This window comes from Actinoallomurus vinaceus (assembly GCF_039542055.1).
GTDB classification, from domain to species: Bacteria; Actinomycetota; Actinomycetes; order Streptosporangiales; family Streptosporangiaceae; genus Actinoallomurus; species Actinoallomurus vinaceus.
Window position 1 is genome coordinate 221,276 of record NZ_BAABHK010000008.1, and the last position, 53,370, is coordinate 274,645.

Here is a 53,370-nt window from a genome sequence, read left to right on the forward strand (position 1 = left end):
CACCGTCGTGCTGCCCGTCAGACGGCGGAGCGACGTCAGCCGGTCCTCCCTCCCGCCCTGCGTGGGCGGCTCGACCTGGACGTCGACCGTCGGCACCAGCGCGTCACCGACCGGCCGTTCCGTCATCGAGCGGTCGGCCCAGGTACGGATCTGGACGCCATTCGACCGTCCCTGGCCGACTTGGCGAGCGACCTCGGTGAAGCCCTGCGGCAACCAGCTCGGCCGGTACAGGAGGCGGACCGGTGCCGGCCGCGGCCCCGCCTGGACCCGGTGGCCGATCGACTCCGGGCCCCCGGACGGCACCCAGACGGCGGCCGCGACGGCCGCACCGGAGAACACGACGGCCATGACGCCCTGCGTCGCCACACGGCGCCGGCGGGCGCGGCCCATCCTCACGCGGAGGTCCGCCAGAACGTGGTCCGCTGCGGGAGCGTTCTCCGCCTGCCGCTCGAACGCCTGACGGATCACCTCATCGGTCGTCATCGCAGGTCTCCCCTCACGGCGTGGTCGTGCGAATCCAGGTCCCCTCGGGGATCGAGCCGGAGCTCGGCCAGCGCCCGGGACGCGTGCGAGCGCACCGTCGCCTCGGAGCAGCCGAGGATGTCGGCGATCTCGGCGTTGGACAGGCCCTCGTAGTAACGGAGGGCGAGCACCGCGCGCTGCCTCGGTGGCAGCGCCATGATCCCGGACCAGATGGCGTCGCGATCCTCGACCTGGCCGGCATGGCCGTCGTCGGGTTCGATCGCGGCGTCCAGCACCCCGTCGGTGGCCGGCACCTCCCTGGAGGAGCGGCGTCGCCGCCACGACAGGTACTCATTGGTGATCATCCGTCGCAGGTACGCCTCAGGTGAGTCCATCGCGCCGATCCGCCGCCAGCGGCGCTGTGCCCTGATCAGCACGTCCTGCACGATGTCCTCCGCTCGATGCGGGTCGCCGGTCAAGGCGGTGGCGAACCGCAGCAGCCTGGGCAGCCGCGCGGCCAGAAACTCCTCAAAGCCCACCGGCACCCCTATCTCTCGCCTCTGTCTCCTTCCTTGAACGTCATTGGGACGCCCATTCGTTGAGTCGCCCGCGGAGTTCAGTTGTGGTGCGGCAGGGCGGCGATGCCGTCGAGCAGGCGGTCCAGTGCGAACTCGAACCGGGTGTCGAGGTCCGGGGCGGTGAGGTCGTCGGCCAGCGCGACGGTGTGCGGGAACTCGTCGGCGGGCAGCGCGGCGAGCCGGTCGCGCAGGTCGTCCAGGTAGGAGCGGGGAGGCCGGCCGGCGGCGACGGCGGCGGACAGCGGGGCCTGCTCACTGCCGACGAAGCCGATCAGGAAGGTGGTCAGGAGGTACAGCGCGTAGGCGGTGTCCCGGTCGGAGAGCCCCGCGCCGCGCAGCGCCCCGAGCACGGCCTCGACCGTACGGAGCTGGCCGCGGCCGGCGGCGAACCGGCCGGAGAGCAGCCGGGCCGAGTCCCGGTACGCGAGCAGGTGCCGGCGCAGGGCGCGCATGATCTCGGAGAGGCCGGCCCGCCAGTCATCGGCGTCGTACGCCGGGAGATCCGGCACCTCGGCCACCGCGTCGGCGAGCAGGTCGAGCAGCTCCTCCTTGTTCCGTACATGCCAGTACAGCGACGCGGCGTGTACGTCGAGCCGGGCGGCGACCTTGTTCATGGTCAGGCCGTCCAGCCCTTCGGCCTGCAACGTGTCCAGCCCGGCGGCCACGATCGCCTCCGGGCGGAGCTTCGGATCCGCCGCCGGCGGGCGGCCGCGTCGCGGCGGCATCGGTTTCTCCCTTGCGGTTGCCAGACGTCCGGGCGGTCCGTAATCTAGCGCCCACCAAAAATCCAATGACGTTAGATTAATGGGGTGCGCATGGCCGACGACTCGCCGGCGTGGTACGTCACGAGTGCGCTCTCGGCGCTCGCCGCGTACGAGAACGCGGAGGCGCTGCGGTACCAGGGGCGTTCGATCAGCTACCGAGAGCTGCTCGCCACGGTCCACCGGACCGCGCGATTCCTGGAGCGGCGGGGACTGCGCCGAGGCCAGGGCATCGTGCTGGTCTCCCGCAACCGCCCGGAGGCGTTCGCCATCAGGCTCGCCGCCCACCTGCTCGGGCTCCGCTACACGCCCGTGTTCCCCGACACGGTCGCCGACGCGGACGGGCTGCGGCACCTGCTGACCGACGCCCAGGCCACCGCCCTCGTGTCCGACCTGGAGATCGGGCCGGTCGCGGACCTGGCCAGGAGCGCGGGCGTCCCGCTGGTGTTCTCCCTCGTCGATCTCATGGCCGTCGCCGAAGGCGAGTCCGACGAACCCGTCCCGGTGCGGACCGAGGAAGGCGACATCGCCCGCATCCTGTACACCGGCGGCACCACCGGCCGCCCGAAGGGCGTGCCCGCCACATTCGCGGGCCTCGGCGCGTCCACGAAGGCCTGGGCGGCGTCGGCCGGCTCAGCCGGGTCACTGCCGGAGGGCACGCGATTCCTGCTGACGACGCCGTTCGCACACGGCTCCGGCGACGCCGCGCTGAACACGCTGCGCCTCGGCGCGAGCGTGGAGATCATGGACGGGTTCGACCCGGCCGAGTTCGTCGCCGCGGTGCACGACGCGCCGGCGGCGATCACCTACCTGTACCCGTCGTGGTTGTACCGCCTGCTCGACCACACCGAGGCGACCGGAGCCGACCTCACTTCGTTGAAGTTCGTCATGTACGGCAGTTCCCCGATCGCCCCCGCCCGGCTGCGTCAGGCCCTGGAGCGGCTCGGACCGGGGCTCATGCAGACGTACGCGACCACTGAGGCACCGGCCATCGCGACGCTGCAGCCGGCCGACCACGCCGCCGCCCTGACCGGCCGGCCCGAACTCCTCGCCTCGGTCGGCCGCCCGATGCCGGGCGTCACCGTCACGCTGCGACGCACCGACGGCACGACCCCGCCGCCCGGCGAGGTCGGGGAGGTCTGCGTCCAGGGACCGGGCGTCATGACCGAGTACTGGAACCGCCCGGACGACCTCCGGCAAACCGTGTTGCCGGACGGCCGGCTGCGCACCGGCGACCTCGGCCGCTTCGACGACGGCTACCTCTACCTGGTGGGCCGGCTGAAGGACATGATCATCGTCGACGGCTACAACCACTACGCCGGCACGATCGAGGACGTGCTCACCGAGCATCCCGCGGTCCGCGAGGCCGCCGTGATCGGCGTACCGGACGAACGCACCGGCGAGGCCATCCACGCCTTCGTGACGGTCCGCCCACCCGGCATCACCCCGGACACCCTGCGCGCCTGGGCGAGCGACCACCTGCCCACCGACGCCGTCCCGATCACGATCACCGTCCTCGACGACCTCCCGCTCACTCCACTCGGCAAACCCGACAAGAAGGCCCTCAGAGCCCGGGCCGCCTCGACGACCCGATCCGCGATGACCGAGACCTGAGGCATCAGCCCACACGGGGGTGGAGGTCGGTGGTGTGCTGGCTGGTGGTCAGCGGGGTGCCGGTAGGCGGACGGGCTGAGTGCCGGTCCGGCGGACAGCGAGAGTGCCTGGTTCAGCCGCGCAGGAGTTGGCGGGCGGTGGTGGTGCCGATGCCAGTTAGCGAGACAGACCCCCTAATCGGACACTCCTGCGGCTGGCGTGTGGCCGAAGGTCCGGCGGTAGTCACGGGGTGCGATGCCCCTGCGGAGGGTGAACTGCTGCCGGAGGACGGCGGCGCTGCTGTAGCCGACCCGCTCGGCGATCTGCTCGATGGGCAGGTCGGTGGTCTCCAGCAGTTCCTCGGCGAGATTGAGGCGCTGGGTGAGGAGCCAGGCGTGCGGGGTGGCGCCGGTCGCGGCCTTGAAGTGCCGGATGAAGGAGCGCCTGCTCATCAGCGCTCTTGCGGTCAACGACTCGATCGTGAGTGGTTGGTGCAGGTTGGCGCGGGCCCAGGCGATGACCTCAGCGAGGCGGGAGCTGTCGCCGTTGGCCGGGACGGGCGCGCTGATGTACTGCTGCTGCCCGCCATCGCGATGCGGCGGTACCACCAGAACCCGGGCGATGGCATTGGCCAGGGCGGCCCCGTGCTCCCGTCGTACCAGGTGCAGGTACATGTCGATCCCGGCCGCCGCCCCCGCCCCGGTGACCAGGTCTCCGTTGTCGATGTAGAGCGATTCGGGCCTTACGGAAAGCTCCGGGTGCAGTGCTGCCAACGCGTCGGCGTGCTGCCAGTGCGTGGTGACCTCCAGGCCGTCGAGCAACCCGGCGGCCGCCGGAAGGAAGACGCCGAGGCAGTGGGCGGCCACGGTCGCACCCCTCCGGTGGACATGCCGGAGAGCCTCCAGGGTCGGTTCGGGCGGGTCGGCGGCCGGGTTCTCACCGGGCAGGACCAGGACCAGGTCGGCCCGGGACATCAGGTCGAGTCCGTGCTCGACGAGGACCGGTACGCCCAGGTCGGTGGGGACCGGCCCCGGCCGCTCGCCGCACAGCGCGAAGTCGAAGGAGGTCATCCCTTCCCGTGGCCGGAAGACTGCGCTGACCATACCGAGCCCCAGACCTGCGGCAGCGGGCGGGACGTAGGCGGCGACGCGCCGGAACGGTGGCATACCGACATCGTGGCACGAAAGCTGCGCTCATCGGCATGTGTGCCACTTTCGGGTTCTGGTCGATCGGCGAAGACTCATGGGTGTCGGCAACACACGAAAGAGGTTCCGCCGTGAACTACGACATCAGCCGCACGGGTCTTGTCCTGGTCGACCCGTACAACGACTTCCTCAGCGACGAAGGGCGGCTCTGGCCCCGCCTGAAGGAGGTGGCCGAGGACGTCGGCCTGCGCGAGCACCTTCGGGAACTGCTGACGGCCGTCCGAGAGTCGGGCGTGCAGGTGTTCGTGGCGCCGCACCGGGCCTGGCGGCCAGGTGACTACGAGGGCTGGAGGTACGCCAACCGCGCCCACCGGCTGATCCGGGACGAGCACTTCTACGCCTACGGGGAGTTCGGCGGCGAATGGCACCCCGACTTCGGCCCCAAGGAGGGGGACATCGTCGCCACCGAGCACTGGGGGATCAGCGGTTTCGCCAACACCAACCTCGACCAGGAACTCCGCCAGCACGACATCAAGGACGTCATCCTGGCCGGCCTGACGGCACCAGGTTGCGTCGAGGGCACAGGCCGATGGGCGATGGAACTGGGCTACGGCGTCACCCTCGTGAAGGACGCCACGGCCGCCTTCACACGAGAGCACCTGCACGCTGCCGTCGACCTCAACGGCCCCATCTACGCCGAGCGCGTCGCCACCACCGAAGAGGTCGTCGCCGACCTGAAGGCGTCCTGATTCCCGGCAGCCTCGTCGGCATCCTCCACGACCGACTCGGCCTCACCGACCCGGTCACCAGCTGGATCTGTTCGCCCTGGCAGGCGGTGACATCGCGGTCCGGGGACCGGCGAGGGCGACCAGGGCGTCCATGCGTCACCCGTCCGCTAGCAGCAGCTAAGAAGAGCCGACGGGAGCCGAGTCGCCGAGGGTTTCCGGGGCCATGACCCCGAGAACCCTCGGCCGTACGCGGCCGGCCGGTGGCTCACTCCCCGCGGAGTCGGCCGGCCAGGGCCATGACGCGGCGTGGATGATCGCGCGGGTCAGCTCCTCGGGATCCAGCGCCTCGATCAGCCGCCACCCGACCGGCGGCGGCACCAGAGCCCACCACGACCTGGTGTACGTGCCGAACCAGATCAGAGTCCCCGGAAACCTCCGGCGCAGGACCATCGTCGCGTCGACGCTCACGGGCGGTCGTCCAGCCGCCCGGTTCGTCCGCCGAGGTAGGCCACGATCTCGGCGGCTGCGCCTGCCGGGTCGCCCGCCGCATGATGTACCTCGTCCATGCGACGCCAGATGAACGTCTCGCCTTCGACGCTGATCCATAGTCTCTTTCCGGCGAGCTCGGCGCGAACCGACAACGCCGGTCGAGCGTCGCTTAATTCGACGTAAAGCCCCGACCCGGCCAGCGCCTGGCACAATTCAACGAGTGCGCGGATTTCGCGAGTACTGTCCGCTGGGGTGCGACGATCAGCTTCTGATGGATTCATTGCTGCCCCTCCACGTGCCGAATGACGCTTTCCACCTTCAGCCATCGAGCTCCGATGAACAGCGGGATGTGGAACTACCAGATCCCCGCCTTTCTCACCGCCGGTATGCGCTGTGTCGTATTCGACCGGCGCGGCCATGGGCGGTCCGATCTGCCCGGACGGGGCTACGACCTCGATCGCCTCGCCGACGACCTGGCGGACCTGCTCGCGCACCTGGATCTGTGTGAGGTCGTACTGGTCGGACACTCGATGGGGGCGGCCGAGGTGGTCCGCTACCTGTCCCGGCACGGCGACGAGCGAGTCTCGGGAATGGTCCTGAGCGCTCCTACGACGCCATTCCTGCTGCGCACGGACGACAACCCGGAGGGCCCCGTCGAGGCGACGACCGCCGAGGAGGTCCGGAAAATCATGCGCCGTGATATCGGCGCCTTCGTCGAAGGCACCTCGAGCGCTGATTGGTTCGGACCCGGTTATGAGGTTTCGGCGGGGCTGTGCGACTGGACCCGGCGCCAGTTCTTCGACACGCCGCTGCAGGTGCTGCTATCGACGAACGACGTGGTCGTCAACGCGGATCAGCGCGATGAACTCCCCAAGATCACCGTGCCCGCTCTGGTCATCCAGGGCGACGCCGACCGCTCGGCACCGATCGACCCGACCGGGCGCAGGACCCATGCCCTGCTTCCCGACTCGAGGCTCGTTGTGATCGACGGCGCGGGACATGGCCTCTTCATGAGCGACCCGGACCGGTACAACACGGAGGTGCTCGCCTTCATCGGCACCCTGCCCCACTGAGGATCCCGCGATCCCGGCCTACGGGGTACGCGATGCTCGCCGGCGGGCTACTTCGCCACGGTCTGTCGGCGGTCGGCGGTGTGTTCACCGAGCCGTTCGTACGACGCGGGCGGCGGGCCGCCGGAGGGGAACCGGATCGCGACGTCCAGCCCGCCTTCCGGCCGGGCGCGCGCCGTGGCGGTGGCGTCGTGGGCGGCGGCGATGGCGCGGACGATCGACAGGCCGAGGCCGTGGCCGCCGTCGTTACGGGCGGTGCGGCCGCCGAGGCGCTGGAACGGCTCGAACAGTCCGTCCACCTGGTCCGGCGGGATGACGGGCCCGGTGTTGCGCACCGACAGGATGGCATGACCCTCCTCGGTCGCCGTACCGATCTCCACGCGCCCGCCGGGGACGTTGTAGCGCACCGCGTTGTCGATGAGGTTGGCCACCAGGCGTTCGGCGAGCGCCGGGTCGCCGGCGATCGGGGCGGGCGACGTGCGTACGTCGATCCGGAGGCCGAGCCGTTCGACCCCCGGACGAGGGGCGAGCAGCGTCTGGTCCACGAGTTCCGCAAGGTCGACGGGCTCCCGGCGGTCGAGTCCCCGTTCGCCGGTCGCCAGGGTCAGCAGGGCCTCCAGCAGGCGTTCCTGCTGCTCACTGATGGTCAGTACGCGCTCCGACGTCGCCCGGAACGATGCGAGCGTGGCCTCGCGGTCGGTGAGGGTCTCCTCCAGCAGCGCGTGTTCGAGGGTGAGCGGGGTGCGCAGCTCGTGCGCCGCGTTGGCGACGAAACGCTTGTGCGCGCCCAGCGCCGTGTCCAGCCGGCCGAGGAGGCCGTCGACGGTGTCGGCGAGGTCCTTCAGCTCGTCGCGCGGGCCTTCGACGGCCAGTCGCTCGTGCACGTTGCGCGCCGAGATCTGCTGGATCGTGGTGGTCATGGTGCGCAGCGGCCGGAGCACCCGTCCGGCGACCAGCCACCCCAGGACGATGGAGACCACCACCATGATCGCCAGCGCGATCCCGGACTGCACGAGCAGCGCGTGCATCTGAGCGGCGTGCTGCCGGGCCGCTTCCGCGTCCAGCCGCGCGGCGAGGCCGCGCGCCTCCGGCGGCAGAGGCAGTTGCCGGAAGGTCCGGAAGGTACCGCCGTCCGGGGCTTGAGCCAGCCCGGTCCGGTAGATGACCTTCCTCCGGCCCGTGGCGTGCTGGACGAGCAGGTACGTGATGGTGAGGAGCACGGCACCCGACGCGGCGAACAGCAGGCCGTACAGGAGGGTGAGGCGGAGGCGTACCGTGCGCGGGCGGAGCGATGTGGGCAGGTGCATGGCCTTCAGATCCGGTAGCCGCCGCGCGCGACGGTCTCGATGACGGGTGGGGTGCCGAGCTTCGACCGCAGGCGGTTGATCGTCGCCTTGACCGTGGTGGTGAACGGGTCGGCCGCCTCGTCCCACACCCGTTCGAGCAGTTCCTCGGCGGGCACGACGCGGCCACGCGCGGCGAGCAGGTACTCCAGCACCGCGAACTCCTTCGGGCTGAGGGCCAGCCGCGCGCCCGCCCGGAACGCCGTGCGCTGACCCGGATCGAGCCGCAGGTCGCCCTGGGACAGGATCGGCGGCACGGCCGGCTGGGCGCGGCGGCCGAGGGCCCGGATCCGCGCGACCAGCTCCGCGTACGCGAACGGCTTGGGCAGGTAGTCGTCGGCGCCGAGGCTCAGCCCCTCGACCCGGTCCGCGATCGTGCCCGACGCGGTCAGCATCAGCACCCGGGTATGCCGCCCCTCCGCCATCAGCGTGCCGCAGACGTCGTCGCCGTGCACGCCGGGCAGGTCCCGGTCGAGGACGACGACGTCGTAGTCGGTCAGCGCCGTACGGTCGAGGGCGTCCTGGCCGTCGTACGAGACGTCGACCGCCATCCCCTCCCGGCGCAGGACCCGCGCCACCGAGTCGGCGAGCTCCACTTGGTCCTCGACGACCAGCACTCTCATCCGCAGACCTCTCGCATGGGCGTCAGCATGCCCGATGCCCGGTCACAACCGCGTCACAGCGACGAGGACCGTGATGTGACCGCCCGATCCGTAGAACAGACCTCAGCGCCGGGCCAGGTGAGCCCGGCGTCATCAACATCACGGAGAGGTCGACGACATGAACAACACGCATGGGACGAGAACGCGACGCGTCTGGTCGCTGGCCGCGGCGATCCTGATCGCCGGGGCGGGTCTGACGGCCTGCGGGGGCGGTTCCGGCTCCGCCAAGGCGTCGAGCCCCGCCGCGGCCCAGCCGGGCAAGGCCGGCGGGAACTCGACGAAGGCGGTGAAGTACGCCGAGTGCATGCGCAAGAACGGCGTGCCGGAGTTCCCCGACCCGGACCCCAACGGGCGGGTCATGCTCACCGGGAAGAAGGGAAGCGGGCTGGACCCCGAGTCGTCGCAGTTCAAGGCCGCCACGCAGGCATGCAAGGCGTACGCGCCGCAGGGAGTCGTCGGCGGGGGCCAGGCCGACCCGGCGATGCTGAAGTTCTCCCAGTGCATGCGGAAGAACGGCGTGCCCAGCTTCCCCGACCCGCAGGGCGGGAAGCTCATCATGAAGCAGGGGTCGGGCGTCGATCCGAACTCGCCGCAGTTCCAGGCCGCGCAGAAGACGTGCCAGAAGCTGCTCCCGGGCGGTACCCAGTGAGCTCGGACGGCCCGGTGAGCACGCGCGTCTCCGGCCGGGAGGTCGAGACCACCGGCGCGACCGTGCCCGACCGGGCAGGGGATCCGCAGACCTCCGAGGTCGCCACGTCCGAGCCTGCGAAGCCGCGGAGACGGCGACGGCGCCGGTCCGTACGGGCCGGTGCCGCCGTCCTCGTCCTGGCGGTCGCGGCGGGCATCGTGGTCGCCACCAGGCCGTTCGGCGAGGGGAAGAAGTCGCCCCCGCCGGCGGCCGGCGCCTCGTCGCTGGCCACCGTCCAGCGGGGTCCGCTGTCGTCGCAGGTCGACCAGAGCGGCACCCTCTCGTACGTCGCTCAGGAGGACGGGACTCCCTACTCGATCGTCGGTCATGCCACCGGCATCTACACCTGGGTGCCGAGCACCGGCGACGAGATCAAGTGCGGCAAGGTCCTCTACTGGGTCGGCGACACTCCCGTCGTGCTGCTCTGCGGGAAGTGGCCGGCGTACCGCGACCTGTCGGAGGGGGACAGCGGGAAGGACGTGCGCGAGCTGAACCGCAACCTGGTGAAGCTCGGGTACGCCGACCGGTCGGACCTCGACCCCGACTCGAAGTACTTCGGCTCGGCGACCGCGGCGGCGCTCGAGAAGCTGCAGGACAAGATCGGGGCTGACGAGACCGGGTCGCTGAAGCTCGGTGCGGCGGTGTTCCTGCCCGGCCCGTTGCGGATCACCAAGGCGATGGCCCGGCTCGGTACGAACGCCCGGCCGGGCGAGCAGGTCGCCCAGGCCACGTCGACCGACCGCCAGGTGACCGTGAAGCTGGACGCCTCACAGCAGTCCCAGGTCAAGGTCGGCGACAAGGTGCAGATCACCCTTCCGGACAACCGGACGACGTCCGGGAAGGTCGGCCGGATCGGCGCGGTGGCGAGCTCGTCGGGTGACAAGGACTCGGACTCCGCCAGCGCCACGATCCCGGTGTACGTGACGCTCCAGCATCCGAAGGACGCGGGCGCGCTCGACCAGGCGCCCGTACGGGTGCAGATCACCACCGCCGGGGTGAAGGACGCGCTGATCGTGCCGGTCACCGCGCTGAGCGGCCAGGCCGGCGGCGGTTACTCGGTGGAGAAGGTCGACGCCCGGGGCGCGCACAGCGTCGTGCCGGTCACGCTCGGGCTGTTCGACAACGCGGACGGCCTCGTGCAGGTCTCGGGGAGCCTGGCCGAGGGCGACCGAGTGGTGGTGCCCGCCTCATGAGCCCGATACGACGGAGACGGACACCGGTTCTCGGGGACGGCGGCGCGCCACCCGCCCTCGACCTGGCGGCGGTGACCAAGACGTACGGCGAGCAGCCGCCCGTGCGTGCGCTGCGCGGGGTGAGCCTGACCGTACGGAAGGGCGAGCTGCTGGCGATCGTGGGCCCGTCCGGGTCCGGCAAGACCACGCTGCTGCACGTGATGGGCACGCTCGAACGGCCCACCACCGGCACCGTCCGGATCGACGGGGTCGACGTCGACCGCCTCGACGACCGCGGGCTCTCCGCGCTCCGGGCCCGCAGCATCGGCTTCGTCTTCCAGCAGTTCTTCCTGGCCGAGCACTCCACCGTGCTGGACAACGTCGCCGACGGCCTGCTGTACGCCGGTGTCGAGGTCCGCGAACGGCGGAGACGGGCCATGGAGGCGCTCGCCCGCGTGGGGCTGGAACAGCGCGCGTCCTCCCGGCCGACCAAGATGTCGGGCGGTCAGCGGCAGCGGGTCGCGATCGCCCGCGCCCTCGTGGGCCGGCCCGCGATCGTGCTCGCCGACGAGCCCACCGGCAACCTCGACAGCGCCACCGGAGCGTCGATCGTCGAGCTCCTCCACGAGCTCAACGCCGACGGCGCGACGATCGTCGTGATCACGCACGACGCGGAGCTGGCCGCCCGCCTGCCCCGCCAGGTGCACGTACGCGACGGGCTGATCACCTCCGACAGCGCTCGCGAGCGGATCGACGTACCCGCGGAGATCCGCTCATGACCGCCCTGGTGCCCGCCCGGCTGAGATTCGGCGACCAGGCGCGCGTGGCGAGTATCGGGCTCCGGGCCCGGCGGCTGCGGTCGGCGCTGTCGGCGCTCGGCATCGCGATCGGCACGGCCGCGATCGTCGCGGTGCTGGGGCTGTCCTCCTCGTCCCAGGCCGGGCTGCTGCACGAGATCGACCGCCTCGGCACGAACCTGCTGACGGCGAAGAGCGGACAGGCCTTCTCCGGGCAGGCGGCCCAGCTGCCACAGGAGGCGCCGGCGAGGATCTCGCGGCTCGCGGCCGTCGAGCAGGTGGCCGACACGGCCACCGTCGACACCGCGAAGGTCTACCGCAGCCCGCTGATCCCCCCGGTCAGCACGAACGCGCTCACGGTGCGGGCCGCCAGCCTCAACCTGCTGCCGGTGATCGCCACCAGCGTCGACCAGGGACGCTGGCTGAACTCCGCGACCGCCACTGAGCCCGTCGTGGTCCTCGGCGCGGTCGCCGCACAACGGCTGGGGATCGACAGGGTCCATTCGGGGCAGCGCGTCTGGCTGGGCGGCCAGTGGTTCTACGTCGCCGGGATCCTCAAGCCGGCGGTGCTGGCGCCCGACATCGACACGAGCGCCCTGGTCGGCTACCCCGCCGCCCAGCGCTACCTGAACCACACGAGCATCGTCCATGGCAAGGCCGCGAACGGGCCCCCGAGCACGATGTACGTCCGGTGCCGGACCAGCCAGGTGAGCGCGGTGCACGAGGTCCTGGCCCAGACCGCCAACCCCGAGTCGCCGAACGAGGTCGACGTCAGCCAGCCCTCCGACGCGCTCACCGCCCGCGCCGCCGCGAGCGGCGCGTTCAACAGCCTGTTCCTGGGCCTCGGCATCGTCGCGCTGATCGTCGGCGCGGTCGGAGTGGCCAACATCATGATCATCTCGGTGCTCGAACGCCGGTCGGAGATCGGCCTGCGCCGCGCGCTCGGCGCGACGCGGGGACAGATCCGTACGCAGTTCCTGTCCGAGGCGATCGCGCTGGCCTTCCTCGGCGGCGCCGTCGGTGTCGCGGCCGGCGTCCTGGCCACCGCCGTCTACGCGGCCACCAAGCACTGGGCGGTCGTCATCCCCCCGGAGGCGTGGGCGGGCGGCATCGGCTCCGCCATCCTGATCGGCGCCCTCGCCGGCCTGCTCCCGGCCCTCCGAGCCTCCCGCATGGCCCCCACCGAGGCCCTGCGAACCGTCTGACCGCTGATCGCCGAGAGGTCTCGCTCGCCGATGTGGGGGGACCCTCGGCGATCACGCGCGTTCGCGACGGGTGATCTGCTCCGTCGGCGGTGGTCGTGGGCGCTCGCCGAGGCACGCCATCGCCACCATGTGTTCGTGATCCATTAGTGAGATTGACACCGATGATCCATGTCGAGGCCCTTGATCATCAACAGACTTCTGCCATGAAAACGCGTTTCACCAGGCGGTTCGCCGCCGCAGTGGCCGTCACCGCCGCAGCGGTCGTGGGCGCCGCCGTCCAGACGGGCCCGGCGAATGCCGAGACCGTGTACTGGACGTTCAAGAATCGACAGACCGGCAAGTGCCTGACCGCCGGCTCGTCCGACGTCGTGTGGGCCACCTCCTGCAACGGCTCCTCCAGCCAGCAGTGGGACTGGATCGCCAGTAATTACAGCGGGGGATGGAAACTGCTCAAGAGCCGGTCCACCGGGCTCTGCCTGCGCACCGACGCGAAGACCACGAAGAACGCCACATGGCAGAGCGCCTGCGACCGCGACGCCACGGGCGAGCTCTTCTTCTACTACGCCGACCTCCAGGAATTGACCACCGGGAACGAGCTCTACCTCGCGATGGACTCCGGCAGCTCGGGCGGCGTCTACACCACGTCGTACTTCGGGGACTCCGGCTACGCCTACTGGTCCGGCACCCACACCTGATCCACACGCTTCTCGAAGGGTGGGTCGGCGGCCCCGGATCGCTGCCGGCCCTCCTGCAGGTCGTCGACCACCGTCGAACGCTATCCACAATTGCGGGGACCCCTGGCGGTCACCCGCTCTCGCGTGGGGACGACGTCGCCCGCCGGCCGTCGATCCCCGTCCGCAGCGGCATCGAACGGATGATGACTGTCCGTATGTCGGTATAGTCACAGTCGCCCAGGGCTCCGCCGGTGATCACGGGGGAGATGTGCCCTCGTAAAGTGCGGAATTTCGGGCCTATTCGGCGGTGATTCCGGGCGCTCGCCGAGGGGGGCGCGGTAACCATCAGTTCGTGATCTATAGGTAGAGTGGACACCTGGCGGTCGCGCGGAGTTTCTTGATCGACCAGAGACTCCTCGCATGAAGAAGCCCCACTTCACCAGGCGAATCACCGTCGCAGCAGCCATCGCCACCACGGCCGTGACGGGCGTCGCGGTCGAGGCGGCTCCCGCGCACGCCTCCACCACTTACTGGTCGTTCAAAAATCAGTACAACCACAACTGCCTGACCTTCAGTCTGACGACGACCCGCGTCTGGACCTCCGCCTGCGGTAACGAGAGCCAGCAGTGGTGGGACTGGGTCCCCAGCAACATCAGCAACTTCAGCATGCTGAAGGCCAAGGGCCGCAACCTGTGCCTGCGCACCGACCACAAGTCCGCGACGAACGCCGTCTGGCTGAGCAGCTGCGACAAAAACGCTGACGGCGAGGCCTTCCAGTACCAGTACTACACGAAGGCCTTGGTCAGCAGCCCCTACCTCGACTTCATTGCGGCCGACAATAACTCGGACGCCGTCTACAGCGTAGTCAACAGCTCGTCCACGAGCTACTGGGACTACGACACCCACGTCGCCTAATGATCCACCCGGGAGGTGGCGGTGTCGGCGGCTCGATTCGCTCCGAATCGACCTCCCACGGCTTCCGCCCCGCCAGTTGAATCTCAAATCATATTGCCGTGCTCGCCGAGGACCGCCGTGCGCGGAGCACCGACGATCCTCGGCGAGAACCCGCTACCCATCGGTCCGGTCGCCGCAGACGACGCCGTGGCCGTTGACCGCAACCTGGTGGCTACCTGAGCGTGTTATCCCCACTGGGGGCCTACGACTCCGGCGGCGCAGAAGGTGCCGGGCGGGATACTCGGATTCGGCCTCGGTGTGCCTTTGACCTCGGCGAATCCGGACAGCAGCAACGTCCGGTACCCCCCGTCGGGCGAGAAATGGCCGTCCTTGCCGGTTTCCAGCACGGTCAGTCGGAGGTCCCGCTCCGGAGCTCCGAACCTGAGGCACAGGTGCCACTCCTGCTCGCCCACAGAGTCATCGACTACCTCGACCCGCATCGCTCCACCGAGCGCGTCGGCATAGTGGTCGATGAGCCACGCTGAGCCCGCCCGGGCCGTCGCCCAACTGCTGTCATGAGGGTTCGTCTCCAGTCTCGCCAGGCCATGGACGTCGCGCGCCCTGACGCGCCCCAGGAATTTCGCCATGGTCGATCGGAGGTCGCGGTCGACGTCACCCGTCATGACCACGTCTGGGGGAAGCGGCGGTGGTCTCTCGTCGCCGCATGCTCCAGCCAGGACGGCGAGAGCTAACAGCGATAGGAGGCGCCTGGGCATCATGATCGTTCAACGTAGTGCGGGAGCGTTCGGCCGGCACGCGTAACCCGCGCAGCGGGCCGTACAAAAGGCTCGGCGATCGGTACCAGGGCCCGCCACGACCTGGTGTACGGGCGGAACGCGCCTCGACCCGGGCGCGACCACTCGCCAAAATTATATGTCCGGCTATAAGATTCCCGGCTATGGAATCTATCGATGTGTTCGGCATCTGCGGGAGTGTGCGGGCCGGATCCTTGAACCGGGCGCTGCTGCTGGCCGCGCAAGAACTGGCCGGTGCCCCCTTCCAGGTGGAGGCATGGGACGGCAACGCGGGGGTTCCCCACGTTGACGCGACCATGGGGCGTCCGTTCCCCGCGGTCGTCGCGACCTTGCGAGACCGGGTCGCGGCGGCTGATGTGCTGCTGCTTGTGACGCCGGAATTGAACCGCAGCATTCCCGGCAACATGAAGGACGTCGTCGACTGGCTGGGGATTCTCGCACCGCCCCGCCCGCTGGCCGGCAAGCCCGTCGTGCTGATGAGCGCCTCACCGAACCGGCTCGGCGGCGCGTTCGCCCAACTGCAGCTCGCCGACCTCCTCCGGCGTTGTGGCGCCGAGGTCCTCTCCGACCTTGACGTGGCGGTCGGCTACGCCCACCGTCACGTCGACGACCACGGTGTCCTGGTGGGCGAGGACCCACGACGGGAAATCGCCGAACTATGGCAACGCGTTCTCACTCGGGTTCAAAGCGATCGGCAGGTAGTGCCGGCATGACCACCGGGCGTCAGATCGCCGCCGACAACGGGCCGGTCGGTTACGCGCTCGCCCACGCCACCAGGGCACACCGTGCCGTGTTGCAACACCTGACGGCACAACTCGGCCTGCACTTGGGCCAGGAACTCATCATCGTCGACATCCACCACAACCCCGACACGACCCAGGCGGAACTCGTCCAGCGGCTCGGCCTCGAACAGCCCACCATCGCCAAGGCGCTCACCCGGATGGAACGGACCGGGTTCATCCAGCGCGCCACCGACCCCGGCGACCGCCGCGTGACACGCCTGCGGCTGACCGAACGCGGCGAGGCCGTCGTGGACGCCGTGACGGCCGCGTGGGCGGAGACAGAGGCCCGGGCCACCGCCGGGCTCACCGACGAGGAGGCCCAGCAACTCATCCGCCTGCTGACCGTCGTTCGCGACAACCTCGAACAACCCCACTGACCGCACGCTTCCGAGCGGCAGTGGCTTTCCTGCGCACGGTCTGATCCCCGCGATCGCCGAGCGGTCTCGTACCCCGGAATGTGAGACCCTCGGCGATCACAGGCAACCCTTCCGGGCCGCTCGGCGGTACTCGTGAGCGGAAGCACGTGAGATGGGGTTGCCTATGCGAGATCGACCGGAGTTCACCGCCTACGTGGAGGCGCGATCACCGCGGCTCGTCCGTACGGCATATTTGCTGTGCCACGACTGGGCCCTCGCCGAGGATCTCGTGCAGACGGCGCTGGCGAAGGTCTGGCGTGCCTGGCGCCGGATCGGCGCCGACCCGGACCCGTACGTGTACAAGGTCCTCGTCAACACGCACGCGTCGTGGTGGCGGCGCCGATGGCGGGCCGAGGTCCCGACCGAGACGATGCCGGAGACGCCCGATCCCGCCGACGCGATGAGCGTCCGGGACGACCGGGCCGCCATTCACGCGGCGCTTCGGCGGCTGCCCGACCGGCAGCGCGCCGTGCTGGTGCTGCGCTACTTCGAGGACCTCACGGAGGCCGACGTCGCGCGGATCATGGGCTGTTCCGTCGGCACGGTGAAGAGCCAGGCGAGCAAGGCGCTGGCCAAGTTGCGCATCGATCCGGAGTTCACCGCACCCGCCGCGGTCCCAGGGGGAGTGTCATGACGCGTACCATTCACGATCTGCAGGCCGTCCTCGAGGACACCAGCGCCCGCGCGCCCGGTAACGACGACCGCATGCCCGCCGTGCGGCGCAAGATCCGCCGTAGCGCCCGTCGGCGCCTGGCCGTCAACGCCGCGGTGAGCATCGCGGTCCTGGCGACCGTCGGCGTCGCCGTCCCCCGGCTGACCGACCGGGGCCCGGAGACGGTGCCGGCGGCCGGAGAGTCAGGCCCGCTGCCGGCGCGCTACTTCGGCATGCCGCGCATCGCCGCCCAGTCCTACTTCGAGGCCGGCAAGATGGTGCACCTGCGCTTCACGCCGACGGGCCGGAACACCGCGATCGTCATCCAGTGCCCCCCCGGGTTCAACGCCTGGCAGAAGGCGGGGAATTCATCGGCCTCGGGAGACTGTCAGCGTAACCGCCTCCTCCCTGGTCAGGTGACACTCAGTGAGCCGAGAGGCGGATACCTCCCGCCGGGCGAGCCCGTGGACCTGGAGGCCGCGGTCGTCCCGATCCGCGATCTGGACCGGGTGACCCTCTCCGAGTCCGTCCAGCCCTGGGAGGGAAAGCGCATGACACTCGGCCAGTACCTCGCCACGAACCCGGTCGGAAAGGCCACCTGGTCGATCGCCGTCTACAGCGGCACCTGCAAGGGCAGTGACTGCCCGTAGGAGGGCGCCTGATCATTCAATGTGGTTCGGGACGCCCAGCCGGGGAACTACCGGCCGGGCGCCCCGGTGCTGGCGGATGTCAGCCCGTACGGTCGCCGTAGATGACGCCGCGGCCGTTGGTCGCCACGTAGACGCGGCCGTAGATGCGGGGGTCGCCGGTGATGGCGGCGCCGATGTTGCCCCACTGGTGCGCGTCGTCGTTGATGCGGACCCAGGTGGTTCCGGAGTCGTCGGATCGGAAGATGCCGCGTACGCCGCCGACCTTGGCGATGATGTACAGCGCCGGGTAGGTCTTGCCGGTGGCGGCCATGCCGAAGCCGACGTTGTCGGCCTCCTGGACGCTCGACAACTTGGTGAACGTCGCGCCCGAGTCGGTCGAGTGCCACAGGCCGTACGCCGAGCCCGACCCGCCGGCCAGCCAGATGTCGCCCTCGTGCCCGGCGACCGCCTTGAACCGTACGTTGCCGGAGGACGGCAGGCCGGTCGCCGCGGTGGCGGTGAAGGTCGCGCCGCCGTCCGTACTGACGTAGAAGCGGCCGCCGGAGAAGCCGTAGAACTTCTTCGGGTTCACCCGGTCGGAGCCCACCCGCGCGCCGGACGGGATGCCGGACGAGGCGGTCCAGGAGTTGCCGAAGCCGACCGCGTAGTACACGCCCGTGCCGTCGGGGCTCCACACGAACCGGCTGCCGTCGGCTGCCGCCGCGACGGTGCCGCCGTTGGTCACGCCGGGCGGCTCACTGCCCTGCCACCAGTTCGCGCCGCCGTCGGTGGAGAAGCCGATCCGGTTGACGTTCGGGTTGGCGGACTTGTCGATGTCGCCGACGCGGACCATCCAGCCGGGGTTGGTCTCGGCGTCGTCGAGGCTCGTCGTGGAGGTCAGGGTGGGCTGGGTGAACATCATCGACGGGATCGCGTCGAGGTTGGTGTGCCGGAAGCCGCCGATGTCGCCGAGGGCGGACAGCAGGTGCGCGTCGCCGGACGGCGGGCTGATCAGGTCCAGGGCCGCCGTCTCCTCCAGGCCCTTCACCATCGGCTTGATGGAGATCTGCTTCGCGGCGTCCCAGTCTGTCAGATTCGTCGTGCCGTAGATCGTGGCACCCGTCCCGTACATCATGCGCGCGGAGTTGAACGGGTCGATCTCGAGTGCCTCGGTCATCCAGCCGAGCTTGGGCGTGACCTCGGGCGGCTGCGGGTTCGCGCCGAACGTCAGCCACGGCACCGACGAGACGTCCAGCGTGTAGCGGAACGTACGGTTCGGGTAGCTGCTCCAGTCCCAGGCACGGGTCCACGTCGCGCCGCTGTCGGTGCTGCGCCAGATCATCGTGTCCGGCCACCAGGAGCTGTAGCCGGTGACCATGATGGTGCCGGGGTGCTGCCGGTCGACGGTGAGCCCGCTGTAGCCGTAGTAGTTGTCGGAGCTCGACGCCGGGATCGGGCTGATGTCGGTCCACGCGCCGGTCGCGGTGTTGTAGCGCCACACCTGGCCCTTGGACCCGTCGTATGGGCCGCCCTTGTCGCTGGTGGCGAGGTACAGGTAGCCGTTGGTCGTGTCGAGCACGCCCTTGTGCGCCAGGTAGCCGGTCGGCTGGTCGGCGACGCGCTGCCACGTGGAGCCGCCGTCGGTGCTCTGGTAGACGGTGTTCTGCGGGTCGGCGACGCCGACGTAGATGGTCTTCGTGGCAGTGCCCGAGCTGCTACTGCGTTTGTCGAACGTCACCCACACGACGCCCTGGTTGTCGCTCAGGTAACCGGAGGAGTCGCTCGGATCCTGCTTGTACGTCCCGGGGTTCGGGAAGGACGTGACCTTTCCCCAGGTGGCGCCGTAGTCGGTGCTCCGCCACAGGCCGTTACCGCTCGGCGCGCCGAGGTAGAGGACGCTGTCCTTGTTCGGGTCGATGGCCAGGCGCTCGCCCTCGCCGCGGCCGGGCATGTTGCCGCCCAGCTTGAACGGCAGCGACGTGGCGGTCCAGCTGTCGCCCTTGTTCGTGGACCGCAGGATGGCGCCGTTGTTCGGGTCCCAGCTGTTGGTGTACATGCCGGCGGCGACGTACACGCGGTTCGGGTCGACCGGGTCGGTGGCCAGGCTCGCGGCCCCCATCCATCCCCAGTTCGTGAAGCCGATCGAGTCGAGCAGCGGCGTCCACGAGCTCGTGCTCTGATTCCAGCGGTAGACGCCGCCGATGTCGGTGCGGGCGTACACGAGATTCGCCTGCGACTGGTTGAAGACGATGCTCGGGACGAACCCGCCGCCGCCGATCTGGACGTTCTTCCAGGTGTACGACTCCGCGGCGGAGGCCGCGCCGCCGGCGGCGACCTGGCCGACGAGACCCGCCAGGACCATGATCGCGGCAGCCAGCGCGGCCGTGAACGCGCCGACCGGATTCCTGCGCATTGACGGACTCCTCTCTCGGCAGCGCTTCCGGGAGGGTGGGCACCCAGACTGCCGATCAAGGCCGACGCTCACACCGGCGTGTCGAGACCGTCAACGATTCGATTCGCCGTTCGACGGCCTTTCACGAATCGCCGGATCGACCAGCGGAAACGCGGAAGAGAATCCGTTTGACGGCGGCGCCGTTCGACCATACGGGCCGAGCTCAGGCGGGCTGGTCGGCCGCCCGGTGCGGGGTCTGGAAGACGCGGACGATGTCGCTCATGCGCTCGGTCATGACCTCTTCGGCCCGCTCGACGTACCGCTTGCGCTCGGCACGGTGCTGGGCCCACGCGGGCGCGGGCGGGGCGTTGCGGATGACCGCGTGCCAGCGGCCGGTCAGCTCGTCGAGGACCTGCCGCGCCTGCATGAAGGCGTGGCCGGGCAGGTCGACCTCGCGGGACTGTCGCGCGGCCGTCTCGACCGACCGGTACGCCTTGGCGGCCTCGGCCGCCTGGTTCTCCTTACGGCCGGGGGCGACCATGCTGACGACCGTGGCGAGCAGGGCGGCGGCCAGCGCCAGCCCGCCCGCGACGAGAGAGAAGCGGTTACCGGCCAGGACGAGGCTGCCGGACACCCCGGCGGCCAGGACGGCGGTCGACCCGAGCCAGAGGTTCAGGACGCGCCAGATCTTCACCGTCTCGGCCTGGGCGCGCGCCGAGTGCGAGCAGTGCTCCTCGATCCGGTACAGCTCGGCGGCGACCGTCACGCGCCACGCGGGTTCGATGCCGCCGAAGAGTTCGTTGTCGACCATGGCGTTTCCCCTCGATTCCTCGCCGATGATGACGCCGATGATTCAGCGGGTCGTGGCGGGGATGGAGGGCGCACGACGGAAAACAGGAACCCCGTTGACCGAGGCATGGAACGCGGTCACCTCTTGTAAGACCACATGGAGCGGTTGCCATCAGAGGTGCTGCCGTCGCCGAGGTCGCTTGCGATCTTGGGCCAGTGGCCGTTGTCGAAGGCGCTGCCGTCGTTCTTGAGCTCGAGCAGGTTGGCGAACTTCTCCAGTGAACTCTGTGTGACCTCAGTGGCGATCGCGTAGATCACGCCAACCGTCCCCATGGCGCTGAACACGGCGACGGCGATGGTGAACAGACCCTCTGGTACGAGGAAGAACGTCATCAGCATGCCGGCGCCGACCAGGATACTGCGCAGGCCGATCGTCAGGGCGGCCAAGATCGCGACGTAGAGCCCCGTCAGGCGGTAGGCGAGATCCTGGATCGTCTCCCTCGTCGTGGACACCATTTCGGCGACCTTGTCCGTTGCCGCCTTCTGCACCGGGATCGCCTGCGTGTATGCGAGGGACGCAGGGCCCGTCCAAAAGTCGTCGACTTTGGTCTTGCTGGTGTTCAGCCGCCCCGAAACCGTCGACAGATTCTTAAAGACGGTCGTGGTCCACTTGTTTCCGGCTGTGTACAGGATGTAAGGGCCGGTGACCACGGGAAAGATATTTTCCAACAGCCACAGGTCGAGCTTGGCGACGAGCAGGATAATCCCCTCTAGGAGCTCCTTCGCTTTGGTGATAACGGCGTCGGCGACCATTCGGTCCACGCCGGGCGGCACCGTTGGAGAGTTGATCGTGTACGCGAGGTTCTGGACGGTCTGGTTGAGGCTCCGAGTAAACGCCTCCAGTTTCTCGGTTGCTCCGCTGAGTTGCCTCAGTACGGCTTCAGCGCTCATGCTGCCCTTCTTCACCAGGCCTTGTTGGCGGCGTGCACGTTGTTATCTTCTTCTCGCTGGTAGGCGTTCCGGGCCTTGATGAGGTTGTCGGCGATCGCGCCGAACTCGACTGCGGCCTCGCCGCACCGATCAGTGATCATTTGTTGTACTTGCCGGTACTTCTCCGCAACGCCGATGAACGCGGCTGGACCGAACGCACGCGGGTCGATATGGAGTGCGCCGGCAGCCTGTTCGGCGTGCCTCATCAATCCACTGTGTTCGTCCCACTGTGCGGCGTCCAAGGCGAATTTGCCGAGAGCAAAACCGAGATCTTGGCGGTTTGGCGGTGTCTCCGTCATGCTTCGGCCGCCTTGTCGGGCAGGATTTGCGGAGCCACGGAGAAAGAGTCCACGATTGACTGCAGCTCGCCGATGAGACCGTCGGCGGGTTTTGTGTCGGCATCATCGGCATCATCGGCGGCGCCCGCGGCGTACGCCGAATCGAACGCCTCGAGCAATGATTCGGACAGCTCTTGGCGGCCGGCGCGAAGTGCCCACTCGCGGTCTATGGTCACCGAATTCAGCTGACCTGCAACCATGGATACCGCGATTCGGCGATTATCGCTACATCCAACGATTTGGCAGTGACTGTTGTCGTGGTCGGTGGAATGGCTAATTGCCAGGGCGTCGATGGCACGTTCCACAGTCTCAAGCATACGGCCGAGATCGTCCCAGTCGGGTGAGACTCTTGGCCGTTCGGCTATGGGTGGTACCGGCGGCGACTCGGGCGGAGTGGGCGGTGCCTCGGCCACCGAAGTGGCGAAGTCGTTCATCGGCCTTAGTCGAGCTGAGATGATCGCATCCATGACGGCCGCTCCAAGACTTTCGGCGCTTATTCGATTGCGCCAGTCGGCGGCTATGACGATGCGGGTGACCCTCCGTCCATAGTCATTAATCGTGACGGTGACGGCGCCGGACGCGTCGCTGGAATCCACGACTTCTGGAGGCGGGCGGTAGGCGACGTGCATCGCCTGGGCCAGCGATTCCGCCTCGGCGAGCAACTCGGCGAGCTGCTCTTCGGGAGGTTTGATCACGGGGCATAGCTTTGTGTCTACGTTACGTCGTGTCAACGTCGAGCAAAAGCGTCTAATGACATCAAAGTGGACTAATGCCGCAAATCTATCGCCCGGTAGGCGGTTAGAAGGTCATGCCCTACCTGCTGGGGAAGGAACGAGGCCGCTGAAGACGGCCCGCAGGGCCGCCGAGAACGGCGCGCTGCGCGGCGCGGCTACGGGGTCTGCCCGAGACGCAGGTCCGCGAACGCCTCGTCCCAGCGGTCGGCGACCTCGGAGATCCGGTAGCGGAGCGCCGTCTCCTTGCCGTTCTCGGCGAGCCGCCGCATCTCGTCGGGGCTGTCCATGAGCGACAGCAGGGCGTCGGCGAACGCGTCGATGTCACCGTCGGGCACGAGGATGCCGTCCTGGCCGGACGTGATGATCTCCCGGGGGCCCTGCGGGCAGTCGAACGACACCACCGGCACCCCGGCCGCGAACGCCTCCACGATCGTCATCCCGAACCCCTCGAAGCGGGAGGTGATGACGTGGATGGAGGCCTTGGCCAGCTCGCCCTCGACGTCGCTGGTCGACCCCATGAAGGCCACGTTGTTGTGCAGGCCGAGGGAGCGCGCCCGCTTGCTCAGCTTCTCGCCCTGGGTGCCGTCGCCGTAGATGCGCAGCTTCCAGTCCGGGCGCTTCTCGACGACCTTCGCGAACGCGTCGAGCAGCCGGTCGTACCCCTTCACCTTGACCAGCCGGCCGGCGGCGAGGACGACCCGATTCTCCAGCCGCGACTGCGGGCGCGGCGTGTCGGGCAGCCCGTTGCCGATGGCGTAGACCCGCGTGGGGTGGCCATCGAGCAGCCGCGCGTACTCGGTGTGGTCGGCGTCGGTCAGCGTGATGACCGCGTCGAGCTTGGGATACCAGGTGCGGATGTCCTCGAGGATCCCCGGCTTGTGCGCGCCGAAGTGCAGGTGCTCCTGGCCGACGAGCGTGACGCCCTCGCGGGCCAGCTGCGCGGCGGCGATGTTGAGCCCGGCCCGGGTGGTGACCAGGACGTCGGTCTGCATCTCGGCGAGGTACTTCTTGAGCGCGCGGTCGCTCTCGGCGTTGAAGTTACTGAACGCGCGCTCTTCGGGGTGGAACAGCGTGCTCGGCTTCTCCAGGCGGGACGCGAACCCGAACCGCCACCACTTCTTGGCTTCCGGCCGCAGGTCGACCAGGTGGGTGAGCCGCACCTGGTCGGAGTGCGGCAGGAACGGCCGGTTGCGGTGCCGGAAGACGCTGACGACCTCGACGTCGTGCCGCTTGGCGAGCTCGTCGGCGAGGTTGAACGTCGCACGGACGGTGCCGCCCATGCCATAGGCGTTCATGATGAGGATCGAGATCTTCACGACGACGCCTCCGCGTTCGCGACGACCGTGGTGGCGATCGCGAGGTGGTCCTTGTCGGTGTAGTACGCGCGCACCCGTACGCGGTCGGTGTCACGCGCGACGTGCTGCGCCGGGAACCGCACCTTGTTCTTCTTCTGCGGGATGTCGTCGAGCCAGGTGGCGACGGTGAGCCCGCCGAGCTCGAGGTCCCAGAAGCCGCGTTCGGTCTCCACCGCGAAGGGGGCGTTCGGCAGTTCGGCCTGCCAGCGGTCGCCGGTGACGGTCGCCTCGCCGGTGACGGTGTCACCGGTCTTGCGCCGCGTGGCGACGATCCGCGCGTCGGCGGGCGTCGCGCCGTAGGCGAGGAGCCCCTCGAACGTCAGCTTTTCCTCACCCGGGTGGACGGCGGTGACCTCGGCGTACGATTCGGCCGGCCGGACGCCGACGCGGAGCCCGCCGGAGGCGGCGCGGAAGGTCCTCAGCGCGCGGCCACGGGGCCGGCGCGCGTACTCGACCAAGCCGTCGAGGGAGAAACCGGGATCGGTCGTCATGACCTCGGCCCCCGCCGCGTGCACCGACCAGGTGCCCTCGGCCAGGTCCAGGCGCGACAGGTCGGCCGCGTCGCCGTCGAGGGACACCGTGTGCGTGGCGTCCTCCCGCCGGAGCGTGAGCGTCGCGGTGTCGGCCGGCGGCTCGGCCCAGCGGACCCACAGGACATCGTCTGCGTCGAGGCGTGCCGACGCGGCGAGTACGGTCATCGCTGGGGGTGGTCCCTTCTTCCTACCTGAGTGACCGGACATGTAACCAACACCCGGGTAAACGCGCGGCTAAGCGCCGGATGCGCTCGCGTGAGCGATCCCACTCAAGACGCGTGGCCGTCGATCCCGGTTTACCGGCGTCGATCCCGGTTTACAGCGGCAGCTTCATGCCCTCGTGGGTCGCTTCGAACCCGAGGGTCTCATAGAAGCGGATGGCGTCCTCGCGTCGCTTGTCGGAGGTCAGCTGGACGAGGCCGCAGCCGCGGCGCCGGGCCTCGCCGATCGCCCACTCGATCATCTGATGGCCGAGGCCTCGGCCCCGGTGGGCGCTGCCGACGCGGACCGCCTCGATCTGGGCGCGTTCGGTGCCCTTCCTGCTGAGCCCCGGGATGAACGTGAGCTGCAGCGTGCCGGCGACCTCGCCCTCGACGTCGGCCACGATCAGGTGGTTGCGCGGGTCGGCGTCGATGGCGGCGAAGGCCGCCCAGTAGGCGTCGACGTCGCCCTCGCGGCCGGAGCCGATCGCGTCGTCGGCGAGGAGCGCGACGATCGCGGGGACGTCGTCCTTGGTGGCGGTGCGGAAGGTCACGTCAGCAGGCATGAGACGAGATTTTAGAGAGAATTGACACGACTGGTCGTAGTACTACAGTTGGTAGTACTACAATCTGTCATAGCGCTCAGGAGACGGCGTGACCGCACCCCCGATGACGGACACACCCGGTCGCCTCCTGGACCGCCACTGCCAGGAGCTGGTCGCGGACGAACTCACCCGGCTCGCCCGCCGCGTTCCCTCGCTCGCGGAGGAGCACCTCGGCGTCGTGGAGACGTCACTCCGGCAGATCATCGATCGGCTGCTGCCGGTCCGGAGACGCGCCGAGGCGCGCCCCGAGACCCTCACGGCCTTGTTCGACCTGGAGGCATCGTAATGATCGAGCACTGGACGGACCTCGCGGCATGCCGAGGCATCGACCCCGAGCTCTTCTTCCCGGTGAGCGCGGCCGGGCCGGCGCTGGACCAGGTGTCCGAGGCCAAGCGCGTGTGCGCGAGCTGTCCCGTGGTGTCCGACTGCCTGGCCTGGGCCCTCCGCGCCGGCGAGTCGGTCGGGGTCTGGGGCGGTACGACCCCCGACGAACGCCGCTACCTGCGCCTCAAGCCGCTGCCCGCCGCCCCCGCCTGGCACTGAGCAACGCCGCCGGCACATCCCGACGACGCCGCCGACGGCGCTGAGCCGCGCCGCCCGGCGGCATCCGCCCCGAAGAGCGCTCCGGTCCTTATTCCGCGCCGACGGCCCGCGACGTACCGTTGCGCTATGGCGGACACCCCCATCACCGCGCGTTCCCCCCAGGACGGAATCGCTCACCATGCATCCCGCGCGCTCGGCGCGGTGTTCATCACGGTGCTGCTGCTCGGCGTCTGCTGGGTGGTGGAGGTGGCCAACTACGGCGGCGACCTCACCCCGCAGTACGGCATCCAGCCGCACAACGTGCACGCGCTGTGGCACATCTTCACGGCGCCGTTCCTGCACGCCAACCTCGACCACATCATGGCCAACTCGGTGCCGCTGGCGATCTTCGGGTTTCTGACGGCGCTGCGCGGCCTGGGCCGCTTTCTCGCCGTCAGCCTGATCACCATCATCGTGAGCGGCCTCGGCGTGTGGTTCCTGAGCGCCTCGAACGTCGTGACCGTCGGCGCGAGCGGCCTGATCTTCGGTTACTTCGGCTACCTGCTGGCCCGCGGCTTCTTCGAACGCCGCGTGCTGGACATCCTCCTCGGCGTCGCCATCGCCCTGGTGTACGGCACGATGATCTTCGGAGTGCTGCCCGGGCAGCCGGGCATCTCCTGGCAGGCCCACCTGTTCGGGCTGATCGGCGGCGTCCTCGCCGCCCGTCTCACCCGCCAGCGCGCCTGAGTCCGGCGCCCTGACCCTGTCTCACCGATCGTCGGAAGGTCGAGACGGCGGGGAGGGAGGCTGCGGGCGAAGGCCGTCCATGAGGACGGTGATGAAGGCGTCGGCAAGCTCCTGGGACGCGGGCTGGGACCGCGCGATCGCATAGGCGGTCTGGCCGATCAGGGTGGTGGTGAGCGCGGGGTCGAGGTCGGTGCGGATCGCGCCGTCCCGCCGCGCTCCGGCGATCATCTGCTCCACGGCCTGGACCAGATCGGCGCGTAGGGCCGTGGTGGCGGGCAGGTTCCGGCCGTCCAACTGGTCGTTGAGAGCGTGGTGGGCGGCCTGGAAGGCGATCAGCTCGGACAGGAAGGTGCGCAGGGCCTGCTCTGGGGTTTGTTCGGCCAGCAGGTCCCGTGCGCGCTGGATCACCGGTTCGAGCAGGCCGGCCACCGCGGCGTCCAGGAGCGCGTCCTTGCCGCCGAAGGCGCGCACCACGGTCGCCGCCCCAAGGCCGGCCTTGGCGGCGATGGCCTCGACCGTGAGGACGGCGCCGGGCTCGGCCAGCAGCGCGGTGGCCGCTTGCAAGGCAAGCTCACGGTTGCGCACGGCATCGGCTCTGCGTCGGATTCCGCTCGGCCCGGTACTCGTTGACAACTGAAACGCTCCTTCCATATATTCCTACTGGAATGCGCATTTCACTTATCGTAGCGCGAGGAGGGCGTCATGCAAGCACTGCTCAGCGACCCAGACACCCCTGCCGGTGTGCGATTCGGCCAGGCACGGGAGCCGGTGCCGCAGGCCGGCGATGTCTTGATCGAGGTGGAGCGGTTCACCCTGCTCCTCCGCAATCTCGAACACGCGGCCACCCTTCCGCCGGGAAGCATTCCGGGATTCGACGCGGTCGGCGTCGTACGGCGGGCGGCCGAGGACGGCACGGGTCCCGCGCCGGGCACCCGAGTGGCCACACTGATGACCGGAAACGCCTGGGCGTAGCTGCGTACCGTTCCCACGGATGAGCTGGCGATCGTGCCGGAGCAGGTCGACTCCGGCCAGGCCGCCACCTTGCTGGTTCCCGGTGTGAGCGCACTGCGAGCCGTGCGACGGCTCGGTGCGTTGACCGGTCGCCGCCTGCTGATCACCGGGGCCGCGGGTGCGGTCGGGCACTTCGCCGTCCAGCTGGGCCGGCTCGCCGGTGCGCAGGTCATCGCCGCGGTGCGCGATCCCGGCAGCCGGGACAGGCTGGTGGCCCTTGGAGCCGATGAGGTGGTCACCGGGCTTGGCGTACTGGCTGACCAAGCACGATTTCCCGACCACGGTGGTGGAGCGGGCGCCTGAGCTGCGGATGGGCGGTCAGGGCGTGGACGTGCGCGACCAAGCGCTGGAAGTGGTCGAGCGCATGGGCATCCTGCCGCGGATCCAGGCGGCGGCGGCCGATGTGCGCGAGATGCGGTTCGTGGACGCCGCGGGGCGGCGGGTGGCCTCCGTGGGGCTCGCGAACGACATCGAGATCATGCGCGGTGACCTGGTGAAGGTTCTCTACGACGTGACCAAGGACGACGTCGACTACGTCTTCGGCGACTCCATCAAGAGCCTGACACAGGACTCCGACGGTGTGACGGTCGCCTTCCAAAGCGGCGGCACCGACCGGTTCGACCTGGTCGTCGGCGCGGACGGGCTGCACTCCAACGTGCGGCGCCTGGCCTTTGGGCCGGAGTCGGAATTCCTCGACTACAAGGGCTACTACTTCGGCTTCGGCAACGCCGACGCGGCACTGGGCGTGGACCGTACGATCACGATGTTCAACACGCCGGGGAAGATGGCCGGGATCTACCGCTCGGGCAACCACGCCCAGGCCAAGGCGTATTTCGTGTTCCGGAGTCCCGAGCCGATCGACTACGACTACCGGGACCTGGACGAGCAGCGCCGGCTGCTGAAGGAGAACTTCGCCGGCGAGACGTCGTGGCAGGTGCCGGGGCTCCTGGACGGCGCGCTGGCCGACCCCGACCTCTACTTCGACGCCCTGAGCCAGGTGCGCATGCCGTCGTGGTCGACCGGCCGGGTGGCTCTCGTGGGCGATGCCGCCTACTGCGCCTCACCCGTCTCGGGGGCCGGGGCGGAGCTTGCCCTGACCGGCGCCTACCTGCTTGCCACGGAGCTGGCGGCAGGAGACCACCAGGACGCCTTCCGCCTCTATGAGGAGCAGCACCGCGAGCTGGTCGACATCAAGGTGCAGATCAGCGACAACCTGGGCCTGATGATGCCCCAGACCCAGGACGACATCCAAGCCAGGAACGCCGCACTCGCAGCAGGTCAGTGAGTCGTTTCATCGCCGCCCGGGCGGGAGCGCTCGGTCAGCCGCGCACGCTGACGTCGGTGACGGTCGCGTCGCGCGGGGTCATCAGTGCGTTCACGATGACCGTCGCGACCGTCCGGGGCGAGATGTACGCCTCCGGGTCGTACTCGCCGCCCTCCTGGGCGCGGACCTTGCGCTGCATCTCACTCGCCGTACGGCCCGGGTAGACCGAGGTCACCCGGATCTCCGGCTCCTCCGCCCGCAGCGAGTCGGCCAGGGCCCGCAGCGCGTGCTTGCTGGCCGCGTACGCACCCCACTCGGGGCTTGCGCGCAGCCCCGCCCCGGAGTTGAGGAAGACGACATGGCCGTGGGCGGCGCGCAGCGCCGGCAGCAGGAGCCGTGTCAGCTCGGCGGGGGCCGCGGCGTTGACCAGCAACTGCTCGATCCACGCGTCGGGCCGACACTCCGCGACGGTGCCCAGCTCGACCACGCCCGCGCTGTGGACCAGGCCGTCCAGCGGCGGCAGTTCGACATCGGCGAGCGACGCCTCCAGCCGGAGAGGCTCCGACAGATCCAGCGTGATCGTACGGACGCGGCCATCGCCCGCTGGGACGGCCGTCGCCGGTTCGGACCCGTTGGCGGTGAGCGGGCCGATCGCCGGTTCGGGCCCGCCGGCGGTGAACGGGGCGGTCGTCGGTTCGGATCTGGCCGCGGTGATCGGGGCCGTCGTCGGGCCGGGCCCGGCGGTGAGCCGTGCGGCGGTCTCCTCCAACCGCTCGGCCGACCGTCCGACGAGGATCAGCGTGTGCCCGGCGTCGTACAGCAGATCGGCGACTGCCGCGCCGATGCCGCCCGTGGCCCCGGTGATCAGGTACGTTCCCACGGGTCTCATTCTCCCTCTGGATGCTCAGGAAGGACGCAGGACCCGGGCGACGCCGGAGATCAGCGCGGTGGCCAGGATCCAGCCGGTGCCCGTCAGGGTCCAGGCCAGCCAGCGGGACCAGCCGATCGGATCCCACGCGCTGCGCTGCCCGAACGTCTCGATGGGCAGCATCAGGTCGAGCGTGTAGATCAGCGCGTGGAAGTGCGGCCGCTCGTCCGGCTGCTTGATCGTACGCGGGTGGTCGATGCTGAAGACCACCGTGCCGACGGCGACGAGCACCATCAGCCACACCGCGGCGATCCAGGGCCGGTAGCCGTACCCGACCGTCCAGTCGAGCAGGAGGCTCCACGCCCGGCTGATCCGGCCGAGCTGCCGGCGCCGGGCCCGCTGCTTGGCCAGCTGGCACTTGCGGGCGAGGTCGTCCCGGCCGATCCGGCGCAGCCAGGAGGCGAGCTGCTCGTACGGCTGCGGGCGGAACCCGTGCGGATCGCGGGAGATCCAGTCGAGCCGCTGGCCCTCCTCGGGCTCGCCGCGCAGCGTCTCGTACACGAGGCCGTTGAGCCGCAACTGCTCCGGCCAGACGTCGGGCCGGTCCAGGATCACGTCGATGCGCGAGTACCCGAGCGTGACCTCGCCCTGAATCGGCTCGCGGGGGATGAGGATCAGTTCCTTGACGTCGGCGTGGCTGAGGTGAAGGGCGCGCCGGCCGGGTGCGCGGATCGCGCCCTGGTCGAACGAGAGCGTGCCGTCGATCCGCGCGCCGCGCAGGCGCATCGGGCCCTCGGCGGTGAAGCCCGCGCTGCACTCCATGCGGTCCTGGACGGTCATGTTGTCGCCGTCGAGGACGCAGTCCGGGTCACGCAGCGTCGTCCCGTACAGGAAGAGGCCGCCGGTCATGCGGGCGCCGGTGAGGCGCAGCCGCCCGGCGATGTCGGAGTTGCGGATGAAGGCGCCCGCGTCGACCGTGAGGCCGCCGGCGGTCAGGGCGTAGCCACCGGGGTTGCGCAGCCGCACGCTGTTCATGCGGAGGCCGCCGGACAGGGAGGCGCGCATCAGCCGCACCTCGCCGTCGATGAGCGACTCGGACAGGCTCAGGTAGCCGTCCACCTGCAGCCCGCCGCCGTCGAAGCCGGGCAGGCGGCAGGCGTTGAGGCGCATCTGCCGGGCGCGCGCGTTGGAGAAGTCCGGTGCCTCTTCGAGGACGCAGCGCTCCAGCCGGAGCTCGCAGCCGACCTCGCCGCCGGAGACGTTCAGAGGCCCGGTGATGCGCGCCCCGCGGAGGCGTACGGCGGGCACGTGCCCCGGCTTCGGTTCACACGCTCCCAGGAGAAGCGCCGAGATCACCTCGGCCCGGATCGTACGGTCCGGGGAGCCGCCGGTCGATGGCCGTTCGTCGCCCAGCGAGACGAGCGCCCCCGTCGGATAGGCGTCCCAGAGCCGCTGCTCGGCCCGGGTCAGGCGAGGGCGGCGGCCGCCCAGCCAGGCGGCGACGGAAGCGAGGGAATCGGGCACAGACCGTCATCGTAGGCGTTTTCGATCACCACTATTGCGGCGAATGTTACGTACGCCATGGATGCGGTCCAATCGGGCGAAGCGCGGCGCCGCGCGTCAGTCCTCGAGCGCGTCGAGGACGAGCCAGGCCCGGTCGGGTTCGTCGTCGCCGTCGGGCCAGGACTCGGCCAGGCCTCGTACGAGGTCGCGGTGCTGGTCGATCAGGTGGTCGCAGGTGAGGCCGAGCGCGCCTTCCACCTGGATGGGCAGGACGCTGGAGTGGGCGGCGCGCAGGAGCACGGCGGTGGCCTTCGGCCCGGGAACGTCGAACAGGGCGACGACGGCGTGCGTGCGGTCCTCGATGGTGGCGGAGGAGTCGAAGATGAGCTCTTCCAGCGCGGCGACGAGCCGGTCGGCCGGCTCGTCCCATCGGCCGAGGCAGTCCTGTGCCGCGTGGATCGCGCGCTCGCGTATCAGCGGTGTCGCGTCGCGGCGCCGGAGCGCGGTGGCGAGCAGGGCGGCGTCCTCGGGCTCGGCGATCCGGGCGAGGGCGTCGAGTGCGCTGGCATGGTTGGCTCCCTCGCCGGTCCGCGGGCTGAGCCTCGCCGACGACGGCGGCTGGGTCAGGACGTGGCGGGCGAGGGTGCGGAGGGCGGGGATGAACGCCTCGGTGTCCAGGTCGAATCGGGTGAGACCGTCGCTGTCGCAGAAGTGGTCGAGCGCGATGCCCACCGCCGCGATGCGTCCGCTGTGCAGCATCGCCCGGTACGCCCGCCGGTGGGCTCGTTCGCTGACAGGGGCGCGCATCTCCTGATGGGCCTCGAGCAACTGCGGGCTCTCGGGGGTGGCGCCCTGCCAGTAGGTGCTGTGCGGGCCCGGAGCCAGGGCCCTGCGGACCTCGTTCGCTTCATAGCGGCGCTCGTCGTCCGGCCAGGAGGCGTCGAGGCGTTCGAGCAGGGCGCGGTGGGCGTAGAACCGCCGGCCGATCGAGAGTCCCCACGCCGCTTCCTGCTGCACGCGGTGGTCGTCCTCGCCGGTCGCGCGCACGAGCAGCGCGGTCACCTCGTCGCCGGGCACCTCCCTCAGCGCGCCGAGCGCCCTGAGCCGGTCGCGGATGTCCAGCGATCGGTCGAACGCCACCTCCCCGATCAGCGCGACCAACCGGGGATCGGGCGCCTCCGAGCCCGAGAGGATGCTGTCCGCCGCGCTGAGGGCGTTCTCCCGGAGGGCGCCGTCGGGGCGGCGTCGCAGCACCGCGATGACGGACTCGGCGTCCTCGGGGCCCGCGCCGTTCTTGCCGAGGACGAGCAGGGCGCTGGCGTGGTCGGCGCCCTCGAAGGCGACGTCGTCGCCGGGCCGGGGCGGGCGGCGGAGCATCGCACGGGCGGTCGCGACGACCTCCTCCCGGTAGGGCTCGAACGGGTTGTCCTCCCCGAACCGGTTGGTCGCGTGGGCGCGGTCGAAGAAGTCCAGGGCGATGCCGCGGGCGACGGTGTCCTCGCTGCGCAGCAGGACCAGGAACGCCCGCCGGAACTCTTCCGCCGTCGTCGCGGTGCCCGTGGCGTCGTACGCGGCCTCCAGTTCGGCGTCGTCGAAGTCGCAGTCCCAGTACCAGGACTGGAACTCCTGCAGGAAGGTCATCATGAACACCCGGGCATAAGATCATCAACGGACCGCGCCCGCCACTTCGAATCGCGTCACGCGGCGCGCGCCGCCGGCTCCACCGCGACCTCGAAGTCGTCCCTCGCGACGTGCTCCTGGACGCGTTCGTACGGCAGTGCCGTCACCAGCGCGAAGTAGTAGATCACCAGCGCGAAGGCCGTGACGACCAGGAAGTCCCACCCGAAGGGCAGCACCTGGTGTGACTTGAACAGGTTGCCCTCGCCGGGGAACGCGCCGTAGTAGGAGATGATCCCCATGCCGACGAGGTACGGCCAGATCCAGACCGAGTGCCGCATCTCCAGGTTCGGCCGTTCCGCCGCCGGCCGGCTGTAGTAGGAGATGGTCAGCAGCACGAAGCCGGCGACCACGGCGGCGAGCAGCCGCCACACCGTCTGCCAGCTCGCCCAGTAGAGCAGCAGCGAGGCGAAGACGAAGCCGAGCGGGTTCATGACCCCCGCGCAGGGCAGCCGGAAGGGCCGCTCCCGGTGCGGGTCGGCCCGGCGCAGGTGCGCCATGGCCAGCGGGGTCGCCGTGTACATCAGCACGGCCGCCGAGGTGATGAACGCGACCAGCGTCTCCCAGCCCGGGAACGGCAGGAACAGGATCACGCCCATGATCCAGCCGAAGATGATGCCGTAGATGGGGACGCCGCGCCTGCTCACGAGGGCGAACTGATCGGGGATGTACCGCTCGCGGCCCATGCCGTACAGCAGGCGGGCCTGGGTGCCGGTGTAGATGAGCCCCGTGCCGGTCGGCGAGATGAACGCGTCGGCGTACAGCAGGACGACGAGCCAGGTCAGGCCGAGCGCCGTGGCCAGACCCGCGTACGGGCCGATGTCATGGGTGAAGCTGAGGTTCGGCCAGCCGTGTGCGATGTCGCTCGGGTGGAGCGCGCCGAGGAACGCCACCTGCAGCAGCGTGTAGAGGGCGATGCCGATGAGCGTCGAGTAGATGACGGCGCGCCACACGTCTCGGCGCGGATTGCGCGCCTCGCCGGCCATCTCGACGGCCGACTCGAAGCCGAGCTCGGCGAAGATCACCCCCAGCGGCAGCGCGAGGAACATGCCCTTGATGCCGTTGGTCGAGCTCGGGAAGAAGCCGCCCTGCGCGGTGAAGTTCTCCGGGTGCAGGTAGAAGAGGAAGGTGATGACGGCGATCAGCGGGACCGCGAGCTTCCACCAGACGGAGTAGGTGTTCGCCGTCGCGAAGACCTTGACCCCGAACGCGTTGATGATCGTGAACAGCAGCATCAGCAGGCCGGCGACGATGTAGCCGGCCGGGAAGGTGACGACCGCCGTGCCGTGCACCTTGTGGGTGAGCCAGTGCAGCGGCTCGATGGCGGAGGCGTACGTCAGCGAGGCCTGCACCTCGATCGGTGCGATGGCCATCGAGTAGATCCAGCTCGCCCAGCCGATGGTGAAGCCGCCGAAGCCGCCGAAGGCGTAGTGCGAGAACCGTACCGTCGCCCCCGCCATCGGGTACATGGTGCCGAGTTCGGCGTGGATGAGGGCGAGCACCAGCAGCATGACGCCGGCCAGCGGCCAGGCGAGCACGGCGGCCGGCCCCGCGTGCCTGGCGGCGTTCATCGCGCCGAAGAGCCACCCCGATCCGATGATCGAGCCGAGAGAGAAGAAGGTCAGGCCGATCAGGCCGACCTCACGCCGGAGTCTTCCGGCGTGCGCTTCCGTGACCATGGGCTCCTCCTTCCGGCCCGTGAGGTCGCGGAGGGGGAACGGGACCGCGGAAGGTGGGGCCGCTGTCCTGGTCCGGCGATCACCCGGGTGCGTCCGAGTTCCCGTCACTTGGAGACATCCCGCGGTCGCTATCGCCCGTTCCTATAGAAACGTCCATTTTTCGGGACAGAGTTTGTCTGTCCGGCTACTGGCGGGTAACATCATCGTGTTACTGACTGGTACGTAACCGGGTGCGACCCGCCCGCCCGAGAGCAACGGGGTGTTCATGGGGCACTACAAGAGCAACCTGCGCGACATCGAGTTCAACCTCTTCGAGGTACTCGGCCGTCAGGAGATCCTGGGAACCGGACCGTTCGGCGAGGTCGACGAGTCCACCGCGCGCAGCGTCCTGGACGAGGTGAACCGCCTCGCCACCGGGGTGCTCGCGGAGTCGTTCGAGGACGCCGACCGCCACCCGCCCGTGTTCGACCCCGAGACCAACACGGTCACGATGCCCGAGAGCTTCAAGAAGTCCTTCCGGGCCCACTTCAACGAGGCCGAGTGGTGGCGCCTGGAGCTGCCCACCGAGCTCGGCGGCATGAACGCCCCCCGCAGCCTGCACTGGGCCGTCGGCGAGCTCATCCTCGGCGCGAACCCGGCCATCTGGATGTTCTCCAGCGGCCCGAGCTTCGCCTGGCTCCTGTGGAAGATCGGTACCCCGGAGCAGAAGAAGCTCGCCGAGATGGCGATCGAGAAGCACTGGGGCTCCACCATGGTGCTGACCGAGCCAGACGCGGGCTCCGACGTCGGCGCCGGACGCGCCAAGGCGATCCAGCAGCCCGACGGCACCTGGCACATCGAGGGCGTCAAGCGCTTCATCACCAGCGCCGAGCACGACATGGCCGACAACATCCTGCACTACGTGCTGGCCCGCCCCGAGGGCGCCGGACCGGGCACCAAGGGCCTGTCGATGTTCATCGTGCCGAAGTACCTCGTCGACACCGAGACCGGTGAGCTCGGCGAGCGCAACGGCGCCTACGTCACCAACGTCGAGAAGAAGATGGGCCTGAAGGTCTCCACGACCTGCGAGCTCACCTTCGGCGAGAAGCACCCGGCCATCGGCTACCTCGTGGGCGACGTCCACGAGGGCATCAAGCAGATGTTCCTGATCATCGAGCAGGCCCGCATGATGGTCGGCACGAAGGCGATCTCGACGCTGTCCACCGGCTACCTCAACGCGCTGGAGTACGCCAAGGAGCGCGTGCAGGGCGCGGACCTGACCAAGATGACGGACAAGGCCGCCCCGCGCGTCACCATCACCCACCACCCCGACGTACGCCGCCTCCTCATGCTGCAGAAGGCCTACGCCGAGGGCATGCGGGCGCTCGTCCTGTTCACCGCCAGCTACCAGGACAAGGTGCAGCTCGCCGAGGCCGCCGGTGAGCCGGACACGCTCGCCGAGAGGGTCAACGACCTGCTCCTGCCGGTCGTCAAGGGCGTCGGCTCCGAGCGGGCGTACGAGGTGCTGACCCAGTCGCTGCAGACCCTCGGCGGCTCCGGCTTCCTCCAGGACTACCCGATCGAGCAGTACATCCGGGACGCCAAGATCGACTCGCTGTACGAGGGCACCACGGCGATCCAGGGCATGGACTTCTTCTTCCGCAAGATCCTGCGGGACAACGGCGAGGCGCTGCAGCACGTCGCCGGGCAGATCAAGGAGTTCGTGGAGAGCGACGCGGGCAACGGCCGGCTCAAGAACGAGCGGGCCCTGCTCGGCAAGGCCCTCGAGGACACCCAGGGCATCCTCAACCCGATGATCGGCTGGGCGCTCGGCTCCATGGAGCGGCCGGAGGAGATCTACAAGGTCGGTCTCAACACGACCCGCCTCCTGATGTCCCTCGGCGACGTCGTCATCGCCTGGCTGCTCTGCCGTCAGGCCGAGATCGCCCTGACCAGGCTGGGCGGCGAGATCTCGGACGCCGACCGCGCCTTCTACACCGGCAAGGTAGCCGCCGCGCAGTTTTTCTGCGCGACCCAGCTGCCGAAGATCGCCGCCGAGCGCGCCATCACCGAGGCCACCACGGGCGACCTGATGGACCTCCCCGAAGAGGCGTTCTGACCCAGACCACCTGACGAGTGCTCACGAGGTCCCGCCGCCGATTCCATCGGCGGCGGGACCTTCTGGCTTACCGCGCGACTGTCTGACAAGCCACTATCGGCCAGTGAAATCGCTTGTTCGTGCGCGTTGTACGTGTAAATATCGCTCTATGCGTTTCCACGGGGTATTGCAAGCAGGTCTGGCTCTCACCACTGCGGGGGTGGCGATAGCGTCCATGTCAGGGGTGGCCTCGGCCGCCCAGTTTCCCTATCGCAGGTCGTCACAGTGCTCCGACAATGGGGCGGGGGTAGTGTGGCATCCGAAGGGCGATTGGTTCGAGGTCTGGGACAACGTAGCGGACGGCAAACCCGCCTATGTCCTTTGGCGGTATCACCAAAAACGCGCCACTCACGCCTTCGACCACAAGGCGCGATCCACCGGAAGACATTCGCGCATCACGAAGTACAACATGGACGAGTCCAGATCGATCGACTTCTATGTCTGGTCTGAGGGATGCGACCTGCGTATGGGCCCTATCGTCTACTACCGGGTCAGCGGAACATGACCAAGAGCCTGGGACCTGCCTGACTCTCACGTCGCCGGGCGCGCCATCACCGAGGCCACCACGGGCGACCTGATGGACCTCTCCGGAGAGGCGATCGGCCGACGCGCGCTCACCGAGGTCCCGCCACTGCCTGCAGTGACGGGACCTCGGCATCGTCGCCGCGAGTGATCGAGAGATGACCGGTCCCGGTCAGGGAGCTATCGCGGGGTACGGCGGCCGCATGAAGATGACGGGGTGACGGAATCCCGGCTCTCGGACGGCGGCCCCATCGACCAGGCCGCGCTCGTGATCGCAGGCCTGGCGGCGACCATCACATTGATCACGACGTCGGGACCATGGGGACCGCTGAGCATTCCACTGGGGATCACGATCCTGCTCACGGTCCTGGCCTTCTACGATCCGCCCCGTACGTCCGGCCGCGACCTGCAGGCACTGGCGCGCCGCGGCGTCTTCGCGTCCGTCGGTGGGCTCGCCATCTGCATTCTCTTGGGTTGGGGCCTACAGGCCACCGTCATCTCATGGTCCTACCGGGACTCGTGCGTCTCGTGGGCGCGCGACACGGCGGACACACAGAGCACCATTGACGAGCGGGCCGACGACTGCCTTGCCGGAAAGACGACCGACTCCTTCATCATCGTCTGGCCGTTGGCCGCCGTCGCTCTCTCCGTCGTCGACCACAAGCTGCTCAGATCCCGCGCCGTCCGACCCGATGGTGAAACCTCACGGCCGGTGACGCCATCGGCAGAGAAGGAATCGCCCGCCTGATCAAGATTTCCGGGTCTGGATGACCTTGCGCAACATGATCGCTGTGAACGCGACCTCAATGCGTCCGTGGCGTCATGAGTCGTCTCGTGCCCAACCGTAACGGGACTCGTAATCGTCCCTTTCGCTTCCAAGATCGGGCCGGTGGCTGAGGCCGGCCTGCTTGGCCTCATGGGTGGTCTTGACCTCGGCATGCTCATACCGGGCAGCTGTCGTGTACAATCCCTCCCGGTTCTGTATGAGGGCATTCGTACCGTCAATGAGCTTTAGAATTGTCTGGGCGCGGGACTTCTCATATTCTTGTCGCAGTCCGAGTTCTTCCCCGATCGTGCCGAAGCAATTCTCCGGCAGGAGGGCGCCATCGAGAATCGCCGGCGCATCCGACCAGAGGTTCACTGCATCATTGATATGGTCACCGCTCTTGCGGATTTGGCTCGCACGGAATTTCAGACTCGGTGGCATTGTATAGTCCCTTCTAAGTCTAGGTTTGTTCTAGCCGGGCAAATTTTTAAGAGCCTGTTCGGCCAGTTGCCTGGTCACCGGCCCTGCTTGACTGATGCGATTCGCGTCCGATGTCGTACGCGAGAGCTTCGTGGTGACCCAATAAATGAGTACGTGTAGGTTCCCTCGCATGATATCGACGTTTTGTCGATCACGGTCTTGGCAGAAAGAGCCGAAGGTTGTCGTTACCTTCTCGGAGCAATTTCCGGCGTTAGAAAGGCTGGGAAAGGTGGCCTCTGCGTCGCGTGGGCGGAGGTCCGATATATGAACTTGCACGCTGACCGTACCCTCGCTGCCGGCATGGCTTAGCCACGTGCATTGTTGCAAATAGGGTTGGGTCTCTTTCTTGGGTTTTACGGACGCCAGCTGCCGGAGCCGTGAGACATTCCCTGGGTCGATGAGAGTGCATGGATCCGGAGGATCATAGATGGTCATTTGCGGAGGCATGGTGGGCGTATCAGATGGCGTGCTCGGAGAACCTGTACGCCGCAGCGATGGTGATGGATTTGTCGTACACCCGGCCAGCGTCATCGCAAGAATGCCGAGACATGCGGCCACTTTGTTGTTCATAATCTGCCTGGGCTTACTGGTAGTTCCAGTGCTTCGGGTTTTCGATGCCGCTTGACATCTCCGCAGGAACGTTCAACTTCGTTAGCGAATTGGCGAATTTTGCCAATCCTACCTTCTGGCTATTGATGGCTGCCCGTAGCTTTGTGTCCGCCTCATTGATCGCATTTACGTAGTCGGTCAGCGCGGAGAGGATCGTTGGCTTATCGTCCGACTTGGTCTTAGTGATGCCGATGCCCCCTAGGGCGGGTTGAATGCGGGAGGCTGCCAGTGTGGTGAGGTCCACTGCTGAGTTGTAGGCGTTCGTCACTTGAACAGATAGATCAAGGAGTGCCATTTCGGCAGCAAGGAGTGCCGTGGCGTTTCCGCTGACCACCTGCATGTTCCGCGTCATCAACTTATCGAAGGCGACGTAGGCACTGCCTGCCCAGTCGGCGGCAAGCGAGTTCGACGAGATGAAGAGTGGATTCTCGCAATCGTTTATATTCTGTGCGGCTTGGCGCCACTTTTCGGCGACCGCGATCACCGCGTTTGCATCGCCTTTCATCGATTTGGCTGTATGAAGGGCCTGCAAGCCACCCATGGCGTTGACTGCAAAAACCCCCGAGCGAATGATATTTTCGGACTTCCCGGACCAGAGTTTCGCCGATATACGGAGGCGGCTGCCACCTATCGTGGGCACCTTCACCTTCGGCTTGGGAACCATTGCCGAGTTCCTTTCGATGTGGTAGTCTTGGCGGCTCTCTGGATCTATCGATTGCTGTGTGACGCGGTTGTCTCGCTGAATACTTTCGCTCGAAGTTTTTCGAGTTTTGTTTCAGCCCTTGATAGTGCGTCGAGTATCCGCTCGCCAAGCGTAGATGCATCCGAAACGGCGACTTTGGCATGGTCCAGGTCGATCGTGAGCCGACCGTCGGCCATCAGCTTGATCGTCCCGAGGTCCGGGGCGATCTGGGCCTTGACCACCAGTCTGGCCAGACCTGCGCTCATCCGTTCTCGCTTCGCGAAGAGCTCCTCGCTCGCCTCGACGAGATGTTCGGTTCTGCGGGATGCCGAGATCAACTCTGCGCGGAGATCGTCATTGCGTCGGATGGCGCGCTCGAAGTCATCCGGCTGCGTCATGCCGCACCGCCTTCTGCCGGGTCCTGCCGGTGGAGTGCGGCCTCCAGCTTCTCCCGCCGCGCAGCGACCTGTCGTCGAGCATCCATGATCAGTTTTGCGACCAGCTCGCCGAGCCGGTTGCCCTCCGCGCCGTTGACCGCGCTGGGATCGATGTCGAGCGATATCGGGCGGCCGTCTCCTGCCACGACCAGCCGCAACCGACCGTCCGGCGATTTCTTCGCGAACCGCTCGGCCGCCAACCTTTCTTCCAACTTCGTGTACTGGGCCGCCCGCTCGGCGAGTTGCGCGGCGACCTCCGCCAGTGAAGGCGCGTCTACCGCGTCGCTTTTGTCGGCTCCGACCGCATTATCCGTTTCGTGGTATTCCGAGTGGTTACGAGACCCGCCAATGCCTTCTGGTTCGGGGGCGGTCGATGATGTGGTGGACGGTGGAGGCTCATCTTGTCGCGGCTCGCGGGCGGCCAGACGTCGTCGAGCCTCATCCGGAGAGGTCGGCGGATCAACGATGTCCTCGTTGAGAAACTGGTCGAGTGAGCCCGGACCATCACCCATGGTCATCAACCCCGTCATGTCGCTAGCCCCGCGTACGGCTATATTGCTTGACTCGCCGTTTGCAGGCAAATGAGAGAACCTTTACCTACCTACTGAGTACTTGCTCGAGGCACGTGCCGTGCTCAGCGCTGTCGCTCGGCCCTGGGCAGGCGCGTCACGCCGTGCTGTCCGTCCTCAGACAAGCGGGGGATCGGCGGGGCCGGTAGGGTGGTGCGCCGCAGCGCACGGGTGTTTACTCGTAGTTGGGTTTCACGGATCGGCCTGGGTCGGAGGCACGGTGGGGTTCGGCGTCAGCATCTTCCTGATCACCATCGGTGCGATCTTCAAGTGGGCCATCAAGGCGCACCTCAGCGGCATCGACCTGCCCGCTCTGGGCGTCATCTTCATGGCGGTGGGCGGTGCGTCGTTCATCCTGCAGATCTTCCTGATGAACCGTCAGCCCAAGAACCCGGCACCCGACGTCTTCACCGAGGACCGCGGCAACGGCAACCTGCCCACCCACCCGGAGTGACCTCGCGCGCCGTACGCCCGCGGTGACCGGCGTCCGCAAACGATGCAGGGTCACCGCGCTGTGATCCAGTGCGAATCGGCGCCCGCGGTCGGCGGAAGCCGGAAGAGGGCGAACACCTCGGGGTCCTGGAAGACCGTGGTCCGCTCGATCCCCGCGTCGGTGACCGTGAACACCTGAAGCGTGTGCAGGTGGTGGAGGCCGTCCTCACCGGGGGTGTACGCGGCGACCGCCGGCTGTCCGTTGGCGCTCACCGGGAACATCCGCCAGCCGATGCCCCGTAGCGCGAAGCAGCGCGCGATGAAGCGGACGTAGTCGCTCTTGCCCGCGTACCAGTTGCGGAACGGCGGCATCTCCAGGATGGCGTCGTCGGTCAGCAGGCGTTCGAGCGCCGCCAGATCGGCGTTCTCGAACGCAGCGACGTACCGGTCGACCAGTGCGCGGTCGCGGCGGTCGGTCGGTTCGCTGATCTCGTCTTCGCCCACGGCGGCCTCGGCGAGTCGTGCGCGGGCGCGCTGCAGCGCGCTGTTCACGGCGGCCGGCGTGGTGCCGAGGGACTCGGCCACCTCGGCCGCCGGCCAGTCGAGGACGTCCCTGAGGATGAGCACCGCGCGCTGCCGCGGCGGCAGGAGCTGCATCGCGGCGACGAACGCCAGCCGCAGACTGCCCCGGGAGACGAGGACGGTGGCCGGGTCGTTCGGATCCGACCGGAGCATCACGTCGGGCAGCGGCTGGAGCCAGGGCACCTCGTGACCCGGCACCAGCGGCTCTTGCGGGTCGTCCCCCGGGACGCCGATCTGCGACGGCAGCGGCCTACGGGTCTGCTTCTCCAGCGCGGTCAGACAGGCGTTGGTCGCGATGCGGTGCAGCCAGGTGCGCAGGGACGCGCGCCGCTCGTCGAACCGGTCGTACGCCCGCCACGCCCGCAGCAGCGTGTCCTGAACGAGGTCCTCGGCCTCATGGACCGACCCCAGCATCCGGTAGCAGTGCGCCAGCAGTTCCGGCCGGTATGGATCGGCCCGGCGCTCGAAGTCCTCGCTGACCGACACCATCGATACCCCCTGACCGGGACCCGACCCTACCGGCCGAGGCCGACGCTCCATCAGGTCCCGATCGTCCGTCGCGATGCGCATTGATCCCTCCTCGCATGTACGTACTCGGCGGGAGCGGCGAACTCATCGCTCGGCGGCGATCGAAAAAGCACCGCATCGGCGGACCCGGACCGATGAATCGGGCGCGGCCGCTCGGTATGTACCGGCGGGCTCTTCCGAGAGCCCCGGGACCGGCGACCGCCTCAGTCCCTGCCGGCTTACCGAACGGAGACGGATGTGACCAGGCCGGTGCTCGCCTCGGAGCCCCCCGAAGAGACCCGCGAACGGGAGGGCCGACGCTGGCTCATGCTCGCCGTGCTGCTGCTCGGCCAGTTCATGGGCCTGCTCGACGTCTTCATCGTGAACGTCGCGATGCCCGCGATCGGCGCCGACCTGCACGCCTCGGGCGCGTCGCTGCAGCTCGTCGTGGGCGGCTACACCGCTGCCTACGCGATGCTGCTGATCACCGGAGCACGGCTCGGCACCCTGTACGGCAGGCGGCGGATGTACCTGCTCGGCGTCATCGTGTTCACCACGATGTCGCTGGTCTGCGGCCTCGCGCCGGGGAGCGGGGTCCTGATCGGAAGCCGGTTCCTTCAGGGCGCGGGGGCGGCGGTCATGGTGCCGCAGATCATGAGCCTCATCCAGACGCGGTTCACCGGCCCGGCGCGGGCGAAGGCGCTGTCCGCGTACGGCGCGGTGCTGTCGCTCGGCTCGGTCGCCGGGCTGATCATCGGGGGCCTCCTCGTGAGCGCGGACCTGTTCGGGCTGACCTGGCGGCCGGCCTTCCTCGTCAACGTCCCGCTCGGCGTCATCCTCGCGGTCCTGGTGCCGCGCCTCGTGCCCGCCGACGAGACGGGGACGGCCCGCCGGCTCGACGTGGCCGGGCTGGTGATCGCGACGTCGGCGACCTTCCTGATCGTCCTGCCGCTGGTCCTCGGGCGTGAGGCGGGCTGGCCGGCGTGGAGCTTCGGCTGCGTCGCCGCCGGGATCGTCCTGGCCGGGGTCTTCATTCCGGTGGAACGCCGCATCGCCGCACGGGGTGGGGATCCCCTGCTGGACCCGGCGGTGCTGCGCACGCCGGGCGTCGGAGCCGGGATCGGCGCGCTCGCCGCGATGCAAGTGGGTTACGGGGGCTTCCTCTTCGTGTGCACCCTCCATCTGGAGGCCGGACTCGGTGACAGCGCACTGCGGGTCGGCCTCACCTATCTTCCGATGGCCGCGACCTTCGGGCTCGTCGGCTTCTCCTGGCGCGCTCTGCCCGCCACCACCCACCGTGTGCTTCCGCCCATCGGACTGGCGCTGTGCGGCGTGGCCTACCTGGGGATTTCGGCGGCCGTACGCGATGGCGCGAACGGCGGCACGCCGCTGTGGGCGGCGCTCGCGGCGGACGGGATCGGCATGGGCCTGTCGGTCAGTCCGCTGCTCACCCGATCGCTGCTGCACGTCCGGCTCTCGCAGGCGGCCGACGCCAGCGGCCTGCTCACCACCACCATGCAGCTGGGGCAGGTGCTGGGCGTCGCGGCGTTCGGCACGGTGTTCCTCGCGCTCCGGGACCACGCCGTCGAGTCGGCACACGCCTCGGCGACCGCCCTGTCCACCTCCGGCTACTGGCTCGCCCTGCTGGCGGCGATCGGCCTGATCCCGGCCGTCGCGCTGTCCCGCAACGGCCGCAAACCCGTCATCCGCGATTCCGCGGTGAACGACACCAACAGAGGAGAAAGATGACCATGAACAGCGACAGCCGTACGCCCGTTCTCGCCGAAAACGACAGCGCCGTCCGCGAGGTGCTCGATGGAATCGTCGCCGCCTGGGCGGACAACGACGCCGAGGCGTTCGCCGCCTTCTACACCGAGGACGCGACCGTGGTCCTGCCCGGCGGCGTCCACCACCAGGGCCGCGAGGAGCTCCGCGCGTACATGGCGGCGGGGTTCGCCGGGCCGGTGAAGGGCTCCCGGTCCATCGACCGGCCGGAGAACATCCGGATCATCGATGGCCGCACCGCCGTGGTGGTCAGTCTGAGCGGCTTCCTGCTGCCGGGCGAGGACGAGATCCCCGCCGAGCGGATGCGGCGCGCGACCTGGGTGCTCGCCGAACACGACGGGCAGTGGCTGGTCGAGGCGTACCACAACTGCTCGATCAACGCGTGACCTGTGCGGCCCCGCCCACCCGGGCGGGGCCGCCGTGTCCAGGGCGAGACCGGACGGCTCGGCCGACTTAGGCTCGCGCTGTGAAGTACTTGCTGCTGATATGCGGAGACGGTCCGGCCTACGAGGCGATGCTCGCCGACCCGGACTTCCTGCCCGCCTGCAAGGCCTGGGCCGCGGCTCGGGGCGACGACCTCATCATGAGCGGTGGGCTGGAGCCACCGGCGGACGCCACGACCGTCCGCGTCCGCGGTGGCGAGGTCCTTCTCACGGACGGCCCGTTCGTCGAGTCCAAGGAGGTCGTGGCCGGCTTCAGCCTGATCGAGTGCGCCTCGCGTGAGGAGGCGGTCGAGGCGGCCCGGACCCATCCCGTGGCGCGCCACGGGACGATCGAGCTACGAGCGTTGCAGCCGTGAACGTCCAGTCGGCGATCGCAGATCTGTTCCGGGAGGAATGGGGGCAGGTCGTCGCGACGCTCATCCGGCTGACCGGCGACTGGGACCTGGCCGAGGACTGCGCGCAGGACGCCTTCACCCAGGCGCTTCAGCGGTGGCCGACGGAAGGGATCCCGCCGAGGCCGGGTGCCTGGCTCGCCACGACCGCGCGCAACAAGGCGATCGACCGGCTCCGCCGGGCCGCCGTGGGCGCCGCCAAGATGCGCGAGCTGGCCGCCGCGGGTCCCGTCGCACCCGCGGACGGTACGGGCGGGGGCGCTCCGGCCGACGAGTTCCCCGACGATCGGCTGCGGCTCATGTTCACCTGCTGTCATCCCGCACTGCCGTTCGAGGCCCGGGTCGCGCTCACGCTACGGACCCTGGCCGGCCTGACCACGGCCGAGATCGCGCGCGCCTTCCTGGTCTCGGAGGGCACGATGTCCAAGCGGCTCACGCGGGCCAAAGGCAGGATCCGGGACGCGGGGATCCCCTTCCGGATGCCGCGCCCCGAGCTGCTTCCCGAACGGCTCGACTCCGTCCTCGGCGTCCTCTATCTGCTCTTCAACGAGGGGTACGCGGCCAGCGGCGGTGACGAGCTGGTCCGGAAGGGCCTCTCGGACGAGGCGATCCGGCTGGGCCGGCTGCTCGTCCGGCTGATGCCGGAGGAGCCGGAGGCCGCCGGTCTGCTGGCGCTGATGGTGCTTCACGACGCCCGCCGCCCGGCCCGGCTCGACGGCGAGGACCTGGTGCCGCTGGAGGAGCAGGACCGTTCCCGATGGGAGCATGAGCGGATCGGTGAGGGGACGGACGTGCTCGACGAGGCGCTGCGCCAGGGGCGCGCGGGGCCGTACCAGATCCAGGCCGCGATCGCCGCCTGTCACGCGAACGCCACGTCCTTCGACGAGACCCCCTGGGACGAGATCGCGGCCCTCTACCGTCGTCTGGAGGCGCACGTTCCGTCCGCGATCGTCCGGCTGAACCGGGCGATCGCCGTGGGGATGATCGACCAGGGGCGGGGACTGACCCTTCTGACGGCCCTGGAGTCCGAGCTGCGCGACCATCACCTGCTGCCCGCCGCTCGAGCCGACCTCCTGCGCCGCCAGGGACGCCTTCCCGAGGCGGCCCTCGCCTACCGGTCGGCCCTGGCTCTGGCACCGACCGGGCCGGAGCGCCGCTACCTGGAGCGCAGACTCGCCGGGATCTCCGCCGACGGGCTGTCCGTTTGACGCGAGGCCGTTCGTAGGTGGGGTGACACCGGAACACCGGAAAGGCCGAGACCATGAACAACACGCGTTCCGCCGACGGCACCGTGATCGCCTTCGACCGGCTGGGAGCCGGCAGCCCGATCGTCCTGGTGAGCGGCGCGTCCTGTACCCGGGGCGTCCACTCGCCGCTGGCCGAGCTGCTGTCGACCGGACATACGGTCGTCAACTACGACCGGCGCGGCCGCGGTGACAGCGGCGACACCCCGCCCTACGTGGTGGAGCGCGAGATCGAGGATCTCGCCGCGTTGATCACGGAGGTCGGCGGCTCCGCGGCCGTGTTCGGCAACTCCTCCGGCGCGATCCTGGCGCTGCGCGCGGCGGCCGCCGGCCTGCCGATCACTCGGCTCGCCCTGTGGGAGCCGCCGTTTCAGTTCGACGCCGACGCGCCCCGGCGCGCCCGCGCGTACGTCACCGAGCTCACGGCCTGCCTGGCCGAAGACCGCCGTGGGGACGCCATGGCGCTGTTCATGCGTTTCGTCGGCCTGCCGCCCGCCATGATCGACCAGATGCGTCAGGCTCCGATGTGGGCGGCCATGGAGGCGATCGCCCCGACCCTCGCCTACGACGCCGCCGTCATCGGCGACGGCCGTCTCCCGGCGGTCCTTGCGGACATCGTGATCCCCACCCTGATACTGACCGGCTCCGAGACCGGCGCGTGGGCGCCGGCCACCGCCGTCGCCCTGCTGGACGTCCTGCCGTCCGGCCGGCACACGATCCTCGACGGGCAGGACCACAACGTCTCCTGGGACGTCTTGGCCCCGCCTCTCACGTCCTTCCTCTCCTGACCGATCCGAACCGGTCCCGCCTGCACAGCGGGCGAGACCGGCGTCGTCAACGCAGTGAAGCCGTATCGAGAACGAGGCCGAACGGCTCCGGGAGACGCAGCTTCTCGCCGGCGACGACGCGATCGATCGTGCGGTATCCGTCGTCGCTCGGGTCGCTGAACAGCGTGATGGCGGTCGGCGCGTCCACCGGGTCGATGAGCAGGTAGAGCGGGACACCACTTAGCGCGCAGTTGCGCGGCTTGGTGAACCGGTCGCGGATCGCGTTGCCGCGCGACGTGACCTCGGCGACGAGCAGGACTCCGCGCCCGAACACCTCGCTGTCCCCGAAGGTCGGCGGATCCGGCGGCATGATCACCAGATCGGGCTCGATCCGGTCGTGGTTGCTCTCCAGATGAATGGTGAGCTCGTGGCAGAGGTACCAGCCCTTCTCCCTCGCGATCTCCACGAAGGCGGTGTGCAGGAAGTAGTTGAGTCGGGCATGCCGGAAGTTCCCGTGGGGAGTCACGACGAGGCTCCCGTCGATGATCTCCACCTGGAAGCCCGGGTACGACGGCGTCCGTTCCCAGACCTCTTCGATCGTGGAGGGCTCTTCTTCTTCATCGATCGGCTGCGGCATGGCCATGGCTCCGCCGTCCTCGAGTTCCCATTGCTCGGCGTATCGAGATCGCTACGAGGAGTATTGTCTAGAGCACTGTCTGTGTCTGCCCGTTCGCGAAATTCAGAGGTCCTCGATCAGGGCGCCGGTCACGATTCGGGTTCATGCGCAGAGGTGTGGCCGCGCGTCACTCGTACCGTCGGACCGGTGCGCCCGTTGCGGTCACGACCTGGCGGTCACGGAGCAGAGAGTGCAGCGTGACGTCGGTGTAGCGCGTGGTGTACGGCCCGAAGCCGCCCCACGGGTGACCGCCGTCGGCGCAGTTCTCGCTGGAGCCGCCCTCATAGACGGTGACCATCACCCTTGATGCCGTCTCGTCGACGGTGACGTGGTCGAGTGCGCACCCGATCCGCTCCGCCCACGACCGCCAGATCACGCGCAACCGCGTGCCGTTCCCGGAGTACGCGTCCGGCTCGATCGCGGCCGGATGCGCGGATCCCGGCACCGCCCGCACCTTCTCGCTCGACGTCGTGCCGTGCAGGCGAGGCTCCGCCGTGGCATGGGCGTGGTCGACCCAGCTGATCGTGGCGAGGGCCACGACGGCGAGCGCGGCGAGACCCCGCCAGGCGGCACTGGCCTCCCACCACCGCGTGTAGCGGTCGTCCGGGTGGTCGCGGGCCCAGGCCCTCGCCGGTACGCTCCACAACCTCCGGGGATCGACGAGCATCACGGCGGCCAGGGGTACGACCACGATCCAGGCGAGGATGAGCCACCACGGCGGCATGGGTCCCTCCGATCCGCCGAACGCCTGACGGCCGGGCGGTCGCGGGGTAGCTTGATCATTTATGTCACGGATGCGCCATCGGTACGTATTGTTCACTCTGGCCGCCCTGTCGCTCGCCGGTTGTAGCGGCACGGGCACCGGGGCCAAGGACGTGGCCGCGCATGGCTCGGCGTCGGCATCGGCGTCGGCACAGGCTTCCTGGTGGCGGCCGAAGGTCGGCGTCGGCTGGCAGTGGCAGCTCAGCGGCAAGATCGACACGTCGGTCAAGGCGAGCGTCTTCGACGTCGACATGTTCGATACGCCCAAGTCCACCGTGACCGCGCTGCACAAGAAGGGCCGCAAGGTCATCTGCTACATCGACATCGGCGCGGCGGAGCAGGGCCGGCCCGACTACGCCAAGTTCCCCAAGTCCATCCTCGGTAAGAAGGTCGACGGGTGGCCGCAGGAACGCTGGGTCGACATCCGCCAGGTCAGCGTGCTGCAGCGCATCTGGTCCGCGCGCCTGGACCAGTGCAAGGCCAAGGGCTTCGACGGCGTCGAGCCGGACCTGGTCGACGCCTACCAGAACAAGTCCGGCTTCCCGGTGACCGGCAAGCAGCAGCTGGCGTTCAACCGGATGCTCGCGCGCGTCGCCCACCAGAAGGGCCTGGCGGTCGGGCTGAAGAACGACCTGGACCAGATCCCGGCCCTGGTCAAGGACTTCGACTTCGCGGTGAACGAGCAGTGCGCGGAGTACAAGGAGTGCTCCGCCCTCAAGCCGTTCATCAAGGCCGGCAAGCCCGTCTTCCACGCCGAGTACAACCTGCCGCTGAGCAAGTTCTGCCCCGAGTCCAAGCGCCTGAAGCTCAGCTCCATCCGCAAGACCCTCGACCTCACCGCCAAGCGCCAGACCTGCCCCTGACCCGGGGCGTCCGTCCGTAATGTGGACACGTTTCCAATATTAGGCCTCTGGGTCCAGTCGCGACTGGGCCCAGAGGCCTAATTATCGTCGTCGGCCTATGCCTGTAGCGGGATCGATCGCTACAGTGACGCCGTCAATGCGGTTCGCGGCATATGTGAGGATAACAAAGAGATGAGTTTTCGTCGGAGTCTGACCGTATCTGCGGTCGCCGCTCTGTCGCTCGTCGGTTCCGCGGCGGTCGCCGCTGCACCGGCCAATGCTGCCTCTCTCGGTTCGTGCGGCAAGGGCTGGCCCACCAAGGAGTACAAAGGTTCGCCGCTGCCCATCAAAAACGGTCCCGGCTACAAAACGGTCGGATATTTGCATTGGTGGGTAAAGTCCTACCCCCATTCGGTGCACCGAGAGATGTGTGTAATCGTTCGCCCCAGCGCACATAATAAAGCGCGCCTAATGACGGCCGGGGTTCAGATCATACACAAAGGCGCGTATCCGGCTGAGCGTACCTCTAAGTATTTCGTGAAACAGCAGCATGCGATCAGCGGCACGTTCAGGGCATACGGTGCAATCACGATCGGCAAGGCTCTGTACAACCGTAACGGTCCCTGGCAGAGCTGACCCGTCCGCGAGCCACCGCCAGGGGCAAGGGCGGTTATGAACTCGGATGAGAAAGGACGGACTATGCGCAAACGGAGTATGGCCGCCGTCGCGGCGGCCGCGCTGCTGGTCCCCGCTCTGGCCGCTACGCCGGCCCAGGCCGCGAGCAGCTTTCACTTCCTGAACGAAGAGTCCTGGAGCTGCATCGTGGTCACCAGCACGGCAGCGAATGCTCAGGCGCACATCAAGAAGTGTGATACGAGCACTACCACCAAGAGGAAGCAGCTCACCTTCCAGGTCAAGTGGGGAAACCACCTCGTCAACGCCGCCACCGGCAAGTGCCTGGACATCAACCTCGGCAAGAACAAGAAGCTGAACAGCGGCGACTCTGTCGTGACGAACACCTGCAAGAAGACTGCTGCCAACCAGAAGTGGTCCTTCACCGGTGACGGCGTCGTGACGATCGAGCACATCCATCGGGCGAGAGAGCCCTATGTCTTCATCGCAGAGGCGGGGACCAAGAACTGGTCGAATGTGATCGTGCAGACGCAGGGTTACCCGGTCCCCGACCGGCAGATCTGGCACACGAGGTAAGTCCTCTCCGCCTGGTCATGCATATCGTGGGGTTCTCCTCGTCTGAGGCCGGGAGAACCCCACGCGGATAAGGCTCACCGCGATCCGGTCACAATCTGGTCCACACCCGGCCGATTCGACAGCGCCGCCAGGATTGCCCGGACATCGGTGGGCCGGCGCAGGGTCACCCGAAACGAGTCCGGGATGTCGCCGGGACGGATGGTGTCCGCGATCTTCGTTCCCGCGAACTTCTTCTTGACCTCGGCGTACGCCTGCTCCGCTGTGACGCGCTCGATGCGGCGTACCTGCGGCATCTTCTTCAGCGCGTCGTCGATCGCGCCCCGCTGCGCCCGCGTGGCGCCCTGCCGATGGCAGGAAGGGTTGGCGGAGATCCTGGAGCAGAGGTATATCCAGACCTGGTTCTTCTCCGATGGCCGCAGCGCCTCGGCCGCAGGCCCGACGCTGAGGGGGACGGTCGGGTCAGGTGCCCTGTGCGGGAGCCCGGTCGCGAGGAACACCACCGCCGTGACACCGGCGGCGGCCGCCAGGGGAGCCGCGAACCGGAGCCGATGGTGGCGTACGGAGCGGCGGCGGAGCGGCGGGGGCACGGCCGGCCCCCAGCCGTCGGCCATGGAGTAGGCGTCCCGGATGCGTTCTTCGAGGCTTCTCATGTGGCGTCCTCCAGCAGCTTTGCGAGAGCGGCGAGGGCCCGGGACGTCGTCGACGAGACGGTGCCGCGGCTGATCCTCAACGTGCGGGCGATCTCTTCTTCGGGAAGGTCGCAGTAGAAACGCAGGGCGAGGACCTCACGCTGGCGACGGGGCAGCCGCGCGATCGCGGTCAGCACGGCGCTCCGCTCCTGCCCGTCGATCGCACAGTCCTCGGCCGACCATGCCGGCGGTTGGTACGGCTGCCGGAACCGGCTGGCCACGGCCCGGCGGCGCAGCACAGAGCGACAGCGATTCAGCACGGCCGATCTCAGATACGTCAGTGCGGCGGCGGGATCGCGCAGAGATCGCCATCGGTCATGGAGCCCGAGGAAGGCGTCCTGGACCACGTCCTCGGCGGTCGGCCCGTCGCCGACCATCAACATGGCCAGCCGGATTAGCCCGACGGCGTGTTCCCGGTACAGCTCTTCGACGTCGGCGGGCGCCCGCGCGGAAGAGACCATTTCGATGTCCACATTCCAGAGACGCCTCAGGGACGGGAATGCTGCGTCGCCACGTGGCCGGATCGGCGCGCGAGAGGAGTTGCCGCCTCGCTCGGACCCAACCGTTCCTCGATCCAGGAGCGGATGAGCGCAGTGGGCTTGACACCGAGTTCGGCGGCCGCGGCCCGAACCTCATCCATCGTCGACTTGGGGAGCCGGATCGACGACACGATCATGAGCTCGTCCGATGAGAGCGGCTCGTGGCGCTTCAGGTCCGCTTCGGCGATCTCCTGGCTGATGTCGGTCGTGTCGTAATGCTCGGCAATCTCGCCCAGCTTCTTGCCGCCCATATGCCTCTGATCGCTTCGATTCAGAGTCCAGGTCACGCGGTGGCCTCGATCAGCCACGCACGTAGCCGGTCATCGTCGTTCAGATTGATCAGCTGTACGAGCCCCCGCTGTCGGCGATGGTTGGGAGCATCACACAGTCGCTTTTGCCAGTCGGCGGCATATTCCCGGAGTGAATCGACCATCTCGGTGATGGCTTCATCGAACGTGGAGCCATCAGCGGAGATGGGCGCGCCGGGCAGGAACACGGACCAGCCGCCATCCTCTGCCACGGCCTGTGCCCGAACTCGGCTCACGTCCTTCCGATGAGCTCCAGCCTCGGTGCTGCTGTCGAAGTACACAGATGGACATGGTGCCACTCTGTGTCACGAGCCATGTCGTATCCGCAAAAAGGACCGAGGTATCGAGTACGCCATTCATGGGGGTCTCCGGGCCGTGGTCGGCCCGGAGACCCCTGTGGCGTCAGCCCCAGGCGAGTATGCGCATGGGGTCTTCGAGCATGGCGCCGACCTCGCGGAGGACGGCCGAGCCGAGCTCGCCGTCGACGATGCGGTGGTCGAACGACAGCGCGAGCGTCGTCACCTTGCGGATCTTGATCTCGCCCTCGTGCACCCAGGGCATGTCCCGGATCTGGCCGAAGGCGAGGATCGCCGACTCGCCGGGCGTCAGGATCGGGGTGCCTGCGTCGACGCCGAAGACGCCGACGTTGGTGATCGTGATGGTGCCGTCGGACAGGTCGGCCGGGGTCGCCTTGCCGGCGCGGGCCGTCGCGGCGAGGTCGCCGAACGCCCGGGCCAGGTCCGGGAGCGACAGGGCGTGCGCGTCGCGGACCTTCGGCACGATCAGCCCGCGCTCGGTCGCGGCGGCGATGCCCAGGTTCACGTAGTGCTTGACCACGATCTCCTGGGCCTCTTCGTCCCACGCCGAGTTGATCAGCGGGTTGCGCCGGACCGCCAGCAGCAGCGCCTTGGCGACGAGCAGCAGCGGCGAGACCTTGACGCCCTCGAAGTCGGGCAGGTCGCGCAGCCGCTTCACGGCGCTCATCGTCTCGGTGACGTCGACCTGCAGCCATTCGGTGACGTGCGGCGCGGTGAACGCCGACTGCACCATGGCCGCCGCCGTGTGCTTTCGCACGCCCCGGATGGGGATGCGCTCCTCACGCCGCTCGCCGTCGGCCCGTACGGGCGCCGCGGTGGCGGGGGCCTCCGCGGCCTGCCGGATGTCGTCCCGGGTGATCGACCCCTGCGGGCCGGTGCCGGTGATCGTGGTCAGGTCGACGCCCAGGTCCT

The 53,370-nt window shown here is 68.7% G+C and carries 64 protein-coding genes (2 of these 64 only partly in view); 30 read left to right on the top strand and 34 right to left on the bottom strand.

Annotation, left to right across the window (positions count from 1 at the left end; genetic code table 11):
• The 3 genes from ABEA24_RS27645 to ABEA24_RS27655 form a co-directional block, all read right to left on the bottom strand.
• A protein-coding gene (locus tag ABEA24_RS27645; protein WP_345434051.1) for a hypothetical protein crosses the window boundary here: on the bottom strand, nt 1–483 show its beginning. It extends 558 nt beyond the left edge of the window; 483 of the gene's 1,041 nt are visible here — the first part of the coding sequence; it begins with the start codon at nt 481–483; its stop codon lies beyond the left edge, outside the window.
• Nucleotides 480–1,001, bottom strand: a complete 522-nt coding sequence (locus tag ABEA24_RS27650) for a SigE family RNA polymerase sigma factor (RefSeq protein ID WP_345434052.1) — start codon at nt 999–1,001, stop codon at nt 480–482. The genes ABEA24_RS27645 and ABEA24_RS27650 overlap by 4 nt, the downstream gene beginning before the upstream one ends.
• Before the next feature lie 77 nt (nt 1,002–1,078).
• Nucleotides 1,079–1,765 (bottom strand): TetR/AcrR family transcriptional regulator, encoded by a 687-nt coding sequence (locus tag ABEA24_RS27655; RefSeq protein WP_345434053.1) that lies wholly within the window; start codon nt 1,763–1,765, stop codon nt 1,079–1,081.
• A gap of 90 nt (nt 1,766–1,855) precedes the next feature.
• Between ABEA24_RS27655 and ABEA24_RS27660 the strand changes: the two genes are divergently transcribed.
• A complete protein-coding gene (locus tag ABEA24_RS27660) occupies nt 1,856–3,415 on the top strand; it encodes an AMP-binding protein (RefSeq protein WP_345434054.1) in 1,560 nt (519 codons plus the stop codon).
• A gap of 173 nt (nt 3,416–3,588) precedes the next feature.
• Here the strand turns inward: ABEA24_RS27660 and ABEA24_RS27665 are convergent, their stop codons facing one another.
• Nucleotides 3,589–4,560, bottom strand: coding sequence for a GlxA family transcriptional regulator (locus ABEA24_RS27665; RefSeq protein WP_345434055.1), 972 nt, complete (start codon nt 4,558–4,560; stop codon nt 3,589–3,591).
• A 110-nt stretch (nt 4,561–4,670) separates the two neighbouring features.
• Between ABEA24_RS27665 and ABEA24_RS27670 the strand changes: the two genes are divergently transcribed.
• Nucleotides 4,671–5,288, top strand: a complete 618-nt coding sequence (locus ABEA24_RS27670; RefSeq protein ID WP_345434056.1) for a cysteine hydrolase family protein — start codon at nt 4,671–4,673, stop codon at nt 5,286–5,288.
• A 156-nt stretch (nt 5,289–5,444) separates the two neighbouring features.
• On the opposite strand, the gene ABEA24_RS27675 is transcribed toward ABEA24_RS27670, so the two are convergent.
• Together ABEA24_RS27675 and ABEA24_RS27680 are read right to left on the bottom strand one after the other, a co-directional pair.
• Nucleotides 5,445–5,735 (bottom strand): hypothetical protein, encoded by a 291-nt coding sequence (locus tag ABEA24_RS27675; RefSeq protein WP_345434057.1) that lies wholly within the window; start codon nt 5,733–5,735, stop codon nt 5,445–5,447.
• Nucleotides 5,732–6,037 (bottom strand): hypothetical protein, encoded by a 306-nt coding sequence (locus ABEA24_RS27680; RefSeq protein WP_345434058.1) that lies wholly within the window; start codon nt 6,035–6,037, stop codon nt 5,732–5,734. Before ABEA24_RS27680 ends, ABEA24_RS27675 begins: the two co-directional genes overlap by 4 nt.
• A gap of 21 nt (nt 6,038–6,058) precedes the next feature.
• Between ABEA24_RS27680 and ABEA24_RS27685 the strand changes: the two genes are divergently transcribed.
• A complete protein-coding gene (locus ABEA24_RS27685) occupies nt 6,059–6,829 on the top strand; it encodes an alpha/beta fold hydrolase (protein ID WP_345434059.1) in 771 nt (256 codons plus the stop codon).
• 47 nt (nt 6,830–6,876) lie between these two features.
• On the opposite strand, the gene ABEA24_RS27690 is transcribed toward ABEA24_RS27685, so the two are convergent.
• A complete protein-coding gene (locus ABEA24_RS27690; protein ID WP_345434060.1) occupies nt 6,877–8,133 on the bottom strand; it encodes a sensor histidine kinase in 1,257 nt (418 codons plus the stop codon).
• Nucleotides 8,134–8,138: 5 nt separating this feature from the next.
• Nucleotides 8,139–8,792 (bottom strand): response regulator transcription factor, encoded by a 654-nt coding sequence (locus ABEA24_RS27695; RefSeq protein WP_345434061.1) that lies wholly within the window; start codon nt 8,790–8,792, stop codon nt 8,139–8,141.
• A gap of 157 nt (nt 8,793–8,949) precedes the next feature.
• On the opposite strand from ABEA24_RS27695, the gene ABEA24_RS27700 reads away from it, so the two are divergent.
• The 6 genes from ABEA24_RS27700 (at nt 8,950) to ABEA24_RS27725 (ending at nt 14,282) form a co-directional block, all read left to right on the top strand.
• Nucleotides 8,950–9,480 carry a hypothetical protein gene (locus tag ABEA24_RS27700; protein ID WP_345434062.1) on the top strand — a complete coding sequence of 177 codons (531 nt, stop codon included), beginning with the start codon at nt 8,950–8,952 and terminating at the stop codon, nt 9,478–9,480.
• 14 nt (nt 9,481–9,494) lie between these two features.
• Nucleotides 9,495–10,712 (top strand): efflux RND transporter periplasmic adaptor subunit, encoded by a 1,218-nt coding sequence (locus ABEA24_RS27705; protein WP_345434063.1) that lies wholly within the window; start codon nt 9,495–9,497, stop codon nt 10,710–10,712.
• A complete protein-coding gene (locus tag ABEA24_RS27710) occupies nt 10,709–11,470 on the top strand; it encodes an ABC transporter ATP-binding protein (protein WP_345434065.1) in 762 nt (253 codons plus the stop codon). The genes ABEA24_RS27705 and ABEA24_RS27710 overlap by 4 nt, the downstream gene beginning before the upstream one ends.
• Nucleotides 11,467–12,693: an ABC transporter permease gene (locus ABEA24_RS27715; RefSeq protein ID WP_345434066.1), complete on the top strand. Its 1,227-nt coding sequence runs from the start codon at nt 11,467–11,469 to the stop codon at nt 12,691–12,693. Before ABEA24_RS27710 ends, ABEA24_RS27715 begins: the two co-directional genes overlap by 4 nt.
• A gap of 203 nt (nt 12,694–12,896) precedes the next feature.
• Complete coding sequence (locus ABEA24_RS27720) at nt 12,897–13,388, top strand: RICIN domain-containing protein (protein WP_345434067.1); 492 nt, start codon at nt 12,897–12,899, stop codon at nt 13,386–13,388.
• 399 nt (nt 13,389–13,787) lie between these two features.
• On the top strand, nt 13,788–14,282 hold the full coding sequence (locus tag ABEA24_RS27725; protein WP_345434068.1) for a hypothetical protein: 495 nt from the start codon (nt 13,788–13,790) through the stop codon (nt 14,280–14,282).
• Between the two features lie 224 nt (nt 14,283–14,506).
• Here ABEA24_RS27725 and ABEA24_RS27730 read toward each other — a convergent pair whose 3' ends face one another.
• Complete coding sequence (locus ABEA24_RS27730) at nt 14,507–15,040, bottom strand: hypothetical protein (RefSeq protein ID WP_345434070.1); 534 nt, start codon at nt 15,038–15,040, stop codon at nt 14,507–14,509.
• Between the two features lie 179 nt (nt 15,041–15,219).
• On the opposite strand from ABEA24_RS27730, the gene ABEA24_RS27735 reads away from it, so the two are divergent.
• From ABEA24_RS27735 to ABEA24_RS27750, 4 genes are all read left to right on the top strand, one after another.
• On the top strand, nt 15,220–15,789 hold the full coding sequence (locus ABEA24_RS27735; RefSeq protein WP_345434071.1) for an NADPH-dependent FMN reductase: 570 nt from the start codon (nt 15,220–15,222) through the stop codon (nt 15,787–15,789).
• Nucleotides 15,786–16,235, top strand: a complete 450-nt coding sequence (locus tag ABEA24_RS27740; protein WP_345434072.1) for a MarR family winged helix-turn-helix transcriptional regulator — start codon at nt 15,786–15,788, stop codon at nt 16,233–16,235. Before ABEA24_RS27735 ends, ABEA24_RS27740 begins: the two co-directional genes overlap by 4 nt.
• Nucleotides 16,236–16,398: 163 nt before the next feature.
• Complete coding sequence (locus tag ABEA24_RS27745) at nt 16,399–16,908, top strand: SigE family RNA polymerase sigma factor (RefSeq protein WP_345434073.1); 510 nt, start codon at nt 16,399–16,401, stop codon at nt 16,906–16,908.
• The gene (locus tag ABEA24_RS27750; RefSeq protein ID WP_345434074.1) at nt 16,905–17,576 is read left to right on the top strand and encodes a hypothetical protein; all 672 of its coding nucleotides are present in this window, start codon (nt 16,905–16,907) and stop codon (nt 17,574–17,576) included. The genes ABEA24_RS27745 and ABEA24_RS27750 overlap by 4 nt, the downstream gene beginning before the upstream one ends.
• A 79-nt stretch (nt 17,577–17,655) precedes the next feature.
• Here ABEA24_RS27750 and ABEA24_RS27755 read toward each other — a convergent pair whose 3' ends face one another.
• The 8 genes from ABEA24_RS27755 to ABEA24_RS27790 form a co-directional block, all read right to left on the bottom strand.
• Nucleotides 17,656–19,968 (bottom strand): xyloglucanase, encoded by a 2,313-nt coding sequence (locus ABEA24_RS27755; RefSeq protein WP_345434075.1) that lies wholly within the window; start codon nt 19,966–19,968, stop codon nt 17,656–17,658.
• A 202-nt stretch (nt 19,969–20,170) separates the two neighbouring features.
• Complete coding sequence (locus ABEA24_RS27760) at nt 20,171–20,758, bottom strand: SLATT domain-containing protein (protein WP_345434076.1); 588 nt, start codon at nt 20,756–20,758, stop codon at nt 20,171–20,173.
• A 116-nt stretch (nt 20,759–20,874) separates the two neighbouring features.
• A complete protein-coding gene (locus ABEA24_RS27765) occupies nt 20,875–21,687 on the bottom strand; it encodes a hypothetical protein (protein WP_345434077.1) in 813 nt (270 codons plus the stop codon).
• Nucleotides 21,688–21,698: 11 nt separating this feature from the next.
• The gene (locus tag ABEA24_RS27770) at nt 21,699–22,025 is read right to left on the bottom strand and encodes a hypothetical protein (protein ID WP_345434078.1); all 327 of its coding nucleotides are present in this window, start codon (nt 22,023–22,025) and stop codon (nt 21,699–21,701) included.
• On the bottom strand, nt 22,022–22,759 hold the full coding sequence (locus tag ABEA24_RS27775; protein ID WP_345434079.1) for a hypothetical protein: 738 nt from the start codon (nt 22,757–22,759) through the stop codon (nt 22,022–22,024). The genes ABEA24_RS27770 and ABEA24_RS27775 overlap by 4 nt, the downstream gene beginning before the upstream one ends.
• 194 nt (nt 22,760–22,953) lie before the next feature.
• Nucleotides 22,954–24,114 carry a glycosyltransferase family 4 protein gene (locus tag ABEA24_RS27780; RefSeq protein ID WP_345434080.1) on the bottom strand — a complete coding sequence of 387 codons (1,161 nt, stop codon included), beginning with the start codon at nt 24,112–24,114 and terminating at the stop codon, nt 22,954–22,956.
• Nucleotides 24,111–24,851: a hypothetical protein gene (locus ABEA24_RS27785; RefSeq protein ID WP_345434081.1), complete on the bottom strand. Its 741-nt coding sequence runs from the start codon at nt 24,849–24,851 to the stop codon at nt 24,111–24,113. The genes ABEA24_RS27780 and ABEA24_RS27785 overlap by 4 nt, the downstream gene beginning before the upstream one ends.
• 151 nt (nt 24,852–25,002) lie before the next feature.
• A complete protein-coding gene (locus ABEA24_RS27790; protein ID WP_345434082.1) occupies nt 25,003–25,452 on the bottom strand; it encodes a GNAT family N-acetyltransferase in 450 nt (149 codons plus the stop codon).
• Nucleotides 25,453–25,540: 88 nt separating this feature from the next.
• Here ABEA24_RS27790 and ABEA24_RS27795 point away from each other — a divergent pair, with 88 nt between their 5' ends.
• The 3 genes from ABEA24_RS27795 to ABEA24_RS27805 all read left to right on the top strand — a co-directional run bounded on the left by ABEA24_RS27795 (nt 25,541) and on the right by ABEA24_RS27805 (nt 26,760).
• Nucleotides 25,541–25,777 carry a hypothetical protein gene (locus ABEA24_RS27795; protein WP_345434083.1) on the top strand — a complete coding sequence of 79 codons (237 nt, stop codon included), beginning with the start codon at nt 25,541–25,543 and terminating at the stop codon, nt 25,775–25,777.
• Entirely contained in the window at nt 25,777–26,034 is a 258-nt protein-coding gene (locus ABEA24_RS27800; RefSeq protein WP_345434084.1) for a WhiB family transcriptional regulator, read from the top strand. Before ABEA24_RS27795 ends, ABEA24_RS27800 begins: the two co-directional genes overlap by 1 nt.
• 126 nt (nt 26,035–26,160) lie before the next feature.
• Nucleotides 26,161–26,760: a rhomboid family intramembrane serine protease gene (locus ABEA24_RS27805; protein ID WP_345434085.1), complete on the top strand. Its 600-nt coding sequence runs from the start codon at nt 26,161–26,163 to the stop codon at nt 26,758–26,760.
• Nucleotides 26,761–26,781: 21 nt separating this feature from the next.
• Here the strand turns inward: ABEA24_RS27805 and ABEA24_RS27810 are convergent, their stop codons facing one another.
• Nucleotides 26,782–27,345 carry a TetR/AcrR family transcriptional regulator gene (locus tag ABEA24_RS27810; RefSeq protein WP_345434086.1) on the bottom strand — a complete coding sequence of 188 codons (564 nt, stop codon included), beginning with the start codon at nt 27,343–27,345 and terminating at the stop codon, nt 26,782–26,784.
• 117 nt (nt 27,346–27,462) lie between these two features.
• On the opposite strand from ABEA24_RS27810, the gene ABEA24_RS27815 reads away from it, so the two are divergent.
• The 3 genes from ABEA24_RS27815 to ABEA24_RS27825 are packed head-to-tail and all read left to right on the top strand — an operon-like array spanning nt 27,463 to nt 29,056.
• A complete protein-coding gene (locus tag ABEA24_RS27815; RefSeq protein ID WP_345434087.1) occupies nt 27,463–27,732 on the top strand; it encodes an MDR/zinc-dependent alcohol dehydrogenase-like family protein in 270 nt (89 codons plus the stop codon).
• Between the two features lie 33 nt (nt 27,733–27,765).
• Nucleotides 27,766–28,074, top strand: coding sequence for an MDR/zinc-dependent alcohol dehydrogenase-like family protein (locus ABEA24_RS27820; RefSeq protein ID WP_345434088.1), 309 nt, complete (start codon nt 27,766–27,768; stop codon nt 28,072–28,074).
• A complete protein-coding gene (locus ABEA24_RS27825; RefSeq protein ID WP_345434089.1) occupies nt 28,016–29,056 on the top strand; it encodes an FAD-dependent monooxygenase in 1,041 nt (346 codons plus the stop codon). The genes ABEA24_RS27820 and ABEA24_RS27825 overlap by 59 nt, the downstream gene beginning before the upstream one ends.
• A gap of 34 nt (nt 29,057–29,090) precedes the next feature.
• Here the strand turns inward: ABEA24_RS27825 and ABEA24_RS27830 are convergent, their stop codons facing one another.
• From ABEA24_RS27830 to ABEA24_RS27845, 4 genes are all read right to left on the bottom strand, one after another.
• Nucleotides 29,091–29,924 carry an SDR family oxidoreductase gene (locus tag ABEA24_RS27830; protein ID WP_345434090.1) on the bottom strand — a complete coding sequence of 278 codons (834 nt, stop codon included), beginning with the start codon at nt 29,922–29,924 and terminating at the stop codon, nt 29,091–29,093.
• Between the two features lie 15 nt (nt 29,925–29,939).
• Nucleotides 29,940–31,427, bottom strand: a complete 1,488-nt coding sequence (locus tag ABEA24_RS27835; RefSeq protein ID WP_345434091.1) for a hypothetical protein — start codon at nt 31,425–31,427, stop codon at nt 29,940–29,942.
• A gap of 96 nt (nt 31,428–31,523) precedes the next feature.
• Nucleotides 31,524–33,056 carry a hypothetical protein gene (locus ABEA24_RS27840; RefSeq protein ID WP_345434092.1) on the bottom strand — a complete coding sequence of 511 codons (1,533 nt, stop codon included), beginning with the start codon at nt 33,054–33,056 and terminating at the stop codon, nt 31,524–31,526.
• A gap of 47 nt (nt 33,057–33,103) precedes the next feature.
• The gene (locus ABEA24_RS27845) at nt 33,104–34,762 is read right to left on the bottom strand and encodes an APC family permease (protein WP_345434093.1); all 1,659 of its coding nucleotides are present in this window, start codon (nt 34,760–34,762) and stop codon (nt 33,104–33,106) included.
• A gap of 265 nt (nt 34,763–35,027) precedes the next feature.
• On the opposite strand from ABEA24_RS27845, the gene ABEA24_RS27850 reads away from it, so the two are divergent.
• On the top strand, nt 35,028–36,860 hold the full coding sequence (locus ABEA24_RS27850) for an acyl-CoA dehydrogenase (RefSeq protein WP_345434094.1): 1,833 nt from the start codon (nt 35,028–35,030) through the stop codon (nt 36,858–36,860).
• 778 nt (nt 36,861–37,638) lie between these two features.
• Nucleotides 37,639–38,169, top strand: a complete 531-nt coding sequence (locus ABEA24_RS27855) for a hypothetical protein (protein ID WP_345434095.1) — start codon at nt 37,639–37,641, stop codon at nt 38,167–38,169.
• Nucleotides 38,170–38,241: 72 nt separating this feature from the next.
• Here the strand turns inward: ABEA24_RS27855 and ABEA24_RS27860 are convergent, their stop codons facing one another.
• From ABEA24_RS27860 to ABEA24_RS27875, 4 genes are all read right to left on the bottom strand, one after another.
• Nucleotides 38,242–38,628: a hypothetical protein gene (locus ABEA24_RS27860; protein WP_345434096.1), complete on the bottom strand. Its 387-nt coding sequence runs from the start codon at nt 38,626–38,628 to the stop codon at nt 38,242–38,244.
• Between the two features lie 622 nt (nt 38,629–39,250).
• A complete protein-coding gene (locus tag ABEA24_RS27865; RefSeq protein WP_345434097.1) occupies nt 39,251–39,940 on the bottom strand; it encodes a hypothetical protein in 690 nt (229 codons plus the stop codon).
• Nucleotides 39,941–39,984: 44 nt separating this feature from the next.
• On the bottom strand, nt 39,985–40,356 hold the full coding sequence (locus tag ABEA24_RS27870; RefSeq protein WP_345434098.1) for a hypothetical protein: 372 nt from the start codon (nt 40,354–40,356) through the stop codon (nt 39,985–39,987).
• The gene (locus tag ABEA24_RS27875) at nt 40,353–40,913 is read right to left on the bottom strand and encodes a YbaB/EbfC family nucleoid-associated protein (RefSeq protein WP_345434099.1); all 561 of its coding nucleotides are present in this window, start codon (nt 40,911–40,913) and stop codon (nt 40,353–40,355) included. Before ABEA24_RS27875 ends, ABEA24_RS27870 begins: the two co-directional genes overlap by 4 nt.
• A gap of 271 nt (nt 40,914–41,184) precedes the next feature.
• On the opposite strand from ABEA24_RS27875, the gene ABEA24_RS27880 reads away from it, so the two are divergent.
• Entirely contained in the window at nt 41,185–41,418 is a 234-nt protein-coding gene (locus tag ABEA24_RS27880; protein ID WP_345434100.1) for a DUF6458 family protein, read from the top strand.
• Between the two features lie 50 nt (nt 41,419–41,468).
• Here ABEA24_RS27880 and ABEA24_RS27885 read toward each other — a convergent pair whose 3' ends face one another.
• Complete coding sequence (locus tag ABEA24_RS27885; RefSeq protein WP_345434101.1) at nt 41,469–42,467, bottom strand: sigma-70 family RNA polymerase sigma factor; 999 nt, start codon at nt 42,465–42,467, stop codon at nt 41,469–41,471.
• Between the two features lie 276 nt (nt 42,468–42,743).
• On the opposite strand from ABEA24_RS27885, the gene ABEA24_RS27890 reads away from it, so the two are divergent.
• From ABEA24_RS27890 to ABEA24_RS27910, 5 genes are all read left to right on the top strand, one after another.
• On the top strand, nt 42,744–44,234 hold the full coding sequence (locus ABEA24_RS27890; protein WP_345434102.1) for an MFS transporter: 1,491 nt from the start codon (nt 42,744–42,746) through the stop codon (nt 44,232–44,234).
• Complete coding sequence (locus ABEA24_RS27895; RefSeq protein WP_345434103.1) at nt 44,231–44,656, top strand: SgcJ/EcaC family oxidoreductase; 426 nt, start codon at nt 44,231–44,233, stop codon at nt 44,654–44,656. The genes ABEA24_RS27890 and ABEA24_RS27895 overlap by 4 nt, the downstream gene beginning before the upstream one ends.
• Before the next feature lie 80 nt (nt 44,657–44,736).
• Complete coding sequence (locus tag ABEA24_RS27900; RefSeq protein WP_345434104.1) at nt 44,737–45,069, top strand: YciI family protein; 333 nt, start codon at nt 44,737–44,739, stop codon at nt 45,067–45,069.
• Entirely contained in the window at nt 45,066–46,313 is a 1,248-nt protein-coding gene (locus tag ABEA24_RS27905; protein WP_345434105.1) for an RNA polymerase sigma factor, read from the top strand. The genes ABEA24_RS27900 and ABEA24_RS27905 overlap by 4 nt, the downstream gene beginning before the upstream one ends.
• 53 nt (nt 46,314–46,366) lie before the next feature.
• Nucleotides 46,367–47,137 (top strand): alpha/beta fold hydrolase, encoded by a 771-nt coding sequence (locus tag ABEA24_RS27910; RefSeq protein ID WP_345434106.1) that lies wholly within the window; start codon nt 46,367–46,369, stop codon nt 47,135–47,137.
• A 46-nt stretch (nt 47,138–47,183) separates the two neighbouring features.
• Here ABEA24_RS27910 and ABEA24_RS27915 read toward each other — a convergent pair whose 3' ends face one another.
• Complete coding sequence (locus ABEA24_RS27915) at nt 47,184–47,759, bottom strand: Uma2 family endonuclease (protein WP_345434107.1); 576 nt, start codon at nt 47,757–47,759, stop codon at nt 47,184–47,186.
• A gap of 160 nt (nt 47,760–47,919) precedes the next feature.
• Complete coding sequence (locus tag ABEA24_RS27920) at nt 47,920–48,516, bottom strand: hypothetical protein (RefSeq protein ID WP_345434108.1); 597 nt, start codon at nt 48,514–48,516, stop codon at nt 47,920–47,922.
• Between the two features lie 70 nt (nt 48,517–48,586).
• On the opposite strand from ABEA24_RS27920, the gene ABEA24_RS27925 reads away from it, so the two are divergent.
• The 3 genes from ABEA24_RS27925 (at nt 48,587) to ABEA24_RS27935 (ending at nt 50,605) form a co-directional block, all read left to right on the top strand.
• The gene (locus ABEA24_RS27925) at nt 48,587–49,417 is read left to right on the top strand and encodes an endo alpha-1,4 polygalactosaminidase (protein ID WP_345434109.1); all 831 of its coding nucleotides are present in this window, start codon (nt 48,587–48,589) and stop codon (nt 49,415–49,417) included.
• A gap of 171 nt (nt 49,418–49,588) precedes the next feature.
• The gene (locus ABEA24_RS27930) at nt 49,589–50,032 is read left to right on the top strand and encodes a hypothetical protein (RefSeq protein ID WP_345434110.1); all 444 of its coding nucleotides are present in this window, start codon (nt 49,589–49,591) and stop codon (nt 50,030–50,032) included.
• A 63-nt stretch (nt 50,033–50,095) separates the two neighbouring features.
• The gene (locus tag ABEA24_RS27935) at nt 50,096–50,605 is read left to right on the top strand and encodes a ricin-type beta-trefoil lectin domain protein (RefSeq protein ID WP_345434111.1); all 510 of its coding nucleotides are present in this window, start codon (nt 50,096–50,098) and stop codon (nt 50,603–50,605) included.
• Nucleotides 50,606–50,679: 74 nt separating this feature from the next.
• On the opposite strand, the gene ABEA24_RS27940 is transcribed toward ABEA24_RS27935, so the two are convergent.
• From ABEA24_RS27940 to ABEA24_RS27960, 5 genes are all read right to left on the bottom strand, one after another.
• Complete coding sequence (locus ABEA24_RS27940) at nt 50,680–51,255, bottom strand: permease-like cell division protein FtsX (protein ID WP_345434112.1); 576 nt, start codon at nt 51,253–51,255, stop codon at nt 50,680–50,682.
• Complete coding sequence (locus tag ABEA24_RS27945) at nt 51,252–51,755, bottom strand: SigE family RNA polymerase sigma factor (RefSeq protein ID WP_345434113.1); 504 nt, start codon at nt 51,753–51,755, stop codon at nt 51,252–51,254. The genes ABEA24_RS27940 and ABEA24_RS27945 overlap by 4 nt, the downstream gene beginning before the upstream one ends.
• A gap of 26 nt (nt 51,756–51,781) precedes the next feature.
• The gene (locus tag ABEA24_RS27950; RefSeq protein WP_345434114.1) at nt 51,782–52,084 is read right to left on the bottom strand and encodes a hypothetical protein; all 303 of its coding nucleotides are present in this window, start codon (nt 52,082–52,084) and stop codon (nt 51,782–51,784) included.
• Nucleotides 52,085–52,116: 32 nt separating this feature from the next.
• Nucleotides 52,117–52,422: a hypothetical protein gene (locus ABEA24_RS27955; RefSeq protein WP_345434115.1), complete on the bottom strand. Its 306-nt coding sequence runs from the start codon at nt 52,420–52,422 to the stop codon at nt 52,117–52,119.
• A gap of 121 nt (nt 52,423–52,543) precedes the next feature.
• On the bottom strand, nt 52,544–53,370 hold the 3' portion of the coding sequence (locus ABEA24_RS27960; RefSeq protein WP_345434116.1) for a dihydrolipoamide acetyltransferase family protein. 622 nt of this gene lie beyond the right edge of the window; 827 of the gene's 1,449 nt are visible here — the last part of the coding sequence; its start codon lies beyond the right edge, outside the window; it ends in the stop codon at nt 52,544–52,546.

Bases quoted from the DNA above. Each gene is read 5' to 3' on its own strand.
- ABEA24_RS27655 (WP_345434053.1), bottom strand. From the start codon at position 1,765: ATGCCGCCGCGACGCGGCCGCCCGCCGGCGGCGGATCCGAAGCTCCGC.
- ABEA24_RS27660 (WP_345434054.1), top strand. From the start codon at position 1,856: ATGGCCGACGACTCGCCGGCGTGGTACGTCACGAGTGCGCTCTCGGCG.
- ABEA24_RS27665 (WP_345434055.1), bottom strand. From the start codon at position 4,560: ATGCCACCGTTCCGGCGCGTCGCCGCCTACGTCCCGCCCGCTGCCGCA.
- ABEA24_RS27680 (WP_345434058.1), bottom strand. From the start codon at position 6,037: ATGAATCCATCAGAAGCTGATCGTCGCACCCCAGCGGACAGTACTCGC.
- ABEA24_RS27685 (WP_345434059.1), top strand. From the start codon at position 6,059: ATGACGCTTTCCACCTTCAGCCATCGAGCTCCGATGAACAGCGGGATG.
- ABEA24_RS27690 (WP_345434060.1), bottom strand. From the start codon at position 8,133: ATGCACCTGCCCACATCGCTCCGCCCGCGCACGGTACGCCTCCGCCTC.
- ABEA24_RS27695 (WP_345434061.1), bottom strand. From the start codon at position 8,792: ATGAGAGTGCTGGTCGTCGAGGACCAAGTGGAGCTCGCCGACTCGGTG.
- ABEA24_RS27700 (WP_345434062.1), top strand. From the start codon at position 8,950: ATGAACAACACGCATGGGACGAGAACGCGACGCGTCTGGTCGCTGGCC.
- ABEA24_RS27710 (WP_345434065.1), top strand. From the start codon at position 10,709: ATGAGCCCGATACGACGGAGACGGACACCGGTTCTCGGGGACGGCGGC.
- ABEA24_RS27715 (WP_345434066.1), top strand. From the start codon at position 11,467: ATGACCGCCCTGGTGCCCGCCCGGCTGAGATTCGGCGACCAGGCGCGC.
- ABEA24_RS27720 (WP_345434067.1), top strand. From the start codon at position 12,897: ATGAAAACGCGTTTCACCAGGCGGTTCGCCGCCGCAGTGGCCGTCACC.
- ABEA24_RS27725 (WP_345434068.1), top strand. From the start codon at position 13,788: ATGAAGAAGCCCCACTTCACCAGGCGAATCACCGTCGCAGCAGCCATC.
- ABEA24_RS27730 (WP_345434070.1), bottom strand. From the start codon at position 15,040: ATGATGCCCAGGCGCCTCCTATCGCTGTTAGCTCTCGCCGTCCTGGCT.
- ABEA24_RS27735 (WP_345434071.1), top strand. From the start codon at position 15,220: ATGGAATCTATCGATGTGTTCGGCATCTGCGGGAGTGTGCGGGCCGGA.
- ABEA24_RS27740 (WP_345434072.1), top strand. From the start codon at position 15,786: ATGACCACCGGGCGTCAGATCGCCGCCGACAACGGGCCGGTCGGTTAC.
- ABEA24_RS27745 (WP_345434073.1), top strand. From the start codon at position 16,399: ATGCGAGATCGACCGGAGTTCACCGCCTACGTGGAGGCGCGATCACCG.
- ABEA24_RS27750 (WP_345434074.1), top strand. From the start codon at position 16,905: ATGACGCGTACCATTCACGATCTGCAGGCCGTCCTCGAGGACACCAGC.
- ABEA24_RS27755 (WP_345434075.1), bottom strand. From the start codon at position 19,968: ATGCGCAGGAATCCGGTCGGCGCGTTCACGGCCGCGCTGGCTGCCGCG.
- ABEA24_RS27760 (WP_345434076.1), bottom strand. From the start codon at position 20,758: ATGGTCGACAACGAACTCTTCGGCGGCATCGAACCCGCGTGGCGCGTG.
- ABEA24_RS27765 (WP_345434077.1), bottom strand. From the start codon at position 21,687: ATGAGCGCTGAAGCCGTACTGAGGCAACTCAGCGGAGCAACCGAGAAA.
- ABEA24_RS27770 (WP_345434078.1), bottom strand. From the start codon at position 22,025: ATGACGGAGACACCGCCAAACCGCCAAGATCTCGGTTTTGCTCTCGGC.
- ABEA24_RS27785 (WP_345434081.1), bottom strand. From the start codon at position 24,851: ATGACCGTACTCGCCGCGTCGGCACGCCTCGACGCAGACGATGTCCTG.
- ABEA24_RS27790 (WP_345434082.1), bottom strand. From the start codon at position 25,452: ATGCCTGCTGACGTGACCTTCCGCACCGCCACCAAGGACGACGTCCCC.
- ABEA24_RS27800 (WP_345434084.1), top strand. From the start codon at position 25,777: ATGATCGAGCACTGGACGGACCTCGCGGCATGCCGAGGCATCGACCCC.
- ABEA24_RS27805 (WP_345434085.1), top strand. From the start codon at position 26,161: ATGGCGGACACCCCCATCACCGCGCGTTCCCCCCAGGACGGAATCGCT.
- ABEA24_RS27815 (WP_345434087.1), top strand. From the start codon at position 27,463: ATGCAAGCACTGCTCAGCGACCCAGACACCCCTGCCGGTGTGCGATTC.
- ABEA24_RS27830 (WP_345434090.1), bottom strand. From the start codon at position 29,924: ATGAGACCCGTGGGAACGTACCTGATCACCGGGGCCACGGGCGGCATC.
- ABEA24_RS27845 (WP_345434093.1), bottom strand. From the start codon at position 34,762: ATGGTCACGGAAGCGCACGCCGGAAGACTCCGGCGTGAGGTCGGCCTG.
- ABEA24_RS27850 (WP_345434094.1), top strand. From the start codon at position 35,028: ATGGGGCACTACAAGAGCAACCTGCGCGACATCGAGTTCAACCTCTTC.
- ABEA24_RS27860 (WP_345434096.1), bottom strand. From the start codon at position 38,628: ATGCCACCGAGTCTGAAATTCCGTGCGAGCCAAATCCGCAAGAGCGGT.
- ABEA24_RS27865 (WP_345434097.1), bottom strand. From the start codon at position 39,940: ATGGTTCCCAAGCCGAAGGTGAAGGTGCCCACGATAGGTGGCAGCCGC.
- ABEA24_RS27870 (WP_345434098.1), bottom strand. From the start codon at position 40,356: ATGACGCAGCCGGATGACTTCGAGCGCGCCATCCGACGCAATGACGAT.
- ABEA24_RS27875 (WP_345434099.1), bottom strand. From the start codon at position 40,913: ATGACCATGGGTGATGGTCCGGGCTCACTCGACCAGTTTCTCAACGAG.
- ABEA24_RS27885 (WP_345434101.1), bottom strand. From the start codon at position 42,467: ATGGTGTCGGTCAGCGAGGACTTCGAGCGCCGGGCCGATCCATACCGG.
- ABEA24_RS27895 (WP_345434103.1), top strand. From the start codon at position 44,231: ATGACCATGAACAGCGACAGCCGTACGCCCGTTCTCGCCGAAAACGAC.
- ABEA24_RS27910 (WP_345434106.1), top strand. From the start codon at position 46,367: ATGAACAACACGCGTTCCGCCGACGGCACCGTGATCGCCTTCGACCGG.
- ABEA24_RS27915 (WP_345434107.1), bottom strand. From the start codon at position 47,759: ATGGCCATGCCGCAGCCGATCGATGAAGAAGAAGAGCCCTCCACGATC.
- ABEA24_RS27920 (WP_345434108.1), bottom strand. From the start codon at position 48,516: ATGCCGCCGTGGTGGCTCATCCTCGCCTGGATCGTGGTCGTACCCCTG.
- ABEA24_RS27925 (WP_345434109.1), top strand. From the start codon at position 48,587: ATGCGCCATCGGTACGTATTGTTCACTCTGGCCGCCCTGTCGCTCGCC.
- ABEA24_RS27930 (WP_345434110.1), top strand. From the start codon at position 49,589: ATGAGTTTTCGTCGGAGTCTGACCGTATCTGCGGTCGCCGCTCTGTCG.
- ABEA24_RS27935 (WP_345434111.1), top strand. From the start codon at position 50,096: ATGCGCAAACGGAGTATGGCCGCCGTCGCGGCGGCCGCGCTGCTGGTC.
- ABEA24_RS27940 (WP_345434112.1), bottom strand. From the start codon at position 51,255: ATGAGAAGCCTCGAAGAACGCATCCGGGACGCCTACTCCATGGCCGAC.
- ABEA24_RS27945 (WP_345434113.1), bottom strand. From the start codon at position 51,755: ATGGTCTCTTCCGCGCGGGCGCCCGCCGACGTCGAAGAGCTGTACCGG.
- ABEA24_RS27950 (WP_345434114.1), bottom strand. From the start codon at position 52,084: ATGGGCGGCAAGAAGCTGGGCGAGATTGCCGAGCATTACGACACGACC.